Genomic DNA, 55,880 nt, shown 5'->3' on the forward strand with positions numbered 1-55,880 from the left:
CCGGGTGCTGCGCTTCGGCGGGCGCTTTTTCTGCCTCGAGTTCAGCACCACCACCTGGCCGGGCTTCGGAGAGGTGTATGACCTGTATTCGGAGAAGCTGGTGCCGCGGATCGGCGAGTTCGTGGCGAAAGACGGGGCTTCGTACAAATATCTGATCGAATCGATCCGACGCTTCCCGCCGATGCCGGAGTTTGCGCGCATGATCGAGGCGGCCGGCTTTGCGCGGGTGAAGTACCGGCCGATCCTCGGCGGGGCAGTGGCGATCCACAGCGGCTGGAAGATCTGACTGCAGCCATGATGGCAATCATTCACCTCTGGCGGATGCTGGTCTGGGGCCGGCGTCTCGCTCGCCACGGCGCGCTGCGGCCGTTCGAAGGCCCGCGCATGCCGATGGCGGTGCGGATCATCGCCTGGGTGGCGCGCTTCGGCGCCGGGGCGCCGCAGAAACCCGATTTCGCCGCCGGGCTGGCAGCGGTGGGCCCCGCGGCGATCAAGCTCGGCCAGGCGCTCGCCACCCGGCCCGACCTCATCGGCTCGGAAGCCGCGACCGACCTGATGCGGCTGCAGGATCAGGTGCCGCCGCTGCCCTTCGCGGCGGTGGAAGCCAGCCTCAACGATGCGCTGGGGATGCCGTGGCAAGCGAAATTCCAGTCGATCGACCCGGTGGCGGTGGGCGCTGCCTCGATGGCGCAGGTACACCGCGGCGTGACGGCCGAGGGGCGGCAGGTGGCCATCAAGATCCTGCGGCCGGGGATCGAGGCCGATCTGGCGCGCGCCATCGCCACCTATGAATGGAGTGCGGGGCATATCGAGCGGCTGGGCGGCGAGTTTGCGCGGCTGCGGCCGCGCGCCGTCATCGCCACCTTCAAGGGCTGGACCGAGACCGAGCTCGACCTGCGCCGCGAGGCGGCGAGTGCGTCGGAGCTGGCCGAGACACTGCTGGGCACGCCCGACTTCATCGTGCCAGGGATCGACTGGACGCTTTCGAGCCGGCGGGTGCTGGTGATCGACTGGATCGACGGGATCAAGCTTTCCGACACCGCGAGGCTGGCGACGCTCGATTTCGACCGGCGGCGGCTGGCGTCGGTGCTGGTCGAGGGGTTCCTGTCGCAGTCGATCGGCCAGGGCTTCTTCCATGCCGATCTCCACCAGGGCAATCTGTTCGTGCTTCCACCCGAGGGTGCACAGGGCGCACGGCTGGCGGTGATCGATTTCGGCATCATGGGCCGGATGAACCGCCGGGCGCGGATGTATCTGGCAGAGATCCTGTTCGGCCTCATCACCGGCAATTATGCGCGGGTGGCGGAGATCCATTTCGAAGCCGGCTATGTGCCGGCGCATCACAATGTGGGTGCCTTTGCCACAGCTCTCCGCTCGGTCGGCGAGCCGATTCGCGGGCGGCGTGCGAGCGAAATCGCCATCACCGACCTGCTCGAAGGGCTGTTCGCGATCACCCGCAGCTTCGACATGCCGGTGCAGCCGCACCTGCTGCTGCTGCAGAAGACGATGGTGATGGTCGAGGGCGTGGCGCTGACGATCGACCCTTCGGTCAACATGTGGGAGATGGCCGAGCCCTATGTGCGGCGCTGGGTGCGCGACGAGCTGGGCCCCGAGGCGATCCTTGCCGACCGGCTTGCCGAGACGGTGCATGCGCTGGGGCAGCTGCCGCGCATCTTCCGGCAATGGGTGGCCGAGCACCCGGTGCCGGGGGCAGCCCCGCCGACCCAGGCCCTGCCGCCGCTGCGCACCGGCGGCGCAAGCGGCTGGCGCTGGCCATGGCTGATCCTTGCAGCCGGATCAGGGCTTGCTGCAGGCCATTGGTGGCTCTGACCCATACAAAAGACATTTATTTAGAATTGGTGAATTTGAAGCTATCGACAGTGGTTGGTGGCGGCCTTATCGATCCATTATGAATGTTCGTTTACTTTCTGGTGGGAGCGATGCTTACCTGCTTCCATCGCTTGCCGACCTGTTGATGAACGCTGTTGAGGACGGTGCATCGATCAGCTTCATGGCAGGCCTTTCCCGTGAGGAGGCACTTGCCTTCTGGACATCGGAGCTGGCGGCGGCCGAGGCCGGGGCGCATCTGGTGATTGCGGCAGTCCAGGGCCAGAGCGTGGTCGGCGTTGTGGTGCTCGATATCGACATGCCGCCCAACCAGCCGCACCGGGCGGATGTTCGCAAGCTGATCGTGGCGGAAGACCAGCAGCGTGCCGGACTGGGCACCGCGCTTCTGGCGCGAGCCGAGGCCGAGGCGCGGTCACGCGAGCGCTGGCTGCTGGTGCTCGACACCATCTCGGGTGGTGGAGCGGCGCGGCTGTATGCGCGGTCCGGCTGGCAGAAGGTGGGGGACATTCCCGCTTATGCGATGCTGCCGCACGGCGGCTATGCGCCGACGACCATCTACTTCAAGCGCCTCTAGAGCTTGGCCGCATGTGCCGCTAAGGGTGGCGTGTGAACGGTCGCACCATCCTGCTCATCGTCGGCGGCGGCATTGCGGCCTACAAGACGCTCGACCTGCTGCGCGAGCTGCGCCGCGCCGGTGCGCGGGTGCTGCCGGTGCTGACCGAAGGCGGGGCGCGCTTCGTGACGCCGCTCAGCCTGTCTGCGCTTGCCGAGGAACGCGTGCGCACCTCGCTGTGGGACCTCGAGGACGAGGCCACGATGGGGCATATCGCACTCAGCCGAGCGGCCAACCTGATCCTCGTCTGCCCTGCCACCGCCGATCTGATGGCGCGGGCCGCTGCAGGCATGGCGGATGATCTTGCCACCACGCTGCTGCTCGCCACCGACACGCCGGTGATGATGGCGCCTGCGATGAACGTCCGGATGTGGCAGCACGCCGCCACATCCGCCAATGTGGCGACGTTGCGCGCGCGCGGGATGCATGTGATCGAGCCCGCGACCGGTGCCATGGCGTGCGGCGAGACCGGGCCGGGCCGGCTGCCGGACGTGCCCGACCTGATGCGCGCCGTGGCCGCGCATTTCGCGCATGGTCCGCTCGCCGGCAGGCATGTGCTGGTGACGGCCGGGCCGACGCATGAACCGATCGACCCGGTGCGCTTCATTGCCAACCGCTCCTCGGGCAAGCAGGGCTTTGCCATTGCCGCCGCCCTGGCTGCTGCCGGGGCAAGGGTGAGCCTGGTGGCGGGGCCGGTGGCGCTGCCCACGCCGCGCGGCGTGGACCGGATCGATGTGGAAACGGCGGCCGAGATGGCGGCGGCGGTGGCGCGCACCCTGCCCGCCGACGCCGCGGTGATGGTCGCGGCGGTGGCTGATTGGCGGGTCGATGCCGCGACGGCGAAGATCAAGAAGGGCGCTGCCCCCCCTGCCCTGTCGCTGGTCGAGAACGCCGATATCCTGGCCGGGCTTGCGGTACATCCGCAGCGACCGCAGCTGCTGATCGGCTTTGCCGCCGAAACCGGAGACCTTCTGGAGAAGGCCAAGGCCAAGCGCGCACGCAAGGGCGTCGACTGGCTGGTGGCGAACGACGTGGCGCAAGGGGTGTTCGGCACCGAGTCCAACCATGTGCATCTGCTCACCGCTGCTGGGACCGAGGATTGGGGGCCGGCGAGCAAGGCGGCGATCGCCGATCGGCTGGTGGCGCGAATCGTGGAGACGCTTGCCGAATGATCATCGACATCGCCATCACCGTGCTTCCGCATGGCGAGGGGCTGCCCTTGCCCGCCTATGCCACCGAGGGGGCGGCCGGCATGGATGTGGTGGCCGCGCTTGATGCCCCGCTCGAGCTGGCGCCTGGCGCGAGGGCTGCGGTGCCGACCGGGCTGACCATGGCGATTCCGCCGGGCTTCGAGGTGCAGGTGCGGCCACGCTCGGGGTTGGCGCACAAGCATGGCCTGACCGTTGCCAACGCGCCGGGGACGATCGACAGCGACTATCGCGGCGAAGTGAAGGTGCTGCTCGTCAACCTCGGCGCCGATCCGATCAGCATCGAGCGCGGCATGCGCATTGCCCAGCTGGTGCCGGCCCCGGTCACCCGCGCCGCGCTGCGGGTGGTGGCGGCGCTCGACGATACCGCACGCGGGTCCGGCGGGTTCGGCTCGACGGGTGCCTGATACCGGTGGCTGACCTCTCCGACGCCGAGCTCGACCGCTATGCCCGCCAGCTGATCCTGAAGGAGCTCGGCGGTGCGGGCCAGCAGCGGCTGAAGGCGGCGCGGGTGGCGCTGGTGGGCATGGGTGGGCTTGGGTGCCCGGCAGCCCTTTATCTGGCCGCCGCCGGCGTGGGCGCGCTGACGCTGATCGACGATGATGTGGTGAGCCTCGACAATCTGCAGCGGCAGATCCTCTACACGGTGGACGACATCGGCCGACCGAAGGTGGAAGCCGCGGCTGCGCGGCTGGCGGCGCTCAATCCGCATGTGGCGCTGCACCCGGTGGCGGCACGGCTCGATACCGACAATGCGCCTTCGCTGCTGGAGGGGCATGACTTGATCCTCGATGGATCGGACAGTTTCGCGACGCGCCTGCGAGTCAATGCGGCGGCGGTGGCGCTGGGCATCCCGCTGGTATCGGGGGCCATCGGGGCGTTCGACGGGCAGGTGGCGGTGTTTGCGGGGCATCTGCCGCAAGCCCCCTGCTACCAGTGCTTCACCGGTCCCGCCATCGACCGGCCTGGGGTGAGCTGTGCCGACCAGGGGGTGCTGGGGCCGACCGCCGGCATCATCGGCGCCTTCATGGCGCAGGAGGCCCTGCGTGCGCTCACCGGCTTTGGCGCCGGACAAACGGGCCAGTTGATGATTCATGACGGGCTATCCGGTCGCATGCGGCGGGCGGCTTGCCCCAAGGACCCCGGATGTTCAGTGTGCGGGGCCGCATGCGGACTTTCGGGCGCCGCAATTTCCCGCTAGGGGGCCCACGTGTCGCGTCCCCCTTCCCGCCGGTCCCCCGCTCCGCAGCGCAGCTTTCCGGCGCGGCTGTTGACGGGCGTTTTGCAAGCCGGGCTGGTGGTCGGGCTGATGGGGCTGATCGCGCTCGTGATCGGCGTGGCCATCAGCTATGCGGGGCTGCCCGATTACGACACGCTCCAGCGCTCGCCCAATGGCCAGTCGATCGAGGTGCGCGCCGCCGACAATTCGGTGCTGGTGAGCCTGGGACCGAGCTATGGCGAGTGGATGCCGCATGAGGCGATTCCGGATTCGATGAAGAATGCGATCGTGGCGATCGAGGACAAGCGCTTTCGCATGCACCCCGGCGTCGATCCGATCGGCATGTCGCGGTCGTTCGTTGCCAACATGCAATCGGGACGCAAGGGCCAGGGCGGCTCGACGATCACCCAGCAGCTGGCGCGCAACCTGTTCCTCACATCGACCAAGACCTTTGCGCGCAAGGGCCGCGAGATCATCCTCGCGCTGGCGCTCGAACGGAAGTTCTCGAAGGACGCGATTCTCGAGCTTTATCTCAATCGCGCCTATTTCGGCGGCGGCGCCTATGGAATCGATGCGGCCAGCCGGAAATTCTTCGGGCATCCGGCCACGCGCCTTTCCACCGCCGAAGCGGCGATCATCGCCGGGCTGGTGCAGGCGCCGTCACGCTATGCGCCCTCCGCCAACGCCGATGCCGCGCGCCGGCGGGCGCGCACGGTGCTGGCGGTGATGGTGAACACCGGTGCGCTGAGTGCTGCCGAGGCCGAAGCCGCCGATCCGCTGTCGGTGCCGTTTGTGGGGCAATCGCGCCAGGCCGGCGCGCGCTGGTTCACCGACTGGGTGATCGGCCAGCTCGACGAATTGATCGACGAGCCATTTGCGCCCTTGCAGGTGCGCACCACGCTCGATCCGCGGCTCCAGGCGGCCGCCGAAGCGGCGATCGCGGCCGAAGCACCCAAGGGCTCGGAAGGCGCGCTGCTGGCGGTAGCGCGCGACGGATCGGTGAAGGCGATGGTGGGCGGGCGCGATTATGTGCGCTCAAACTACAACCGCGCCGTGACCGCACGGCGGCAACCGGGATCGGCGTTCAAGCTGTTCGTCTATGCCGCCGCCTTCGAGGCCGGGCTGACGCCCGAGGATGTGGTGGAGGACAAGCCGATCACCATCGGCACCTGGAGCCCGCGCAACTTCAACCGCCGCTTCCTGGGGCCGCTGACGCTGCGCCAGGCGTTTGCGCAATCCACCAACACCGTTGCGGTGGCGCTGGCGGCACAGGTCGGATTCGACGCGGTGGCGGACATGGCGCGCCGTTTCGGCATCACCACGCCGATCGACCGTCGGCCGGCGATGGCGCTGGGGGCCTCCGACGTGACGCTGATGGAGCTCACACAGAGCTATGCGACGGTCGCCAACAACGGCACCGAGGCACGGCCGTTCGGCATTACCCGGGTGAGCACCGGCGATGGGGCCATCCTGTATGAGCGCGACAACGAGAGCGGTCGGGTGGTGGTGGCGCCGGTGATCGCCGCGCGGCTGACGCAGGTGATGCAGGCGGCCGTGGAGAGCGGCACCGGGCGCGCCGCCCAGATCGGCCGGCCGCTGGCGGGCAAGACCGGCACCACATCATCGAGCAAGGACGGCTGGTTTCTGGGTTTCACCACATCGCTCACCACCGGCGTGTGGATGGGGCGCGACGATGCGCGCGCCGTGCCGGGGCTGGGCGGCGGGCTGGCACCGGCGCGCGCCTTTGCGCAGTTCATGGCGCGCGCGGTGGGCGGCACCCCGCCCGAGGCGCTCAACACCGAGATCATCGGCTCGGATGACCCCTATCTGATCGAGCCCGATGCCGAGGTCTATGGTCTGAGCCCCGAGGACGCGCCCTATCAGACCGAGCCCTATGAAGTGGCGCCCGATCCGGCGCTCGACAACCCGCGGCTCGATTCGGAATGGCTGGAGCGCGCGGTCAACCAGTGAGCATCAACCAACAAGCTGTGCCAAGCCCCAGGCCGCGGCTTCGGCAACGACGGGATCTTCATCGGCGAGCAGCGCTGCCAGTGATGGACGCAGCGCTGCATCGCCGGAATTGCCGGCGGCGATGGCGGCGTTGCGGACCATCCGGCCACGACCGATGCGCTTGATGGGCGAGCCGGCGAAGACGGCGCGGAAACCGGCATCGTCGAGCGCCAGCAGATCGGCGAGTGCGGGGGCGAGCAGCTCGGCGCGGGGCTGGAACGGTGCGTCCACCCCTTTGAAATCATTGGCGGCCTGCGCGAAGCGGTTCCAGGGGCAGACGCTCAGGCAATCGTCGCAGCCATAGATGCGGTTGCCGATGGCTTCGCGGAATTCGAACGGGATCGGGCCCTTGTGCTCGATGGTGAGGTAGGAGATGCATCGCCGCGCATCGAGCTGATAGGGAGCCGGGAAGGCATTTGTCGGGCAGGCTGCCATGCAGCGCGCGCAACTGCCGCAGCGGCCGGCATGGCCCGGATCGGCGTGCAGATCGAGCGTGGTGTAGAGCGCACCGAGGAACAGCCAGCTGCCATGGCTGCGGCTGACGAGGTTGGTGTGCTTGCCCTGCCAGCCGAGGCCGGCGGCTTCGGCGAGCGGCTTTTCCATCACCGGGGCGGTGTCGACGAAGACCTTGAGGTCGGTGTCGGGATTCGCTGCGACGAGCCAGCGTGCCAGCGCCTTGAGCCGCCGCTTGATGACATCATGATAATCCGACCCCAGCGCATAGACCGACACGACGCCAGTATCACCGTGTGCTGCGTGGCGCAGCGGATCGACGCTGGGCGCATAGCTGGTGCCGAGCATCACCACCGAGCGCACTTCGGGCCACAGGCCTTTGGGCGAGGCGCGGCGATCGGCGGTCTCGGCCATCCACGGCATGTCGCCATGGCGACCCTCGGCGAGCCAGGCGCGCAGTCGTTCGCCGGCCTTGGGGGCGGCATCGGCGGCCGCCACCCCGAAAGCGATGAAACCCAGCTCGGCTGCTTCGGCAGCGAGCCTTGTCCGCAGGTCTTCGTTCAAGTCTGCCGCGCCAGCCATTCGCCGATCAGCGTCTTCGTCCGGCTGTGCGGCTCGCCCCAGAACAGCCAGTGACCGGTGCCGGGAAGCTCGTGATAATCGACCGGGCCGCCGAGCTTGCGCGCGACCGCGCGGGATACCGACGCAAGCGTGATCCGGTCATCGGTGCCGACGATGACGAGCGCGGGCGCCTTGAGCCTGGCGAGATCGACGGTGTTGGCGCGGGTTTTCGACAGCGACGGCAGCATGATCTCGGCGAGCACGCGCCCCGAATCCCAGACCAGCGCCTTGATCTCGGCGGCGGCGACATCATCGGGCACGCCGTTGTAGATGCCCCACATCGCCGGCTCGGGGCTGATGCGCGTGGCATCCTCCCACCAGCCCCAGCGGGTGATGACCCCGCCCATGGTGCGCAGCGGCGCCACCGCCACCCCCGGGGTGGCGGCCGTGCCGGCAGTGGCGAGAAGGATCATCCCGGCGATCTCGACGCGGGCCGCCACGCACTGCACCAGCATCCCGCCCATCGAATGGCCGATGAGCACCGGCGGCCGGTCGAGCCGACGGATGATGTCGACCATGAATGCCACATAATCCTCGATGCCCAGCCGCCCCAGCCCATCGGGCGGTGGCAGCGACGGGTCCCGATCGTGGAACGGCAAGGCGGGGGCGAGCGTCTCCCAGCCATCCGCCTCCAGATAGGCACGGATGCCGGCGAACACCGCCGGCGTGGACCACATGCCGTGAATGAAGAGCAGTGGTGGCCTGAGGGAGGGTGGCCTCACCGGCAGCGCCTCACTTTACCACACCGGTCGACGCGAGGACTGCCATGGTCACCAGATCCCCGGCACTTGCCGTCATCGGGGCGATCTGCACCGGGCTCGCCATGTTGACGAGGAAGGGGCCGAGCACCCGGGCGCCCGCCAGCTCCTTCAACAGCTTGGCCGAGATGTTGGCGGCATGCAGGCCGGGCATGATGAGGACATTGGCGGGGCCCGACAGGCGGCTGAACGGATAGAGCGCCTTCAGCGCCGGGTTGAGCGCCACATCGGCGGACACCTCGCCCTCATATTCGAACGCCGCGCCGCGCTCGTCGAGCAGCGCCACCGCCTCGCGGATGTTGCCGACGATCTCGCCCGGCGGGTTGCCGAAGTTGGAATAGCTGAGGAAGGCCACGCGCGGCTCCTGCCCCAGCCGGCGCACCACGGCCGCCGTCTCCTCGGCGATGGTGGCGAGCTGGCCGGCATCGGGGCGCTCGGTGACGACGGTATCGGCGATGAAGATCGTCTCCGACTTGCCGATGACCATGTGCACGCCGAACGGCCGCCGCCCGGAAAGCGGATCGAGCACATGGCGCACCTGGCGATAGGTGGTGGCGAAATTGCGGGTGACGCCGGTGATCATCACATCGCCGACGCCCATCTCCATGAGCAGGCTGCCGAAGACGTTGCGCTCATGGTTGACCATGCGCTGGACGTCGCGGCGGAGGTATCCGCGCCGTTGCAACCGGGCATAAAGCCGCTCGACCATTTCGGGCACAAGCGGGCTGACGCTCGAATTGTGAATTTCATAGGCGCTGACATCGGTGACGGCGAGCCGCGCCAGGCCTTCGAGGATCGGCGCCTCGCGGCCGACCAGCACCGGGGTGCCATAGCCCGAAGTCTGCCAGCTGACCGCGGCACGCAGCACCACCTCCTGCTCGCCCTCGGCAAAGATCACGCGGCGCGGGTGCGATTGCGCGGCCTCCACAGCGCCGGCCAGCACCGATTGGGTGGGGTTGAGGCGCATCCTGAGTTCGCGGCGATAGGCGGCTTCGTCGGTGAAGGGCTTGCGCGCCACTCCCGAGGCGATCGCCGCCTTGGCGACGGCCACCGGCACCTGCTCGATGAGGCGCGGATCGAAGGGGGTGGGGATGATGTAATCGCGGCCGAAGGTGCGTGCCTTGCCGCCATAGGCTGCAGCGACTTCGTCGGGCACCTGCTGGCGGGCCAGATCGGCGAGGGCGTTGGCGGCTGCCAGCTTCATGTCCTCGTTGATCGAGGTGGCGCGGACATCGAGCGCGCCCCTGAACAGGTAAGGGAAGCACAGAACGTTGTTGACCTGGTTGGGATAATCCGACCGGCCGGTGGCGACGATGGCATCCGAACGCACCCGTGCCACTTCCTCGGGCGTGATCTCGGGATCGGGGTTGGCCATGGCGAAGATGATCGGCTGCGGCGCCATGCTCGCCACCATCTCGGCGGTGACCGCACCTTTCTGCGACAGGCCGAGGAAAATATCCGCGCCGCGCATCGCCTCTTCGAGGGTGCGATCGTCGGTGATCGCAGCATGCGCCGATTTCCACTGGTTCATGCCCTTGGTGCGGCCCTGGTAGATGACACCGTTGGTGTCGCACATCAGCACGGTCTTGACGCCATAGGCCTTGATCAGCTCGGTGCAGGCGATGGCGGCGGCGCCTGCCCCATTGACCACCAGCTTCGCATCCTCGGGACGGCGCCCGGTCAGATGCAGCGCGTTGATGACGCCGGCGGCGGCGACGATGGCGGTGCCATGCTGGTCATCGTGGAAGACCGGGATGTTCATCCGCTCCTTGAGCGTGGTCTCGATGATGAAGCACTCGGGCGCCTTGATATCCTCGAGGTTGATGCCGCCGAAGCTCGGCTCCATGATCTCGACGGCGGCGATGAACTTGTCGACATCCTCGGTCGCGAGCTCCAGATCGATCGAATCGACATCGGCGAAGCGCTTGAAAAGCACCGCCTTGCCCTCCATCACCGGCTTCGACGCCAATGCGCCGAGGTTGCCGAGGCCGAGGATTGCGGTGCCGTTGGAGATGACCGCGACGAGGTTGCCCTTGATCGTGTAATCATAGGCGGCATCAGGATCGGCAGCGATGGCGCGCACCGGGGCGGCGACGCCGGGGGAATAGGCCAGGCTCAGATCGCGCTGGGTGGCCATCGGCTTGGAGGCGATGATCTCGATCTTGCCGGGCCGGCCGCGGATATGGAAGTTGAGCGCCTCGCGATCGCCGAAATCGTTGCTCTCGCTGCCGCCGCGTTCTTCCATTGCCATGTGATCGTGCTCCCGGGGAATTCGTTTACGATACGAGCCTGACTCGGCATCGCCAAGGAGAGATGCAGCCTCTCCACAGCCCCCCACTTGCCTGCTACCCAAGGCCCGTGTCCACCGCTTCCCCGATGATCGCCCAATATCTGGCGCTGAAAGCGCAAAGTGAGGGCTGCCTGCTGTTCTTCCGCATGGGAGACTTCTACGAGCTGTTCTTCGAGGATGCACAAGCCGCGGCGCGCACGCTCGACATCACGCTGACCTCGCGCGGCGAGCATGCCGGAGCACCCATCCCGATGTGCGGGGTGCCGATCCATGCCGCCGATGGCTATCTGGCGCGGCTTATCAAGGGCGGCCACCGGGTGGCGATCGCCGAGCAGATCGAGAGCCCGGCGGAGGCGAGGAAGCGACCGGGCAAGAGCCTGGTGGCGCGCGCCATCACCCGGATCGTCACCCCGGGGACGTTGACCGAGGATGTGCTGCTGGAGGCGCGCCGCGCCAACTGGCTGGCGGCAGTGACCGACGGGGCCATCGCCTGGCTCGATCTTTCGACGGGCAGTTTTCACACGCGCGCCGATACGCCGGCCGCACTCGCTGCCGAGCTCGCACGGCTGGCGGCGGCCGAGACGCTGCATGCCGAGGGCAGTCCGGCGCCGGCGGCGGGTGCCACGGCGCGGCCGGCGAGCGACTTCGGCGCAGCGCGCGGCGAGGCGGCGTTGAAGGGGCATTTCGGGGTGACGACGCTCGATGGCTTCGGCGCGTTCACGCCGCCCGAGCTGGCGGCGGCGGGCGCGCTGCTCGCTTATGTGAAGGCGACGGCGCTTGCAGCAGTGCCGCTGCTCTGCCCGCCGCGCCGCGAACTGCCGGGGAGCACGATGGCGATCGACGCGGCGACGCGCGCCAGCCTCGAACTGGCGCGTTCAAGCCGGGGCAGCCGCAGCGGCAGCCTCGAGGCGGTGGTGGATGCGACGGTGACGGCGGCCGGTGCGCGGGCGCTGGGCGAGGATCTGGCAGCCCCGCTCACCGACCCGGCGGCGATCAATGCACGGCTCGATCTGGTGGAGTGGTTCGCCAGCCACCCGACCGCGCGGCCGCGCACGAGGCAACGGCTGGCGGCTGCGCCCGATATCGCGCGGGCACTCGGACGGCTGGCGATCGGCCGCTGGACGCCGCGTGATCTCGCCGCCGTGCGCGACGGGGTTTCCGCAGCACTTGCGCTGAAGGCGCAGCTCGCTGCCGAGCCACTGGCGCCGGCGCTGCTGGGCGAGGTGCTGGCGGCAATCGGCGCGCATGGGGCGCTGCTGGCCGAACTTTCAGCGGCACTTGTGCCGCAGCCGCCGGTGGAGGCTGCGGGGAGCATTGCTTCGGGCTTCGACGCAGCGCTCGATGCTCTGAAGGCCAGCGCGCGCGATGGCCGGTCGGCGGTGGCGGCGCTCGAAAGCCGGCTGCGCGCCGAGACGGGCGTCGCGAGCCTGAAAGTGCGTCACAACGGCGTCCTCGGCTACCATATCGAAGTGCCGGCGCGCGCCGCCGACCCGCTGATGGTGCCGACCTCGGGGTTCATCCATCGCCAGACGCTGGCGGGGCAGGTGCGTTTCGGCAGCGTCGAGCTTGCCGGGCTCGCCGCCAGCATTGCCAGCGCCGCCGACCATGCCGCGGCGGCCGAGGCGGCGCATCTGGAGGCGCTGCGTGAGGCGGTTCTGGCGGAGAGTGCCGGCCTTGGCGGCACGGCGCAGGCGCTGGCGCGGCTCGATGTGGCGAGTGCGCTGGCGGAGCGGGCGGCGGCTGAAGGCTGGGTGCGGCCGCTGGTCGATGGGAGCACCGCTTTTGCCGTGCGCGGCGGGCGGCACCCGGTGGTGGAGGCGGCGGTGCAGGCGGCACGGGGTCGGTTCGTGGCCAATGACTGCGATCTTTCTGCCGATGCGCGGCTCTGGCTCGTCACCGGTCCCAATATGGCGGGAAAATCGACCTTTTTGCGGCAGAATGCGCTGATCGCGGTGATGGCGCAGGCGGGGAGCTTCGTGCCTGCGGCGGCAGCGCATATCGGCATTGTCGACCGGCTGTTCAGCCGGGTGGGGGCTTCGGACGATCTCGCGCAGGGGCGCTCGACCTTCATGGTCGAGATGGTCGAGACCGCCGCCATCCTGTCGGGAGCGACGGCGCGGAGCCTGGTGATCCTCGACGAGGTGGGGCGCGGCACCAGCACCTATGACGGCCTTGCCATCGCCTGGGCGGTGCTGGAGGCGGTGCACGACGACCTGCAGGCGCGATGCCTGTTCGCCACGCATTATCGTGAGCTTACGGCCCTTGCAGCGCGGCTGAAGTGCCTGGCCTGCGTGCATGTGCGGGCGCGTGAGTGGAAGGGCGAGCTGGTATTTCTGCATGAGGTGGTGCCGGGGGCGGCGGACCGCAGCTATGGGCTGGCGGTGGCGCGGTTGGCCGGGGTCCCTGCCCCGGTGCTGGCGCGGGCGCGGAGCGTGCTGGCACGGCTGGAGGCCAACCGTGACAAGACCGGCGGACTGGCGGCGGGACTGGCGGAGCTGCCGCTTTTTGCTGCTGCAGCGCCGGTGGCCGGTGATGCGCTGCGCGAGCGGCTGGCGGGACTCGACGTCGACGAGATTTCGCCGCGCGAAGCCCTTGATCTGCTTGCCGAATTGAAGGCGATGGGGTGAGCGGCTGGCACTTCTGGATTGATCGCGGCGGCACCTTCACCGACATCGTGGCGCGCTCCCCGGCGGGGCGGTTGGCGACGGCGAAGTTGCTCAGCCATGCGCCCGAGCTTTATGCCGATGCAGCGCTCGAAGGCATTGCCCGGCTGCGCGCCACCGAGGCAGGGCCGATTGCCGATGTGCGGATGGGCACGACCGTGGCGACCAATGCGCTGCTCGAAGGCAAGGGGGCACCGACCTTGCTGGCGATCACACGGGGCCATGGTGATGCGCTGACGATCGGCCATCAGGCGCGGCCGGCGATCTTTGCCCTTGATATTGTTCGGCCTTTGCCGCTGCAGGCGATGACGGTGGAGATCGACGAGCGTCTCGCGGCGGATGGGGCGGTGGTGGTGCCGCTCGATGCGGCGGCAGCGCGGGCGGCGTTGCAGCGGGGCTTCGATGCGGGGCTGCGCAGCGTCGCGATCGTGCTGATGCATGCATGGGTGAACCCGGCGCACGAGCTGCAACTGGCGGACATTGCGCGGGAAATCGGCTTCAGCTATGTGACGGCCAGCCATCAGGTCGGGCGGCTGATCAAGCTGGTGCCGCGCGGGCAATCGGCGGTGGTCGATGCCTATCTCTCGCCACCGCTTGGCGCCCATGTGGGGGTGGTGGCGGATGCGCTGTCGGGGGTGCCGCTCGGCTTCATGCAATCGAGCGGCGGATTGGCTGCACCAGGCCATTTTCATGGGCGAAACGCGGTGCTTTCGGGGCCGGCGGGGGGCATTGTGGGTATGTCCGCGGTATGTCGAGGGGCAGAGAAGGCGCTGCTCGGGTTCGACATGGGCGGCACCAGCACCGATGTTTCGATGTTTGCCGGCCGTTTCGACCGCGCCGAGGAGACGGTGGTGGCGGGCTACCGGATCGCGAGCCCGAGTCTCAGGATCGACACGGTGGCGGCCGGCGGCGGCAGCATCGTGCGCGCCGAGGGCAGCCGGCTGCGGGTGGGCCCGGCATCGGCGGGGGCGCGGCCGGGGCCGGCGAGCTATGGGCATGGCGGACCGCTGACGATCACCGACTGCAATGTGGCGCTGGGGCGGTTGCAGCCCGAGCATTTTCCGGCGCTGTTCGGGCCGGAGGGGGATGCGGCGCTGGATGGCGGGGCGGTGGCGGATCGGCTGGCGGGGCTGGCGGCAGAGCTGGACGCTGATCCGCTCGATCTGGCGGAGGGCGCCATCGCGATTGCGGTCGAGACGATGGCGGCGGCGATTCGGGCGATCAGCACGCTGCGGGGGCATGATCCAGCGGCGGCGACTTTGGTGGGCTTTGGCGGGGCGGCGGGGCAGCATGTGTGTGCGGTGGCCGATGCGCTGGGGATGGACCGTATCTTGCTGCATCCGCTGGCCGGGGTTTTCTCGGCCTGGGGGATCGGCATGGCGGATGTGCGGACGCTGGCGCAGGCGACACTGGCGCTGCCGCTCTCGACGGCGGATGCGGCGATTGCGGACGCGGCGGGGCGATTGGCGGCCGAGGCCGAGGCGGCACTGGCGGCGCAGGGGCATGGGTGCACGCGCACGCTGCTGACGGCGCGGATCCGCCACAAGGGGTCGGACACAACCACCGAGTTTCCTCTCGCATCTGCTGCGGCGTTGGCGGCGGCGTTCCTGGCCGACCAGGCGGCGCGGTTCGGCTTTGCGCATGATGGGGCAGACCTGATTGTGGAAAGCATCGCAGCCGAAGCGGTGAGCGAAACCGACAAGGCTGATGCGGTGCCGCAGGCGGGGGCTGCGGGGCCGACGACGGTTCACCCGGTGCGGTTTGGCGGGGAATGGCATGACACGCCATTTCGCAGCCGTGACGGGCTGGCGCCCGGCACCATGGTTGCCGGGCCGGCAGTGCTTCTCGATGCCAGCAGCACGACGCTCGTTGCACCCGGCTGGCAGGGGGTGATCGATGCGGCGCACAATCTGGTACTGACGCAAACGGCAGCAGTGGCGCGGCCACGGCCGGGCACGGACCGTGATCCGGTGTGGCTCGAGCTGTTTGCCAACCGCTTCATGGCGATTGCCGAGGCGATGGGGGCGGCACTTCAGGCGACCGCATGGTCGGTCAACATCAAGGAGCGGCTCGATTTTTCCTGCGCGGTGTTCGACGGTGAGGGCGTGTTGATTGCCAATGCGCCGCACATGCCGGTGCATCTGGGCTCGATGGGGGTTTCGGTGCGCGCGATCATTGGTGCGCGTGCCGGCCAGGTGCGGCCGGGTGATGCCTATATGCTCAATGACCCCTGGGCGGGGGGCACGCATCTGCCCGATGTGACCGTGGTGATGCCGGTGTTTCTGGCCGAAAGCGATGCCCCGGCCTTCTGGGTTGCGGCGCGGGGGCACCAGGCCGATATCGGTGGCACCTCGCCGGGATCGATGCCTGCCGACAGCCGGACGATTGCCGATGAGGGCGTGCTCATCACCAACTGGCTGCTGGTCGAGGCCGGGCGGCTGCGCGAGGCGGAGACGCTGGCATTGCTCGCACCGGCGCGGGACCCGGCGCGGTGCATGGGCGATTTGCAGGCGCAGCTGGCAGCGTGCGCGCGGGGTGCGGATGACCTGAAGGCGCTGGTGAGCGAGATGGGGGCGGACACGGTGCGCGCCTATATGGGGCATGTGCAGGACGATGCCGAAGCGGCGGTGCGGCGTGCGATCGCCGGGCTGCATGATGGCGAGTTTTCGTGCCTGATGGACAATGGCGCGGCGATCCGGCTGGCGGTGCGGATCGACCAAGCGACCAACAGCGCCACGCTCGATTTCAGCGGCACCAGCGCGCAGACGGGGGACAATTTCAACGCGCCCGAGGCGGTGACGCGCGCCGCCGCCCTTTATGCGTTTCGTGTGCTGGCAGGCGGCGACCTGCCGATGAACGATGGCGTGCTGCGGCCGCTGACGCTCATCATTCCAGAAGGTTCGATCCTGAGCCCTGCCCCCGGTGCGGCGGTGGTGGCGGGGAATGTCGAGACGAGCCAGATCCTGACCGACACGATCTTCGGGGCGCTGGGCCGGCTGGCGGCGAGCCAGGGCACGATGAACAACCTGACCTTCGGCAATGCTGCCCACCAATATTACGAGACTATCGCCGGGGGAGCCGGGGCAAGTGCGGGTGCGGCCGGGGCGAGTGCGGTGCAGACGCACATGACCAACAGCCGGCTGACCGACCCCGAGGTGCTCGAATTGCGCTACCCGGTGCGGGTGGAGCGCTTCGCGGTGCGAAGCGGATCGGGCGGGGCGGGGGCGCGGCGCGGCGGCGACGGGGTGGAGCGGACGATTCGCTTTCTGGAGCCGATGACGGTTTCGCTGCTCGCCGGGCGGCGCGCGACGGCGCCCTTCGGGCTGGCGGGCGGCGGTGCTGCACAGGCGGGGGCAGGCTTTGTGACGCGCAGCGACGGCAGCGTGGAGACGCTCGGTGCCTGTGCGCGCGCTGAACTCGCGGCCGGCGATGCCATCACGATCCTGACGCCTGGCGGCGGCGGGTTCGGCACGCCATGACGCCGCTTCTCGGCCTGCTCGTGCTGGTGGTGGGGTTCATCCTGCGCATCAACCCGCTGGCGGTGGTGCTGGCGGCGGCGCTCACCGCCGGGCTGGCGGCGGGGCTCGAGCCGGTGGCGGTGCTCGCCGCACTCGGCAAGGCGTTCAACACCAACCGCTATGTGAGCGCGCTTTGGATCATCCTGCCGGTCGTCGGGCTGCTCGAACGCGCCGGGCTGCGCGAGCGAGCGGCGGACCTAATCACCCGCAGTGCGCGGCTGACGAGCGGGCGGCTTTTGGTGCTTTACCTCGCCTTCCGGCAGGTCACCGCCTCGATCGGGCTGATTTCGATCGCCGGCCACGCACAGACGGTGCGGCCGCTGATTGCGCCGATGGCGGAAGCCGCCGCCCTGCGGGCGCGGCCCGACCTCGATGCCGCCGGGCTGGCGCGCATCCGCGCGATGGCGGCGGCGACCGACAATGTGGGGGTGTTCTTCGGCGAGGACATCTTTCTCGCGGTCGCGTCGATCCTGCTCATCAAGGGGGTGCTCGAGACGCAGGGGATCATCGTGCAACCGTTCGAGCTGGCGGTGTGGGCGATCCCGAGTGCGATTGCGGCGTTTCTGCTCCACGGCGGACGGCTGCTGGCGCTCGACCGCTGGATTGCCCGCACATGATCGGCTTGCCTGCACTTTATACGCTTGCCGGGCTGTTGTTTGCGGGCTGGGGGCTGATGGTGGTGTTCGACCGCAGCCACCCCGGGCGCATCGGCTCGACGCTGTTCTGGGGGCTTATCGCTTTGAGCTTCCTCGCCGGCGATCTGCTGGGGGATGTGGCGAATGGCGTGCTGGTGGTGGCGCTGGTGGTGTTGGCGGCGATGGGCTTTCCAAAGCGCGGACTGGCGGGCGAGGTGCCGCTGGCCGAGCGGCGGGCGAGTGCGGCCCGGCTTGGCAACCGGCTGATCGGCGCCGCCCTCATCGTGCCGGCGACGGCGCTGATCGGCACGCTGCTGCTGCCGCAGCTGGCGTTTGTCGACCCCAAGCAGGTGACCCTGCTCAGCCTCGGGCTGGGGGTGGTGATCGCCACTGTGGTGCTGCTGCGCTGGCTGCGGCTGGCGCCGGTGCATGCGCTCGGCGAGGGCAAGCGGCTGGTCGATGGCATCGGCTGGGCGCTGCTGCTGCCGCAGCTGCTGGCAAGCCTGGGGGCGGTGTTCGCGCTGGCGGGGATCGGCGAGATCATCGGCGACGGCGTGGCGGGGGCGATTCCGCAGGGCGCGCGGCTGCCGGCGGTGCTGGCGTTCACGCTCGGGATGGCGGGGTTCACGATCATCATGGGCAATGCCTTTGCCGCCTTTCCGGTGATGATGGCGGCGGTCGGGCTGCCGATCCTGATCCTCGGGCTGGGGGCGAGCCCGGTGGTGGTGGGGGCGGTGGGGATGCTCTCGGGGTTTTGCGGCACGCTGCTTTCGCCGATGGCGGCGAACTTCAACATCGTGCCGGCGGTGCTGCTCGACCTCGACCGCAGTGCCGTCATCCGCGCGCAGATGCTGACGGCGCTGCCGCTGTTCGTGTTCAACACGGCGATCATCTGGGGGTTTGGTTTTCCATGAGACTCGGTCCCGATATTGCGCAGCACATGGCGGAAACAGCGCTGGGACACGTGCAACGCGAATACCCTCATGCTGCGCAGCAAGTGCTTGAATCAGATGAAGACCTGCTGCCGCCGCGCGCGCTGCACCCGATGTTTTTCGGCAGCTTCGACTGGCATAGCTGCGTGCACGGATGGTGGCTGCTTTTGCGGCTGGCGCGGCTCTATCCGGACCTTGCAACATCGGCGGCAACGCGGGAACTGGCGGCTTCGACCTTCAGTGCCGACAAGGTGGCGACCGAAGTGGCGTGGTTCCTGCGGCCTTCGGCGCGGGGGTTCGAGCGGCCCTATGGCTGGGCATGGCTGCTCGCGCTCCACCATGAGGCGCGGCACCATGGGTTCGGCGCGGTGCTGGACCCGCTGGCGGCGATCATCGCGCGGGGCTTCCATGGCTATTTGCCGGCGTTGACCTACCCCATTCGCACCGGGGCGCATGCCAACACCGGCTTTGCGCTGTGCCTGATCGCGCCCTGGGCGCGGGCCAATGATCCGGCGCTGCTGGCGCTGATGGCGGCGCGGGCGGAGGCCTGGTTCGGCGGCGACAAGGACGCGCAGGCGTGGGAGCCCGATGGCGATGCCTTTCTGTCGCCGACCCTGGTCGAGGCGCTGGCGATGGCGCGGCTGCACGGGCAAGGGTTTGCCGACTGGTTTGCAGCCTTCCTTCCCGAGGCGGGCGGGCGCCGCCCGGCGAGCCTGTTCACGCCGGCGGAGGTTTCGGATCGGACCGATGGCAAGATCGCGCATCTCGATGGGTTGAACCTCAGCCGGGCGTGGTGCTGGCGGGGGATTTCGGCGGCGCTGGCTGGCGGCGAAGCGGCGATGGCGGACGTGGCTGAAGCGCATCTTGCGGCGAGCCTGCCGCATATCGCCGGAGATTATGCCGGGGCGCACTGGCTGGCGAGCTTTGCACTGCTGGCATTGGCAGGGGATGACGAAAGCTGAACGGAACGATAAGCTCCGGGGTAATGCGCTCCATTGCCTTTGCCCTGCTTCTGCTTGTCGCTGCGTGCAGCCGCGATTCGGGCAATCCGGCGCCGCCGCGGGTCGACACGCCGCTGCCGATCCCGACGCTCACCAGCACCATCGCCGTGCCTGTGACCGGCAGCCTCGATGACCTGCAGGCGGCGATCAACCGTGACACCCCCGAGACGCTGTGGAGCATCGACGAGCGGGTGGCGAAGTGCATCCCGGGGGCGCGGGTTTCGATCAAGGTGCTGGGCGTCGACAGGGCCAGGGTGACGCCCGACATCCCGTGCCATGTGACCGGCAATGCCGTGCGCGGGCCGGTGACCGTGGGGGGGAGCGGCGATGTGCTCACCCTGTCGATGCCGGTCACCGCCAGCGTGACGGCGCGCGATGCCGGGCAGAAGATCATCAGGAAGACCGCCACCGCCGAGGCGCTGGTGACAGCGAAGGTGCGGCTGGGGCTGACGCCCGACTGGCAGCCCCAGGCCAGGGTCGACCTCGACTATCGCTGGCTGCGCGAGCCGGGTGTCGACCTTCTGGGGCAGCGGCTCAACCTCACCGGCAGGGCCGACCCGAAGCTGCAGAGGGTGATCGCAAAGCTGGAGGCCGATATTCCGCGCCAGCTGGCGCGCGCGCATACCCGCGAGACGCTTGCCGAGAATTGGGCGCAGGCCTTCACCACGATCGAGCTCAACCGCCGCAACCCGGAGGTGTGGCTGCGGGTGGCGCCCGAGGCGGTGCATGTCGACCCGTGGCGGATCGAGGGGCGCGAGGTGGTGCTGCCGCTTTCGGTGCGCGCCACGGCGGAGACGTTCGTGGGGCATCGGCCGGACGATCCGGCGCCGACGCCGCTGCCGGCACCATCGCCGGCGATGGGGGGCGAGGGCGTGCTGCTGCACCTGCCGGTGATTGCCGATTACGATGCGCTCGAGCCGGTGCTGGCGCGGGCGCTGGAAAGGCTTTCGAGGAAGGGCATCAAGGTTGCTGATTATGGGGTCGTGGATGTGAAATTCGGCAAGGTGACGCTCTACCCGACGTCGCGCGGGCGGGTGGCGGTCGGGCTGCAGATCGATGCCAAATCACCGCGGCAGTTGGTCCATGCCAAGGGGACGCTGTGGCTGGCGGGGACGCCCTATAATGCTGCCGGGAGCCAGCGCGTGGCGTTCAAGGACCTGGAGGTGGCGAGCAGCACCGACAGCCCCGGTTTCGACCTGCTGGTGGCGATCACCGAGGAGCCGTTGGTGAAGGCATCGATTGCCGATGCGCTGACGCAGGATTTTTCGAAGGATCTGGCCAAGCTGATGGCGAAGATCGAGCCCAAGCTGGCGGCACTTCCGATCGGCAGGGCGTTCACGCTGCGCGCCACGATCACCGATTTCCGCAATGGCCAGGTGTCGGCGCTGGGCCAGGGGCTGTTCATGCCGGTGGATGCGCAGGCGACGGCGGCGGTCAGCTACCGCCCGCCTGGTTCTGGGCGCGAACGAGGAGCAGATCGAGCGCCTGCAGGAAGCGCGAGCGATCGGCCTTCGAAAAGGCCGGCGGCCCGCCCGTGATGCCGACCATGCCGGCGCGCAGATCGGCCATCAGCGCGCGCTGCGCCACCGCCGAGCCGATCATGGCGCTGGTGAAGATGCGGCCATCATGTGCCACCGCGCTGGCACCGGCCTTGAGGACGCGCTCGGCGAGGAGGATGTCGCCGGTGACGACGACATCGCCGGGGGTGATGGCTTCGGTGATCCAGTCATCGGCGGCATCGAACGCAGGGCCGACCATGTGCTGGCTGACCAGCGGGTGGGCGGGCATGCGGTGGCCCGAGTTGGAGACGACGACCACCGCGATGCCGTGGCGGATGGCGACGCGATAGACCTCGTCCTTGACCGGACAGGCATCGGCATCGACGTAGATTTTCATGGCTGCGGCCTTTCGTGCGGGCGTTGAGGCATCGGACAGAACCGCTATACTGGCTGCGCTGGCTTCGCAGGGGTGAATCCATGGAAAGCGTGGCAACTGAAGACATCGATCGGGATCTGGCCGACCTATTCACGCTGCTGGACGGGCCGCGCCCGCTTGTCGACTGGTTCGAATATCGGGCGTGGCTGGAGTTCACGCGCTTCCTGCGCGCGAATTACGAGCTGGCCGATGAGCTGGAAGCCGCAGAGGAGGGTTGGCCGGAGAGCGAGGCCGATTTTGTGGCACTGCTCGCGCGGTCCCGCGGAGAGCTGGCGGCGATGGGCAGCTACAGGACCGAGACCGAGCGGCTGTTCCTGCTGTTGCGCGACCAGGGATCGCCATTGTTCGAGCGGATCTGCGAGCTTTATTGCCGCTACCGGGCGCAGATCGACTTTGTCAACGAGGCTGCCGCGGCGGTGGCGATTGCCAAGGGGATTGTGCAGGACCTGTGGATGGGCCTGCCGATCACCACCTTCATCGCGCTGCTCATCAAGTCGAGGCTGCTCGACAAGACGTGCGACTGCGGCAATCGCGGTTAGCGCGGCGGGCGCTTGCCGACGGGCCGGACGGTGGCGCCGGGGTGGGGGCGAGGGCCGCCGGGACCACGCGATTCGAGGCGGGGGCGTGACGGGCGGGGTGGCGGCGGACCATCAGCGGGGATGATGCGGATGCCGCCTTCGGGCGAGCGATCGGCGCCCTCGGTGCGGTGGAGCGCATCGAGGAACTTCGACGCGATGGCGCGCGGGATTTCGAAGCGGGTTTCGTGGCTGCCAATCTGGATGGTGCCGACATCGCCCTTCGTCACATGGCCGCGGCGACAGAGCAGCGGCAGGATCCAGCGCGGATCGGCGTTCTGCTGGCGGCCGACGTCCATCTTGAACCAGACGACATCGACGTCGCCGCCGCCCGAGCGGGGGCCTTCGTCGTTGCCGCGCCTTGCGGGACGCTGGGCGGGGCCGCCATCGAGAAGCTCTTCGGCGGCGGGCATTTTCGCGCGGTGGGTGCGCACGAGCATCGCGGCAATGTCTTCAGGGCTGCGCTCGGCGATGAGGCGGGCAGCGAGTGCGCGGTCCTCGTCGTCGAATTCGGCCGGGGTTTCCATCAGCGTGGCGATGAGGCGCTCACGGTCCTGCGCTCGGATTTCCTCAGGACCAGGGACCTTCATCCATTCGGCCTGGATGCGGGCACCGCGGAGCATGCCTTCCACACGGCGGCGGGCGGGATAGGGCACCACGAGGATGGCGGTGCCCTTCTTGCCGGCGCGTCCGGTGCGGCCCGAGCGGTGCTGGAGGGTTTCGGCGTCGCGTGGCAGCTCGACATGGACGACGAGCGAAAGCGTGGGCAGATCGATCCCGCGTGCCGCCACATCGGTGGCGACGCAGACGCGGGCGCGGCGGTCGCGAAGCGCTTGCAGGGCGGAGTTGCGCTCGGCCTGGGTGTGCTCGCCGGACAGGGCGACGGCATCGAAGCCGCGCTCGATGAGGCTGGCGTGGAGGCGGCGCACATTGTCCCGCGTTGCGCAGAACAGCATCGCGGTGGGGGCCTCGTGGAGGCGGAGCAGATTGACGACGGCGTTCTCGATGTCTGCCGGCGCCACGACGACGGCCTGATAGGCGATGTCGCCATGGCCACGGTCCTCGCCGACGGTCGAGATGCGGAAGGCATCCTTCTGGTAGCGCTTGGCGAGCGCCACGATCGGCTTGGGAAGGGTGGCCGAGAACATGAAGGTGCGGCGGTCGGCAGCGGTAGCGTCGAGAATTTCCTCGAGATCCTCGCGGAAGCCCATGTCGAGCATCTCGTCGGCCTCGTCGAGAATCGCGACCTTGAGGCTGCCCAGTTGCAGCGCGCCGCGCTCGAGATGATCGCGGAGCCGGCCAGGCGTGCCGACGACGATATGGGCACCGGCGGCGAGCGAGCGCCGCTCCTTGCTGGCATCCATGCCGCCGACACAGGTGGCGATGCGCGCACCGGTCTTGGCATAAAGCCACGCCAGTTCCTTGCTGACCTGAAGTGCGAGTTCGCGGGTGGGGGCGATGGCCAGTGCGAGCGGCGCGCCGGGGCGGGCGGTGCGGCCATCTTCGCCGAGCATCTGCGGCGCCATGGCGAGGCCGAAGGCGACGGTCTTGCCCGAGCCGGTCTGCGCGGACACGAGCAGATCGCGGCCTTCCGCCTCGGGGGCGACGACCGAAGCCTGCACGGGGGTCAAAGTTTCATAGCCCTTGGCCTTGATGGCCTCGGCCAGCAATGCGGGTAGGTTTTCAATGTTCATCGCGGGCCTATGACGCATCTGCGAACAAAAAGCCACTCACGGCACTGAAAGGGCAGCCATGTCGTGGTCGTGTGGGGCGGCTGGAGGGCTGACCTCCAGCCGCCACACGCTCAATAGACTTCGAAAAGCCCAGCTGCCCCCATGCCGCCACCGACGCACATGGTGACGACGACATATTTGGCACCGCGGCGCTTGCCTTCGATGAGCGCATGGCCGGTGCAGCGCGCCCCGGTCATGCCATAGGGGTGGCCGACCGAGATGGCGCCGCCGTTGACGTTGAGTTTTTCGGGATCGATGCCGAGCACATCGGCGCAGTGGATGACCTGGACGGCAAAGGCTTCGTTCAGCTCCCAAAGGCCGATATCGTCCATCGTCAGGCCATTGGCCTTGAGCAGCTTCGGCACGGCATAGATAGGGCCGATGCCCATTTCATCGGGTTCGAGGCCGGCGACGGCCATGCCGCGATAGGCGCCGAGCGGGGTGAGGCCACGGCGGCTGGCTTCGCCGGCTTCCATCAGCACGCTCGCCGAAGCGCCGTCCGAAAGCTGGCTGGCGTTGCCGGCGGTGATGGTGCCGCCTTCGATGACGGTCTTCAGGCCCTTCAGGCTTTCGAGCGTGGTTTCGGCGCGGTTGCCTTCGTCCTTGGCGAGAGTGACTTCGTGATAGGTGACCTCCTTGGTCTCCTTGTTGACTAGTCCCATGCGGCTGGTCATCGGCACGATCTCGTCATCGAACTTGCCGGCGGCCTGCGCGGCGGCGGTGCGCTGCTGCGACTGGAAGCCATATTCGTCCATCCGGTCGCGGCTGATGTTGTAGCGCTTCGCCACGACTTCGGCGGTCTGCAGCATCGGCATGTAGATGCTGGGGTGCATCTTCACCAGTTCGGGATCGGCGCCGACGCGCATTTCGGCGGTCTGCACCATCGAGATCGAATCGACGCCGGCGCCGATGGTGATCTGCATGCCATCGACGATGATCTGCTTGGCGGCGGTGGCGATCGACATCACCCCCGACGAGCATTGGCGGTCGATCGACTGGCCCGACACCGTGACCGGCAGCCCGGCACGCAGCAATGCGGTGCGGGCGATGTTGCCGCCCTGCACACCCTGCTGAAGGGCGGCACCCATCACCACATCATCGACTTCGGCACCCTCGATGCCGGCGCGCTTGACGGCATGGGCGATGGCATGGCCCGCCAGCGTGGGCGATGGGGTGGCGTTGAAGGCGCCCCGATAGGCCTTGCCGATCGGCGTGCGCGCCGTCGATACAATCACTGCTTCCCGCATGGTCCGTCTCCCGAAGTGCTTGTTTTCAAAGATATTGCAGGCTCACCCATTCGGCGGCGAGTGCAGGCTTGCTCTCGCCCTCGATCTCGACCGAGACGGCGAGGGTCGATTGCCAGGCGCCGTCGGGGCGCTGGGTCACATCGGCGAGGGTGAACTTGCCCCGGATCCGCTTGCCGCTCTTGACCGGCGCCATGAAGCGCAATTTGTTGAGGCCATAGTTGACCCCCATCTTGACGCCCTTGACCGAAGGCAGCGCCTGATAGGCGAAGCTGGAGCAGAGCGAGAGGGTGAGGAAGCCATGCGCGATGGTGGTGCCGAACGGCGTCTGCGCGGCCAGTTCGGGGTTCACATGGATGAACTGGTGATCGCCGGTGACTTCGGCAAACTGGTCGATCCTCACCTGATCGACGAGCACCCAATCGGACATGCCGACCTCGGTGCCGACCATTGCCTGATAGTCCTCAAGGCTCACTGCCGGCCGTGTCATGTCCGTCCCCAATCTTGCTGTTCGTTCGGTCTGTTCGTTTGGCGGACCCTAGGCCCGGCTTCACGCGTGCGTCAACCTGTCGGAGTCATCTGTTCCGAGCCCTCCAAACCGGCTAGGGCGAGCCCATGACATCTCCGACAATGATTGAAGCCCGCGCCCGTATGCGCGCCCTCCACCGTGCGCCCGAGCCCGAGGTGCTGGCCGCCCTGTTGCCCGCCGCATTGCTGGGGGAGGAGCAGCGGCATTCGGTGGTGGCGCGCGCCCGGCCCTTGATCGCCGGGCTGAAGGCGGCGGCGAGCAGCGGCTGGGTCAACCGCTTCCTCCAGCATTACCAGCTTGGCTCCGACGAGGGCACCGCGCTGCTGAGCCTGGCCGAGGCGTTTCTGCGCGTGCCCGACCCGGTGACCGCCGACCTGCTGATCCGTGACAAGCTGGGACAGGCCGACTGGAAGGCGAAGCTGGGAGACAGCGATTCGCTGCTCGTCAATTCCGCCACCTGGGGGCTGGTGATGGGCAAGGCGATGCTCGCCGACCCGCAGGCCGGCGTGCTCAAGCGTCTGCTTTCCCGCACCGGCGAGCCGTTCATTCGCCAGGCGGTGGCGGCCGCAATGCGGCTGATGGGCGAAGTGTTCGTGATGGGGCGCACCATTGACGAGGCGCTGGGCTTTGCCGACCGGCAGAAGGGTTTTACCGCCAGCTTCGACATGCTCGGCGAAGCGGCGCACACGTTTCCCGATGCGATGGGCTATTTCGATGCCTATCTGGGCGCCATCGAGGCGATCGGCCGCAAGCGCGGCGGCCGGCGTGGAGGCGGCGGCGGGAACGACAATATTTCCGGACGGCACTCGATCTCGGTGAAACTTTCCGCGCTGCACCCGCGCTACGAGACGGCGCATGCGAGTGCTGCCGTGCCCACGCTCACCGAACTGGCGATGACGCTGGCGCAGGCGGCGGCCTCGGCGGGAATCGGCCTGACCATCGATGCCGAAGAATCCGAGCGGCTCGACATGAGCCTCGACATCATCGGTGCGGTGGCGGCGCACCCCGGCCTCAAGGGCTGGGACGGGCTGGGCATGGCGGTGCAGGCCTATGGCAAGCGCGCGCCGGCCGTCATCGACTGGGCTGAGGCGCTGGGTGCTGCCACCGGGCGGTGCATTGCGGTGCGGCTGGTGAAGGGCGCCTATTGGGACAGCGAGATCAAGCGCACCCAGGCGCTGGGGCTTGCCGATTATCCGCTGTTCACGCGCAAGCCTGCCACCGATGTGAGCTGGCTGGCGTGCGCGCGGGCGATGCTCGATTCGCCGCATATCTATCCGGCGTTTGCGACGCACAATGCGCTGACGGTGGCGACGGTGCTCGAATGGGCGGGGGAGAGCCGCGACTTCGAGTTCCAGCGGCTGCACGGCATGGGCGAAGGGCTGTACGAGGATCTGGTGCGGAACCAGGGGCATCATTGCCGCATCTATGCGCCGGTGGGTGGCCACCGCGACCTGCTCGCCTATCTGGTGCGACGCCTGCTGGAAAACGGCGCCAACACCAGCTTCGTTCATCAGATAGCCGATGACGACATGCCCGAGGAAGAGCTGCTTGCCGACCCGGCGGCGCGGGTGGCGCGCTCGGGCGGGCTGCCGCACCCCGCCATCCCCAAGCCCTCGGCGATGTATGCGCATGAGGCGGCGACCGGTGGCCGGCCGAACAGCCCGGGCATCGACCTGGCCGATGCGCCGACGCTGGACGCGCTGGCTGCCGCGGCGGCGACGCTGGTGCTGCCGGCAGCGCCGGCGGCGGTCGATGTTGCCGCCGCCGTGGCGCGCGCCGAAGCGGCGGCACCCGGCTGGGCGGCGACGCCGGTGGAGGACCGTGCGGCGCGGGTCGAGGCGCTCGGCGATGCGCTTGAGGCCGACACCCCTGCCCTCATCGGGCTGCTGGTGCAGGAGGCGCGCAAGACGCTGCCGGATGCGGTGGCGGAAGTGCGCGAGGCGATCGACTTCTGTCGTTATTATGCAGCGCAGGCGCGGCACCTGATGCAGCCGATGCCGCTGCCGGGGCCGACGGGCGAGAGCAACTGCCTTATGCTGGCGCCGCGCGGGCCGTTCGCGACGATCGCGCCGTGGAATTTTCCGCTGGCGATCTTCCTTGGCCAATGCGCGGCAGCCCTGGTGACGGGCAATCCGGTGCTCGCCAAGCCGGCACCGCAGACGCCGCGGATTGCGGCGCGCGCGGTGGCGCTGGCGCATGCGGCGGGGATTCCGGCCGATGTGCTGCAGCTGATTCCCGGTGGCGGGGCCGAGGGCGATGCGCTGGTGCGCGACGGACGCGTGCAGGGTGTGGCCTTCACCGGCAGCACCGCCACGGCGCGGGCGATTGCACGGGCGCTGCTCGATGACGATGCGCGGCCGCTGATCCCGTTCATTGCCGAGACCGGCGGCATCAATGCGATGATCGCCGATTCGACGGCGCTGCCCGAGCAGGTGGTGGCCGATGTGATCGCTTCGGCGTTCCAGTCGGCGGGGCAGCGCTGCTCGGCGCTGCGCCTGCTGCTGGTGCAGCGCGAGGTGGCCGATTCGGTGATCACCATGCTGAAGGGGGCGATGGATGCGCTGGTGGTGGGGCCGGCGGGCAACCCGATGACCGATGTGCCCCCGGTGATCGATGCTGCGGCCGCTGCGAAGCTGGAAGCCTATCGGCAATCGGTGAAGGCGCGCTGGCTGCACAGCATCGCGGCACCCGAGGGCGACTATGTGGCGCCGACGCTGATCGCGATCGACCGGGTCGGCGACCTCAAGGAGGAGTGGTTCGGGCCGCTGCTGCATGTGACGACCTGGGAAGCAGGCACGCTCGCCGAGACGGTGCAGGCGGTGAATGCGCTGGGCTATGGGCTGACGATGGGGCTGCATAGCCGCATCGCTGGCGCGTCGGATACGGTGCAGGCGCTGGCGCAGGTGGGCAACCTCTATGTCAACCGCAGCATCATCGGGGCGGTGGTGGGCACCCAGCCGTTCGGCGGCGAGGCGCGGTCGGGGACCGGCTTCAAGGCCGGCGGGCCGCATTACCTGCTGCGCTTCTGCACCGAGCGGACGGTGACGATTGACACGACAAGTGCCGGCGGGAATGCTTCGCTGCTGAGCCTTGAGGAAGATGCGTAATCGCTTGATCGGATGGTGTGGCCCATGATGCGTTTGGTGTTTGTCGGGTTGGCAATTGGCCTTGGCGGCTGTGCGACGGAAGGTGCGAGGATCAACGAAGGTCCGATCACCAGCCTTGAATGCACGCGCACAGCCGGTTGTGCGTCGAGCTTCGTTGGTCGCCCGCGAGGCCCCAATCATGCGCAGGTTATCGATCCCAGTGTGTCGAGCGCCAATTTGCCGCGAAACTGACGCAAACTGAGCGGCACTCTATTTACCGGGATGGGAAATGCGGATAGAAGCTCCGCATGACCGCCCAGACCCCCTTTATTCCGGCTTCGCAGCCGCAAGCGCTGCCGATCCCGAAGCGCGAGTGGGGCACGGCGCTGGCCGCTCTGCGCAAGCTGCTTGCCGACAAGGATGATACCGGCGAGGTCTTCGAGATCATGCGCGCGCTCAACGGGGCGAGCACGCGAGATGGCTATTTGCGGCTGCTCGGCACCGCCGAGGGCGGGCGCATTGCCTATGAGCGTGCCGAGGTGGCGCCGATCCTTTCCGACCGCGCCTGGCTGGCGACGCTGCCCGAGAACAGCCTGGGTGCTGCCTATGCGCGCTTCACTGCGGCCGCGAGCATCACGCCCGAGGGGCTGGTGGAAGTTTCAAGCCGGGTGATGATGGACATGCACCATCCGGTGGCGTGGTTTGGCCGCCGCACGCGCGATGCGCATGACCTTTGGCATGTGCTGACCGGCTATGGCACCGATTCGCTCGGCGAGGCGTGCCTGGTGGCGTTTTCCTATGCGCAGACGCGGTCGCTCGGCTGGGCGTTCATTGCGGTGGGCGCAGCGTTGAAGAGCCGGCAGGCGCCCGAGCGCCATCCCTATGCCCAGGCGATCTGGGAAGGCTTTCGGCGCGGCCGGCAGGCGGCATGGTTTGCCGGGCATGATTACCGGGCGCTGCTGCCGTTGCCGCTCGAGGATGCGCGCGCGCGGCTCGGGCTGACGCCGGCACCGGTCTATGCGAGCATCCCGGCTGCGGCGCGCGGCAATGCGGTGCCCAAGGGCTAATCCTGCCGGTCCATGGCAAGGCGTTCGCGCGGATCGATCATCGTGCCGTCGGGGAGTGCGGTGAAGCTCGTCTGGCTCGGGTAGGCGAATTCGACACCGAGCTCGGCGAACAGGCGAACGAGGCCGACGCCGATGGCGTGGCGGGCGACGAGCATGTCGGTCAGCTCGGGGGTGTCGACATAGAAGACGAGCTCGAAATCGATCGACGAGGCGCCGAAGCTGGTGAAGACGCAGCGGTCGAAGCGGGCGTTGGCGACGGGGTCGATCATCGCCTTCACATGATCGGGAAGCGCCATCAGCATGTCGGGCCTGGTCTGGTAGATGACGCCGAACAGCAGCACGACGCGGCGGATCTCGATGCGCTTGAAATTGCTCACCTGCTGTTCGAGAAGCTGGGTGTTGCCGACCACCATCTGCTCGCCCGAGAGCAGGCGGATGCGCACGGTCTTCATGCCGATCGCCTCGACGGTGCCGATGTTGGGGCCGAACTGGATGGCATCGCCGACGCGGAACGGGCGATCGAGCAGGATGGCGAGCGCGGCGAACAGATCGGAGAAAATGCCCTGGGCGGCGAGCGCGATGGCGATACCACCGACACCGAGTCCGGCGACAAGGGCGGTGACGTTGACGCCCAGATTGTCGAGCACGAGGATGACCGCGAGGATCCAGACGGCGGCGTTGACGAGAATCCGGATGACGCCCATGGCGCTGATGAAATCGGCGGGATCGGCGCTGGCTTCAGCGCGGCGCTCGACCATGGTGAGCACGATCTCGCGCAGCCAGAGGGCACCCTGGATGGCGAAGGCGACGACGAAGAAGAAATCGATCGCGGCGCGCAGCGCGCCCGGCGGTGCCACGATATGGGCGACGATATAGGCGGCGAGCGAGCCCATGAACACCGAATTGGTGCGGCACACGATGCGCGCGGCAAACCCCTTCCAGTTGGTGATGTCGTCACTGCCGCCAAGCAGGCGCGCCGCACCCCAGCGGGCGCCGATGAAGATGAAATAGAGCGCGACGGCGACGCCGGTCATGATGATCGCATCGCGGCTGTCGGTCTGCAGCCAGCGCAGCGTGTCGAAGGTGAGGGCTTCGACCTGCTCGGGGAGCGACTTGATGGCGGTGCCGACGGCCAGCGGCTCTTCGGCGGGCTGCGGGTCTGCCATCAGGCGGCGCCTGCAAAGGCGGGTTGCAGCCAATCGGGGCGCAGCACCGTGACCGGGGTGGGCCCAAGCAGGATGGGGGCATCAACCGCCTCGATGCGCAGATGGGCCAGCGCCAGATTGCCGGCGGCGGTGCCGCGCAGCGAACCGACAACGCGGCCGGCGTCGTCGCGCAGGGTGGTATCGTCCACTGTGCCTGCCAGCTGCACCGGCACGATTCGCCTGCGCACCTTGTCACGGTGGTGCATGCGTGCGGTGTTCTCCTGCCCGACATAGCAGCCCTTGGTGAAGCTGACGCCGTTGAGCAGATCGGCACCGGTCTCCAGCCAGAGCAGTTCGTCGGAGCCCAGCTCGGCGGCTTCGGCGATGCCGAGCTGCAGCCGGTGGCTGTGCCATGCGGCCTGCGAATCGGCAGAATCGGCAGCGGTGTCGATCGTGTCGGTGGCGGCGATCCAGCGGCCGCCGAGTGCTGGGGTACGCGGGTCGGCGGTGTGGCCCGGCACCATGGTGCCGATGGAAGCGAACACCGCCAGCTCGGGTGCGGGAGCGATGTCGACCGCCTTGCGCAGCTTGTACATCGACAGGCGCTTCAGCAGGCCCTCGGCCTCGTCGGCGGCCACGTCGATAAGGACCGCGCCATCATCGCCGGCGAAGAGCAGCACGGCGAACAGCAGCTTGCCCTGGGGCGAAAGCAGCCCGGCATAGAGTGGCGTGCTGGCTGCCAGCAGCGCAACATCGTTGGAAAGCAGGCCCTGCAGAAAGGCCATTGTGTCGGCGCCCTGCATTCTCAGCACGGCGCGATCCTGCAACATCAAAATCGTCATTCGCGGTTCAATAGCCCAGCCTGCCGCCGGTTGCCAAATCATGTGCCAGGGCGGCAGCAGCCTTGACTTTGCGGCGGCACTTGCCCATAGGCCGCGCTTCGCAGCGCCCGGCTTGCCGGGGATGCTCTCACAGTTTTGCCCGGAAGCGTTCTCATGGCCAAGCCGACAACCATCAAGATCAAGCTCGTCTCGACAGCCGAAACCGGCTATTATTATGTGACGAAGAAGAACCCGCGCACGCAGACCGAGAAGCTGCTGTTCCGCAAATATGATCCGGTTGTCCGCAAGCACGTGGACTTCAAGGAAGCCAAGATCAAGTAAGGCGCGCAGCGCTGGAAGATGAAGCGGTCGGTGCAGCCTGCGCCGGCCGTTTTGCCGTGTGTGGTGTCTTGAGGGTTCAGGCGGCGGCGTTGGCGCGGTTGCGGCCCTGGCGCTTGGCTTCGTAGAGCGCCTGATCTGCACGGGCGAGCAGGCTGTCGGCATTGCAGCCGGGCCCGCGCAAGGTCGCCATGCCGACGCTGAGGGTGAGCGGCGCGCGCTCTGCTTCCGGGCCGTAGCAGCCCAGGCCCAGCGATGCCACCACCGCGACCAGCCGGGCGGCGATGGCGGCGGCGACAGCGCGATCGGCATCGGGCATGATCACCGCCATCTCGTCCCCGCCGTAACGGGCCACGGTGTCGGCGGGGCGCAGATTGTCTTCGATTGCTTCGGCGACACGGCGCAGCGCCACATCGCCGGCCAGATGGCCGCGCAGGTCGTTGAACCGCTTCAGCCCGTCGATGTCGGTCATCAGAACCGACAGGATGCGGTTCTCGCGATGGGCGGTATGGATCGCCTGCGGCAGCACCCTTTCCAGATGGTGGCGGTTGAACAGCCCGGTGACGGCATCGCGCGTGGCGACGCGCCAGGCCTTGCGCACCTCGGCCGCACGCGTGAGCGCCACCCGGCGGCGGCGGACGAGGGCGGCGAGCCTTGCGCGCACTTCCATCGGATCGACCGGGAGCCATGCGCAATCGGCGCAATGCATGTCGAAGGCCTGCACCAGCGCCTGTGGATCGGCGCGCGGCACCAGCGCGAACACGGGGAAGGGATTGGCCTCGGCGATCGCCTGCAGCGGCTGCAACCGCTCCGCCATCGACCGCCACGAGGGGCAATCGGGGGCAACGATGAGCAGTTGCAAGGTGCCTGCCGCAGCGCGCGCGGTGGCATCTTCCACCGTCAACATCACCATGGATGTATCGGGCGGCAACAGCGGCAATAAAGCCTCGCCAATATCGGACGCGCCGACAAAACCAATCTGCATGACCATGACCGCGCTTGTCGACCCCTGTCCAGCGACGGCTGCGTGTAGAATTTACACGCCGCATCCATTGTTTTTCCTGACTAACATAAGTTGGTCAGTTGTGACAGCAAAGCATCGCATGAAGATTTAGTAAATAATGAATTATGGTTTACGGCAGAACTGCGGTCTGCGGCGCGAGGTCGCCGCGCTTGGCAAGCCGGGCAGGGGACCCTAGGGTTCGGCGATGCTCAAGATGCCACCCCAGGCCGTGCCACCTGCCGATGTGCTCGGCCTTCAGGCGCTGGCGCATGTGATCGCCGATGCGGACATGGGACCGCGATTCCTGGCATTGACCGGGCTCGACCCGGCCGCGCTGCGCACGCGCGCCGGGGAGCCGGCGCTGCTCGCCGAAGTGATCGGCTTCCTGGCAGCGCGCGAAAGCGACCTTGTTGCTGCCGCCGAGGCGCTCGGCGTGCCGGCCGCGGCACTGGCTGCCGCGGGCGAGCGATTGCAGCGCTGATGCCCCGTCCCCTCATCATCACCGATTGCGACGGCGTGCTGGTCGAGTTTGTCCGACCGTTCACCGATTATCTGCTTGCCGAGCATGATCTGACCCTCTCGCTCGAGACCTTCGCGCTGGCGGGCAACATTCGCGATGCTGCGGGCAACGTGCTGCCGGTGGCGGATTTTCCGCCGCTGCTGCAGGGCTTCTTCACCACGCACATGCCACGGCAGCGCGCGGTGGCGGGTGCCGCCGATTCGCTGGCGCAGCTGGCGGGCTATTGCGATGTGGTGGTGCTGACCAACATCGCCGATATCCATGCCGATACCCGCACCGGCGTGCTGCGGCAGCTCGGGATGCCCTACCGGGTGATCAGCAACCAGGGCGGCAAGGGGCCTGCCATCAGAGCGCTGCTCGACGAATTCCAGCCGAGCGCATCGGTGTTCATCGACGATCTGCCGCCCAACCACAGCTCGGCCGCGAAGCTGGCACCCGATGTGCACCGGCTGCACATGGTGGCCGAGCATGATCTGCGTCATCTCATCCCGGCCGCGCCCGATGCCCATGCCCGGATCGACGACTGGGCCGATGCGCTGCCGCATATCGAAGCACAAATCACTGCCAATGTTGGAGCTGCTGCATGACCGATACTCCCGAATCCCGCCTCCAGGCGCTGGGCTTTACCCTGCCCGCCGCAGCCGCGCCCGCCGCCAATTATGTGCCTTTCGTCATCTCGGGCTGGCAGCTCCATATCGCCGGGCAGATCCCCTATGCCGCCGATGGCAGCCTGTTGAAGGGGCGGCTCGGCGATGATCTCGATGTCGCCGCCGGCGTGGCGGCTGCGGAGCGCTGTGCCATCGGGCTGATGGCGCAGATGAAGGCAGCACTCGGCGATCTCGCCATGGTGCGTCGCATCGTCAAGCTCAACGTGTTCGTGGCCTCGGCTCCCGGCTTCACCGACCAGCCCGAAGTCGCCAATGGCGCCTCCAACCTGATGGTCAAGGTGTTCGGCGATGCCGGCCGCCATGCGCGCTCGGCGGTGGGCGTGGCCGCGCTGCCGCGGGGCGTGGCGGTGGAGATCGACGGCATCGTCGAGATCAGCGCCTGACCGAGCTGGTCGCCCGCATCCTGCAGTCGGCCGCCGAGGTGCCGGCGGCCGAATGGAACGCCTGCGCCGGCACCGGCAACCCGTTCACGCTCCACGCCTTCATGCTGGCGCTGGAGACGTCGCGCTCGGCGACCGCGCGCACCGGCTGGCAGCCGGCGCATATTGCCGTGGAGACGCAGGACGGCGCCTTGCAGGGGCTGATGCCGGCCTATGCCAAGTCGCACAGCCAGGGCGAATATGTGTTCGACCACAATTGGGCCGATGCGCTGGAGCGTGCCGGCGGGCGCTATTATCCCAAGCTGCAATGCGCGGTGCCCTTCACGCCTGCCACCGGGCCGCGGGTGCTGGCGCGCACGCCGGACGCCGCCGAGGCGCTGATTGCAGCGGCCGAAGGGCTGGCGCGCGCCAACGACCTGTCGTCGGTACATGCGACCTTCCTGACGGCGGAGGATCAGGCGCGTTTTGCCGCCGCCGGCTGGCTGATGCGCTCGAGCGAGCAGTTCCACTGGTTCAACGACGATTATCGCGATTTCGAGGATTTCCTCGGCGCCTTGTCGTCGGCCAAGCGCAAGAACATCCGCAAGGAGCGGACGCGTGCGGTGGAGGGGCTGGAGATCGTGCACCTGACCGGCGCCGACATCACCGAAGCGCACTGGGATGCCTTCTGGGTGTTCTACCAGGATACGGGGGCGCGCAAATGGGGCCGGCCTTATCTCACCCGCAGCTTCTTCAGCGAGATCGGCGCGACGATGGGGGACAGGATCCTGCTGATGCTCGCCTGCCGCGCCGGGCGGCCGATTGCCGGCGCGCTCAACTTCATTGGCGATGACTGTCTTTACGGCCGCTATTGGGGATCGACCGAGGAGGTGCCGTGCCTGCACTTCGAGCTCTGCTATTATCAGGCGATCGAATGGGCGATCGCTAATCGGCGGCCACGCGTGGAGGCGGGGGCGCAGGGCGCGCACAAGCTGGCACGCGGCTATCGGCCGGTGGCGACGATCTCGGCGCATTATATCCCCAACCCGGCATTCCGCAGCGCCATCGCCGATTTCGTGGTGCGCGAGGCGGAGATGGTGGCGGCCGACATCGAGGCGCTCGACATGGCGACACCGTTCCGCGAGAGAAAAGCGTGAACCGGTTGATGCGCTCCCTGGCGGAAGGTCTTTCGCGTGACCGCGTGGTCACGCGGCGCCTGCCCAATGACATCAAGCTGCTTGTGTCTCCCGACAGCCAGTTGAAGTATCTGAAACGCAGCTTCGATGTCGACCTGACCGACCTTGCGCGCGATCATGTCGACGCCTCGATGGCTGTGTGGGACATCGGGGCGAATTGCGGCGTATTCGCCTTTTCGGCCGCGCATGCCCGGCAGGTGGTTGCCGTGGAAGCCGATCCCTTCCTGGCAAACCTGCTGCTGCGCTCGGTGGCGCTCAATGGCAGCAAGGTCGAGGTCGTCGCCGCTGCCGTTGCGGAAGGCACGGGCATTGCCTCGCTGGCGATCGCCAGCCGCGGTCGCGCGTCGAACCACCTCGTCGGGCATGGTCATTCGCAGACCGGCGGCAGCCGGGCGCATGTCACTGTGCCGACCATCAGTCTCGACGCGCTGCTCGACGCCTTCGGGCCTCCCGATCTCGTCAAGCTCGATGTCGAGGGGCTGGAGACGGCCGTCTTGCGCGGTGCCAGCCGGCTGCTCGCGACGGCCCGGCCGACATTCTATCTCGAACTCGGCCCGTCGGTGGCTGCGGACTGTACGGCAATTCTCGAAGCGGCCGGCTACAGGCTTTCGCCGGCTGCCGAAATGAACTGGCTGGCGGTGCCGGGGTGATGTTCATTTTCGGGTCAGCTGTGTCGGACCAAGGTGCGTGATGCGTATTTTCCTTCTGCTCGCCCTTCTGGCATCACCGTCCCTGGCGCAGGAGCAGGTGTATCGGCTGAGCGAGGCCGACAAGCGGGCGGCGATCGACGCTGCCGGTCGCCAGCCGGAAAGCAACACGCGGCTGCCGATCGTCGATGGCCGCGCACCTGGCAGCACCGACAAGCGCGTGCGCAGCGAAGTCGGCATGATGGTCGGCACCGGTGGTACCCGCGCGCTCTATGGCAGCACCGCGGTGCCGCTCGGCGAGAATGGCATGGCGCAGTTCAGCTTCAGCACCGGTCGGTTCAACAATTTCGGTGGCGGGTTCGGGTACAACCAATATGCCGACGGCAGCTTTCCGCTCACGCGCGGCGGATCGCCATTTGCATTGGGCCGCAACCCCTATGGGCTTGGTGGATTGGGTTATGGCGCATTCGGGGGCTCGCCGTTCGGGCTCAGCCCCTTCTAGACCCCGACATTGTCGATCAGCCGCGTTGTTCCCACTACGCCCGCGGCCATCAGCCGGGCGCCGGGCGCCACGGTGTTGAGCGTGGCCAGCGTTTCGCCATCGACCAGCTCGAAATAATCGACGCGGGCGAAGCCGGCGGTGGCCAGCGCCAGCGCGCCTTCGGCCAAAACTTCGGCGACGGCGGCTCCTTCGAGCAGGCGCGCCCGGGCGCGGGTGAGGGCGGCGGGGATGGCGAGCGCGCGGGCACGATCTTCGGGGGCGAGGTAGAGGTTGCGCGACGAGAGGGCCAGGCCATCGCCATCGCGGACGATGGGGGCGCCGATGATGACGGTGCCGAGATCGAGATCGGCGGCCATGCGCTTGACGATGGAGAGCTGCTGCCAGTCCTTTTCGCCGAACACCGCATAATCGGCGCGGGCGGCGGCGAGGAGCTTGGTGACAACGGTGGCGACGCCATCGAAATGGCCGGGGCGCACCGCACCGCAGAGCACATCGGGCAGGCCGCCAACGCGGACGAAGCTGGAGAAGCCGGGCGGATACATGGCGCCCACATCGGGTGCATAGAGCATGGCGCAGCCGGCGGCGGCGAGCTTGGCCGAATCGCCGGCTTCGTCGCGCGGATAGCGCGACAGATCCTCGCCGGGGCCGAACTGGCGCGGATTGACGAAGATCGAGGCGATGACGACATCGGCATGCTTGAGGCCTTCGGCGAGCAGCGCCAGGTGGCCGGCGTGGAGCGCACCCATGGTGGGCACGAAGGCCACGCTGCGGCCGGCGCGCCGGAACGCCTCCACCGCAGCTGTCAGTGCAGTCGGCGTGCGCACCACCTGCATGTTTGTTCCCACCAGGCTCATGCTCTTCATGCGACCTCACTTGTTAAGGCAAGCGCCTCTGTGCGAAAGCGCGAGACCACGCAACCCTTCAGGAATATTGATGCCGCTCCACATCATCGCACTGGGCAACGAAAAGGGCGGCACCGGCAAGTCGACGACGGCGGTGCATATCGGCGTCGCGCTGACGCTGGCGGGGTTTCGCACGGCGATGCTCGACCTCGATTCCCGGCAGCGGACGACGGCGCGCTACCTCGAGAATCGCGTCGCCTTTGCCGCCAGGCGCGGGCTGGCGCTGGCGACGCCCGATCACATCACCATCGCCGATGGCGAAGGCGCGGAGGCGGAGCTGGCGCTGCGGCTGGAGCAGGCGGCGGCGATCGACTTCCTGATCATCGACACGCCGGGGCGCGATTCGGCGCTGGCGCGCGCGGCACTTGCGCGGGCGGACACGATCATCACGCCGATCAACGACAGCTTCATCGACTTCGACCTGATCGGCGAGGTCGACCCCGAGACCTTTGCGGTAAAGAAGCCGGGCTTTTATGCCGCCCTGGTGTTCGAGCAGCGGCAGGCGCGGGCGCGGCACGATGGCGGCAGCATCGACTGGGTGGTGCTGCGCAACCGCCTGTCGACGCTGGAGGCGCGCAATCGCAAGCGCATGGGGGCCGCACTCGACCAGCTTTCGAAGCGGATCGGCTTTCGCCAGCTGCCGGGGCTTTCCGAGAGGGTGATCTACCGCGAGTTCTTTCCGCGCGGGCTGACGCTGCTCGACCGGGGGGCGCTCGAGGATTTCAGCATCAGCCATGTCGGCGCGCGCGCCGAGCTGCGGGCGCTGCTCGCGGCGCTGAACCTGCCGGGCTGGGACCCGGCGCGGCTTCCCGAATGATGGCCGGCTGATGGCGCTGCTGTCTCTGCTCGGCGCGTTTGCGCTGTGGTGGCTGTGGCCGCGCAAGGCGAAGCGGGGCACCGGCGCCCGGGCCGAAGCGCGGCGACTGCTGGGGGTGAGCGAAAACGCGGACCGCGCCGCCATCGAGACGGCATTTCGGATGCAGCTGCAGGCGGCGCATCCGGACCATGGCGGAACGTCGCTGGAAACCCGCCGCCTGACCGCTGCGCGTGATCTGCTGCTTGCCAGCAAACCTCAGGCAGGCCAGTAGAAACCACGCTATTTTTCGCAGGTGCACCATGAGCCATCAGTTCCACCCGACCGCCCTTCGCGAATATGATATCCGCGGGATCATCGGATCGACATTGGGGCCGGACGACGCCCGCGCCATCGGCCGCGGCTTCGGCACGCTCATCGCGCGCTCGGGCGGATCGCGCGTGGCGGTGGGCCGCGATGGCCGGACGACCTCGCCGATGCTCGAAGCCGCTCTTGTCGAGGGGCTGAACGCCGCCGGCATCGAGGCGATTCGCGTCGGCATGGGGCCGACGCCGATGCTGTATTTCAGCGTTTACGACCTCAATTGCGATGGCGGCATCATGGTGACGGGCAGCCATAACCCGCCCGACTGGAACGGCTTCAAGATGATGCTTTCCAGCCGGCCGTTCTTTGGCGCCGACATTCGCGAGCTGGGCACGATGGCGGCGGCGGGCGATTGGGTCGATGGCGATGGGAGCGCGCGCGACGAGCCGATGATGGATCGCTATGTCGACCGGCTGCTCGAGGAATTCGAGGCGCCGAATGCGCCGCTGCCGCCGTTCACCATTGCCTGGGATTGCGGCAACGGCGTTGCCGGGCCGGTGGTGGAGGCGCTCGTCAAGCGGCTGCCCGGCACGCACCATGTGCTGTTTGCGGACGTGGACGGCAGCTTCCCCAACCATCACCCCGATCCGACCGAGGAAAAGAACCTCGCCGATCTGAAGCGGGTGGTGGCGGAAAAGGGCTGCGACTTCGGGCTGGCGTTCGATGGCGATGCCGATCGGCTCGGTGCCATCGACAGCGCCGGCCGGGTGGTGTGGGGCGACCAGCTGCTCGCCATCCTGGCCGAGCCGGTGCTGGCGGCGCTGCCAGGGAGCACGATCATTGCCGATGTGAAGGCGAGCCAGGCGCTGTTCGACCGAATTGCCGAGCTGGGCGGCGAGCCGCTGATGTGGAAGACCGGCCATAGCCTCATCAAGGCGAAGATGAAGGAAGTCGGCAGCCCGCTGGCGGGCGAGATGAGCGGGCACATCTTCTTCGGCCACAAATGGTATGGCTTCGACGACGGGATCTATGCGGCACTTCGGTTGATCGGGGCGGTGGCCGAGCTCGGCGGCTCGCTGACCAATCTGAAATCGGCGATGCCGGTGATGGTCAACACGCCCGAGCTGCGCTTCCAGGCGTCCGAGGAGCGCAAGTTCGCGGTGGTGGAGGAAGTGCTCGAGCGGCTGCGGGCCGAGGGTGCGACCGTGGTGGAGACCGATGGCGCGCGGGTGATCCGCGCCGATGGCTGGTGGTTGCTGCGCGCCTCGAACACCCAGGATGCGCTGGTGGCGCGGGTGGAAGCGCGCGACCAGCCGTCGCTTGACCGGCTGCGTGGCGAGCTCGAATCGGCGCTGACCGAATCGGGCATTGCCACGGTCGTGACGGGGCACTGAAGCGGCGCTCAAGCATCTGAAATTGCTGCACCTGTTCGGTCATGTTGCAGTGCACCATAAATCTGCTTGAAAATGTTTTCGGCTTTGGCTATGTTGCATCGCACAACGAGCCAGATGGGATGTCATACGTGAGCGCCAGGACGACCAAGCCCGCCAGCCCCCGCCGCAAGTCCGCGTCGAGCGAGCGGTCTGCTGTCGTCAAGGCGAACACGAGACCCACCGGTGTTGAAACCCAGGCGACCGATGTGGTGGTTGCCGAAGCTGCGGTTGCCGCGACGCCTGTCGCCAAGGCCGCAACCTCCGAGCGCGTTGCAAAGGCAGTGCCGGCCAAGCCGATCGCCCCCGCAGCCAAGCCCGAGCCCGTGCAGCCGGCATCCCCCCGCCCGCAGCTGCACCTCGTCCCCACCCCCCTGAAGGAATTGACCATGGCCACCGCTTTTGAAACCACCCAGGATACCGTCAAGTCGACCGTCGCGCAGATGAACACCAGCGCCGAAGCCGCTCTCGAGAGCAGCAAGGCCGCGATGGAACAGATGACCGCAAAGTCCAAGGAAGCCATCGAGACCAGCATGAAGACGATGGACGAAATGGCCGACCTCGCCCGCGGCAATGTCGAAGCCGTTATCGCCTCGGCGCGTGCGGCGACCACCGGCCTCGAGCAGGTTGCAGCGCATGTCACCGAATCGTCGCGCAAGAGCTTCGAGGAAATGACTGCAGCCGCCAAGCTGATGGCTTCGGCGAAGACCCCGAACGAGCTGATGCAGCTGCAGACGGAATTCGCCAAGAGCCAGTTCGATGGCGTCGTTGCCGAGTTCTCCAAGATGACCGAGATGATGATGAAGATCTCGGGCGACATCTTCGAGCCGGTGCAGAACCGCATGGCGATCAGCACCGACAAGATGAAGAGCGCGCTCACCACCAAGTAAGCTGGCGAGCATGGATGGGAGGGGTGGTCGCAGCCATGCGGCCACCCCTTTTCGTTGTGCGTGCGACGCCGTATATAGGGCGGATGGGCCAGCCCCCGGCCGAAGCCGCGATCAGGACTGATGATGAGTGAGTTTGGAACCGCGCCTGTTGCAGGCAGCGACGACGGCAACGACGATCGTACCGGAGATGATGGTGCAGGACGCGGCACCGGTGTCGGTGTCGCCACCCGCACCAAGCCGAAGACGCAGAAGCCCAGCCTCTACAAGGTGCTGATGCTCAACGACGATTACACGCCGATGGAATTCGTCGTGCATTGCCTGCAGCGCTTCTTCCGCATGAGCGTGGAGGATGCGACACGGGTGATGTTGCATGTCCACCAACGCGGCGTCGGGGTGTGCGGGGTCTTCACCTATGAAGTCGCCGAAACCAAGGTGAACCAGGTCATCGATTTTGCCCGCGAGCACCAGCACCCGCTTCAGTGCACGATGGAAAAGGATTGAGAGGAGGACTGACGCCGCGCCAAAGCGCCGTCTCGTGCCTGTCGCCGCATCGCCTATAAGGCTGCGATGCTCAGCAGCTTTCCCAATCCCGTCCATGCCGTCATCATCGGTGCCGGCGGCGGCATCGGTGCAGCGCTTGCGGCACGGCTCGAAGCCGATCCGGCCGTTGCGCTCGTCACGCGCTTCACCCGCGAGGCGCTCGACCTGACCGATCCGGCGAGCATTGCCGCGGCTACCGCCGGACTTGCGAGCCCGCCCGATCTCGTCATCTGCGCCACCGGGCTGTTGCAGGGCCAGGGCATTTCGCCCGAGCGGGCGCTGAAGGACCTTGACGCCAAGGCCCTTGTCCACAGCTTCGCCGTCAACGCCATCGGCCCGGCGCTTGTCGCACAGGCGTTTCTGCCGATGATGCCGCGCACCGGAAAGACCGTGTTCGCGGCCCTCAGCGCGCGTGTCGGCTCGATCTCGGACAATCGGCTCGGCGGCTGGCACAGCTACCGTGCCGCCAAGGCCGCACTCAACCAGCTCATCCGAACCATCGCCATCGAGCACGCGCGGCGCTGGCCCGAGGCCGTGGTGTGCGCGCTGCATCCCGGCACGGTGGACACCGGGCTTTCGAAGCCCTTTCAGCGCAGTGCCACGATGCTGATCACGCCGGACGAATCGGCGGCGCACCTGCTGGGCGTGATCGATGGGCTGGCGCCGCCGCAAAGCGGTCGGCTGTTCGACTGGCAGGGGAAGGAAGTGGCGCCCTAGCGGGCCGCAGCATAGGCTTCGAGCGCCCGTGCCCGCGCGGCCTCATGCCTTATGATCGGCGGTGGATAGCCTTTCACCCCGCCGCTCTCCCAGGGCGCGTGGATGCGGCTCTCGGAGACATGGCGAAGCTCGGGCACCCATTCCCGGATATAGGCTGCCGCGTCGAACTTGGCGCTCTGCCCCACCGGCGCGAAGACGCGGTTGAAGGGGGATGAGTCGACGCCCGAGCCCATCACCCATTGCCAGCCGAGCGAATTGGAGGCGAGATCGGCATCGACGAGGCAATCCCAGAACCAGCGTTCGCCGTGGCGCCAGTCGATGAGCAGGTGCTTGCAGAGGAACGACGCCGTGATCATCCGCACGCGGTTGTGCATCCAGCCGATCGCCCAGAGCTGGCGCATGCCGGCATCGACGATGGGGTAGCCGGTGCGGCCCTGTTGCCAGGCGCGCAGGCCCTCGGGATCATCGAGGAATGCCAGTTTGGAGAAGACCTCGCGGCCGGGTACTTCGCCATGGTCGGGGAAGAGATCGAGGATGTTGGCGGCGAAATCGCGCCAGCCGAGCTCGCGCAGATAGGGTTCGGCGGACACGGGCACGGCATCGGCGATGGCGTGCCAGATGGTTGCCACCGAGATGTCGCCCATCGCCAGATGCGGCGAAAGGCGCGATGTGCCTTCGACCGAGGGCATGTTGCGCGCTTCGTCATAGGCGGCGGCGCGGCCGGCGAAATCTTCGAGCCGTGCGGCGGCGCCTGCTTCGCCGGGCTGCCAGACCGTGAAGCCGCCCGACCAATCGGGGTTGGTGGGGAGCAGCTTCAGATCTTCCAGCCGGTCAGAGGTCACATCGGCGACAAAGTCCATTTTTGCGGGCGCCGGCGCGGGGCGGGCGGGGGGCATCTGCTCGCGCATCCGCCGCCACCAGGGGGTGAAGATGCGGTAGCGGCCGCCGGTGCCGGTGCGCACGCTCTCGGGGCGCACCAGCAGCACGCCTTCATGGATTTCGAGCTTCACCCTGGCGGCGACGGCCTCCTCATCGTCGCGCGCCCAGGGCTCGATATGGCCGAGGCAGTGCACCGCCTCCGCGCCGACGTCTGCGGCGATGGCCGGCACGATCTCGGTGCTGCGCCCGCGCCGCAGCACGAGGCGGCCGCCGCGCTTGCGCAGGTCGGCATCGAGGCTGGCGAGGGCATGGTGGAGCCACCAGCGCTGTGCCGCTCCCATCGCCCAGCCCTGCCGCCAGGGCTCGGGCGCACTCGCCACTGCCGGGCGATGATCGTCGAGCACGAACAGCGCCACCACCGGTCCGGCGGCGGCGGCGGCGCGCACGGCGGCCTGATCGGCGAGGCGCAAGTCGTTGCGGAACCAAATAATCCGGGGTGCTGGCATCCCTGCTGACTAGCCGCTACACGCGGCCGAGTCTGCCCCCCAGGAAGAGCGTCCCGATGCCGCAACTCGCCTATGTCGATGGCCAGTATCTGCCGATGGCCGAGGCCATGGTGCCGGTGGAGGACCGGGGGCTGCAGTTTGCCGATTCGATTTATGAAGTGGCTGCCATCTTCGATGGCCGGCTGCTCGACTGGCCCGAGCATCTGGTGCGGATGCGGCGCAATTGTGCGGCACTTTTCATTTCGCTGCCGCAGTCCGACGCGGTGCTGTCGCACATCGCCCGCCGGTTGATCGCGATGGCGCGGGTGCGCGATGCGATCATCTACATCCAGGTGACCCGCGGGACCGCGCGGCGCGACCATGTGTTCGCGCCCGGCCTGCGCCCGCGGCTGATCATGACGGTGCGGCGCTTCGACTTTCGGCAGCGCATTCCGCAGCAGGCGAAGGGGGTGGGGGTGACGACGGTTCCCGACCAGCGCTGGGGGCGGGTCGATATCAAGAGCACCGGGCTGCTCGCCAATGTGCTCGCCAAGCAGGATGCGCGCGCCGCCGGCAGCTTCGAGGCCTGGTTCACCGGGCCCGATGGCACGGTGCGCGAGGGAGGCAGCACCAACGCCTATATCGTGCGCGGCGGGACGCTGATCACGCATCCGCTGTCGGCGCATATCCTGCCGGGGATCGCGCGGCAGTCGCTGCTCTCCCTCGCACGCGGCGCGCAGATTCCGGTGGAGGAGCGGGCGTTTCATCTGGACGAGGCGCTTGGGGCCGACGAGGCGCTTCTCACCAGCACCACGGCACCCATTTTGCCGGTGGTGCGGATCGACGGGTTGGCGGTGGGCAGTGGCAGGCCGGGGCCGATCACGGCGCGGCTTGTCGAGCTGGTGCATGCCGAAATCGCCCGCCAGACGGGCTGGCGGGCGTAGGTTCGGATCAGTTCTGCTGCGGCGGCGCCATGCGGTTGCCGCGGCGCTCGGCCCGATTGCCCCAGCGCTCGCGCATCTTGTCCATGCGCGAGGCCATGCGCTCGCGGCTGGCGCGGGCGCCGGCGACAAAAGCCTTGCGGTCTTCGGTCGAGAGCTTGGTGAGGCCGGCGAGCATTGCGGCCTGGCGGCGATCATGGCTGGCCATGGCGATGTTGCGCTCATCGTCCATCGCGCGCTTGAGCGCGGCGGTATCAAGGCGATCGGCCTCTACGACGGCCATCATCCGGTCACGCGCTGCCTTGACGGCCTCGCGGTTGGCGCGGCGATCCTCGGCGTTGGCGCGCATGGCTTCGCGCATGACGGTGCGGCCGGCTTCGCTCATGCCGGCATAGGGCCCATTGCCGCCGCGACCCATCATCGGGGCTTCGGGGGGCGCTGGGGGGGCGGGCTGGGCCAGCACCGGACTGGCGAGCAGCAGCAGGCCCAGGCCCGCGGCGCGGAACATGGAAACACTCATATCAATTCTTCCTCATCAGCGGTCGGGGTGAAAATCAGCGCAAAGCCGTCGAGCGGCTCGGTGCTGTCGCTGGCCGACCCCAGCGGTAATTCGGGTGAAACATTCGTCGCCGTGCGGGGCTGCGGTTCGGGCGGCATGCCGGGGACGCCGAGCACAAGCACGGTCGCGAAGGCCGCGGCGACCGCACCACCCCCGGCCCAGCGCAGGAACGGCCGGCGGGAGGCAGCGACAGGGACCGTGCGGGCCGGCAGCAGGGCTTGCGCCTCGAACTGCCGCAGCGGCACATCGCCCGCCCAATCGCCGAGCATCGCATCGAGCTCGCGGGCCTCGGCCATCGCAGTGGCGACATCGGCATCCTGTGCGGCAAGAGCCAGCAGCGCTGTCCGCTCGGCAGCGGGCCAGCGCGCGGGATCGGCGCCATAGGCTCCGACGATCTCGAGGGCGCGCTCGCGTGTCACTGTGTTTCTTCCTCCTGCGCCATGATCAGCGCCTTGATTTCCATACGGGCGCGGCCGAGCAATCCCTCGATTGCCTTGGGCGTCGCCTCGAGTGCCGCTGCAATTTCGGCCACGCTCAGGCCTTCGCCGTGGAACATGGCGAGGGCTGCGCGCTGGCGGGGTGCCAGCTGCGCCATGGCGGCCATCAGCCGGCGCTTCTGGTCGTTGTCGATCGCCTCGGCCTCGGGGCTGGCGGCCTGGCTCGGCAGCTCGGTGGCTTCCTCGATCGCCACCATCGGCCGGCGCGCGCGGTGGCGATCGAGACAGAGGTTGACGATCATCCGCCGATACCAGCTCGACACCGAGCCGCGGCCGGCATCGAAGCGATCGGCCATCGTCCAGAGCCGCGACAAGGCTGTCTGCACCACATCCTCGGCGGCGGCACGATCGTGCAGGGTGCGGTCGGCGAGGCGCAGCCCGGGGCCTTCGAGCGCGCGGACGAGCATGGTGAACGCCGCCTGATCACCGCCCTGCACGCGCAGCATCAGCGCCGAAAGCGTATCGGGCACGGCTGGGGGAGGCACAGGCTGCACGGTCATCACCATGACTTTACGCGCCCGGGGTGACTATCCCCCGCTGGCGGCGCCGTTCCAGGCGGCCCAGCCGGCGCGCAGGGCCAGCGCATGGCGCGCGGCGATGGCCTCTATATCGGCGCCATAGCCGCCACCCAGCGTGACGGCCATCGGCACGCCGGCGGCGCGGGCGCGCCCGGCCACCAGCGCATCGCGCGCCGCGAGGCCGGCGTCGGTGAGCGACAGCCGGCCCAGCCGGTCCTCGGTATGGACGTCCACTCCGGCCTGGTAGAGGATGATGTCGGGCCGGTGTGCTTCGAGCAATGCATCGAGTTCGGGGCCAAGAACCGCCAGATAGGCCTCGTCGCCGGTGCCATCGGGGAGCGGCACATCGCGGTGCGAGCGGGCCTTGCGCACCGGGAAGTTGCGGTCCGCGTGCATCGAGAAGGTCATGACATCCGCCCGCCCCGCGAAGATCACCGCAGTGCCATCGCCCTGGTGAACATCGAGATCGACGATCAGAACGCGCCTGACCCGCCCCTCGTCCAGCAGCGCCTGGGTAGCGATGGCGAGATCGTTGGTGACGCAATAGCCCGCCCCCGTATCGGGGAGTGCATGATGGCTTCCGCCTGCACCATTGGCGCACCAGCCGTGCTCCAGGGCATGAAGTGCTGCGGCATGGGTGCCGCCCGCCACCAGCTGCGTTCGCATCGCGACGGCCGGGGTGACGGGGAAGCCGATGCGCCGCTCGATCGGCGGCGGCACCCTCGCCTCCAGCACGGCAGCGACATAATCGGGGCAGTGCACCGCTTCCAGCCATTTGCGCGGTGCCGGCTCGGGGGCAAGCAGCCGCGCGTCGGTGCCGAGCCGGCGCGGCAGGGCGGTGTACTTGTCCATGGGGAAGCCATGGCCGTCGGGCAGCCGCACGGCATAGCCGGGCGCGTGGAAGAGCGGCAATGGGGGCAGCGCGGGCGTCACGCCAGTGCGCGCGACGCCATTTCCAGCACATCCTTGCTCACCCCGGCGGTGCCGACGATGCGCTCGAGCTCGGCGCGCATCAGCGCCTGGCGTGCGGGATCGAAGCGCTTCCAGCGGCCGAGCGGCACGGCAAGGCGGGCGGCGGACTGCGGGTTGATCTTGTCGACCGCCAGCAACTGCCCGGCGAGCAGGCGGTAGCCGGCGCCCGATGCGGCGTGGAAGTGCCGCTGGTTGGCCGCAAACGCGCCGACAAGGGCGCGCAGCCGGTTGGGGTTGGCGGGGTTGAAGTCCGGATGGCCGAGCAGTGCTTCCACCCGGTCGAGCGTGTCGCTGCGGCTGGCGAGCGCCTGGGCGGTGAACCACTTGTCGATCACGTCATTGTTGCCGGCGAAGCGCGCATGGAAATCGGCGAGGGCCGTATCGCGCTCGGGGGTGCTGGTGTTGATGAGCGCCGTCAGCGCGCCCAATCGGTCGGTCATGGTGACGGCATCGGCATATTGCGTGGCGGCGGCGGCCACCGCGTCCGCCGAGCCTGCGGTGACGAGATACGCGAGTGCCACATTGGCCAGCCGCCGGGCGCCCTTCGCCTCGGGGGTGAGCGCGGTGCCGCTCCCCGAATGGCGCCGGTAGGCGGCCCACCACCGGTCTTCGAACACGGTGGCGATAGCGGTGCGCGCCGCTTCCCGGCGGCGGTGGATGGCCTCGACATCGACCATCTTCGCCTGGTCGCCGATGAACGCCTCGGTCGGCAGCAGCACGGCCTCGGCGACGAACGCCGCATCGAGCGACCCCGCCTCGCCTGCGGCGAGCGTGGCGCCGACGGCGGCGACCAGCTCGGCCGGATCATCGTCGGTGGCGAGCACATCGAGGGCGAGGCGCTGCATCGCCTCCCAGCGCGCGAAGGGATCGTCATCGGCGGCGGCGAGGAACGCCAGATCGGCGCGACTGGCCTGGGCGTCCACCACAACGGGGGCGGAAAAGCCACGGTTGAGCGACAGCAGCACCGGCTCGTCGAGGCCTTCGAAGGTGATGCGCGTCTCCGGGCCGGTCAGCTCGACAAGCCGCTCGGCGCCGATGCGCTTGCCGCTGGTGCGGCCGATGACGGCGAGGCGAAAGGGAATGTGCATCAGCGGCTTGACCGACTGGCCGGGCGTGGCCGCCAGCCGCTGGCTCAGCGCCACGGTGAGGATGCGGCCGGCGCGTGCGGCATGCACTTCGATGCGCGGCGTGCCGGCCTGCTCGTACCAGCGGCGGAACTGGCCGAGATCGCGCTTGCTCGCGGATTCCATCGCTGCGAGCCAATCCTCGCAGGTGACGGCCTGGCCATCATGGCGGTCGAAATAAAGGTCCGCACCGCGCCGGTAGCCATCGGCCCCGAGCAGCGTGTGGAGCATGCGGATGACCTCGGCGCCTTTGTTGTAGATGGTCGCGGTGTAGAAATTGGCGATCTCGGCATAGTGATCGGGGCGGATCGGGTGCGCAAGCGGCCCGGCATCCTCCGGAAACTGCACGGCGCGCAGCCCGCGCACATCGTCGATGCGGCGCACTGCCGCCGAGCCCTGGTCGGCGGAGAACTGCTGGTCCCGAAACACCGTCAGCCCCTCCTTGAGGCTGAGCTGGAACCAGTCCCGGCAGGTGACGCGGTTGCCGGTCCAGTTGTGGAAATACTCGTGCGCCACCACCGCCGCCACGGCGTCGAAATCGGCGTCGGTCGCGGTCTCGGCATCGGCGAGCACATATTTGGAGTTGAAGATGTTGAGGCCCTTGTTCTCCATGGCGCCGGCGTTGAAATCCGCGACGGCGACGATGTTGAACTCGCCCAGATCATATTCGCGGCCATAGGCCTGCTCGTCCCACGCCATGCTTGCCTTCAGCGCTGCCATGGCATGGGCGGAGCGCGGCAGATCGGCCTCGGCTGTCCAGATCGCCAGCCTGACCTTGCGGCCCGACATGGTGGTGAAACTGTCCTCCCGCGCCACAAGATCGCCGGCGACCAGCGCGAACAGATAGCAGGGCTTGGGCCATGGGTCGGTCCAGGTGATGGCGTGGCGGCCGTCGCCCAGATCTTCGAGCACGCCGGGATCGCCGTTGGAGAGCAGCACCGGGTAACGCGCCTTGTCCGCCGCCAGCCGCACGGTATAGCTTGAGAGCACATCGGGGCGATCGGGAAACCAGGTGATGGCACGGAAGCCCTCGGCTTCGCATTGGGTGACGAGCCGGCCTTCGCTGGCATAAAGGCCCATCAGCCGGGAGTTGGCTGCCGGCTGGATGCGCACCTCGCTCGTCACGGTGGCGCGGTCCCCGGCGATGGCAAGGGTGAGCGTGTCCCCCTGCGGGGTTGCATTGACGCGCGCGCCATCGATCTCGACCCAGCTCGTCTCGAGACGGCTGCCGTCGAGCACCAGGGGGCGATCGTGAAGACCATTGCGGACCACGGAAAGGGTCGCGCGAACGACGGTGACCGGGCCATCGAGGTCGAAGTCGAGCGCCACGTTCGGCACCAGCCAATCGGGCGGCCGATAATCCTTCAGTCTCACGATATCGAGGGGCGTCGCTGCCCGCGCATCAAGCATTTGCATGCCGGCCATATTGCCGTGCCCCGGCGCCGATGTCCCGCGCAAAAAGACCGCAGCGATATGAAGTCGGGCTGTAACGAAGTCCGGCGACAGCCCGGGGGGGAGGGCTGTCGCCGGTGTCGTCGCCGCCGACGGGAGGGGGAGTGCCATCGGCTCTGGTGGTATTACGGCCATCTCCCCGAAAAGTTTCGGGGTGGAGATCGTCAAACAATGAAAAAGGGGCACGGCAAGCCGCACCCCTTCTCATTCCGTGCCGGCGATCGCCAGCCGGAGATAAAACTACTTGGTTTCTTCGATCGCGTCGGCCTGGATCTCGCCCTTTTCTTCGACAAGATCAGCCTCGGCGCGCATCGTGTCGGCGGCTGCCTCGTTCTGCGCTTCACCAACGGCGGTGCCAGTTGCCTGGTTGTCCATCGCATCGGCCTGCGCTTCCATCGAATCGGCCTGCATTTCGGCATTGTCGCGCACGGCGTCTGCCTGTGCATCTTCGGCCTTCTTCTCGCAGGCTGTGAGGCCGAGCGCCAGAACGCCGGCAGTCAGGATCATAGAAATTCGCATGTCAAACTCTCCACCCACCTTATAGCCACCCAGGTGGATCCGACCGCGCGGGGGCGGCACGGCCGGATCCTGGAAGGCGCCTCTCGAGGTCGAGTGGCGTCCAGCCCGATCAACCGGCCATGTCTCGATGAGTTCCCATCGGTTCTGAAAATAATTCGTCAGACACGATCGATTTTGCGCGTCCGGGAACCAATTGCCCGCCCATGTGTAGGCTTTGCACAGACAAAACAGAGATATGGGAGACTTTCATGACCAGTCACAATCCGCTTATCGCGTCCGATCGCGTCGAGGGTACGAAGGTCATCAATGCGGAACAGGCCGAGATCGGGAACATCCATTCGCTGATGATCGACAAGCAGAGCGGCCGTGTTGCCTTTGCGATCATGTCGTTCGGCGGAATTCTCGGCATCGGGCAAAAATACTATCCGATTCCCTGGGAGTTGCTCGATTATGAGCCATCGATGGGCGGTTATCGGGTCGACATCGACGAAGCTACGCTCGAGGCAGCGCCCGCCTACTCCCCGGAAGATGTCGAAGCGCTGGCCATGACCGAAGGCACCGCCTCGATCGACCAGCATTACGCCGCTTCGATCGAAAAGCGCACGCTTGCCGATTATCGCGGTCCGAAGATCGAGGGTGACCCTTCATCGGTCGGAATTTCGACGCGGCCGGCGCAGACGGGACTCAAGTCCCCCGAAACGACGCGTGCCGAGATGCAGATCGATCAGAGCCGCGGCGTGGGCGTGGGCGAGACGCCCCTCGATATCGATCCCATCGAGCGGGACCGGGCGCGTTGATGATTGGCGCGCCCGAGGACAACCCCGGGTCCGGCCCCAACGCCGGGCCGGGGCCTGACGCAGACAGGACGGCTCCGCCCGTGAAGCGGCAACGGCCGGATGATGCGGCGGAAGCGCAGCCGCACAATGCCGATGTTGTCGAGCGGTCGCGGAAAACCGAGCCACCGGCGCCGATCGAGATTGCCGAAGAGACGAAGGACCGAATTCTTCCCTGATCGGCTCGCCAAGCGATTGCATGGTGCCTATGCTGGGGATCATGCGATTGCTTGTCTTCGGCCCCGGCTACACCGCCGCCCGCTTCTTGGCGGGCCTGCCTGGTTCCGCTGGTGTCGAGGTGACGCTGGTCCGCTCGCGTGCCGTGGAGGGCGCGCTGACGCTGGACAGCGCTGAACTGCCGGCGGCAATTGCTGGCGCTACGCACATCCTGAGCTCGGTGCCGCCGGCCAGCGAGGACGGTGCCGATCCGGTGCTGGCCGCGCATGGCGCCGCCCTTGCCGCAGCACCCGCAGGCTGGATCGGCTATCTCAGCAGCACCGGTGTCTATGGCGATGCCGATGGCGCCTGGGTCGATGAGACGGCGCCGGTGAACGGTCGCCGCGCCGGGCGGCTGGCGGCTGACCAGGCCTGGGCGGCGTTGCACCCGGCAGCACGCGTGTTCCGGCTTCCCGGCATTTATGGGCCCGGCCGGTCGGCGCTCGATCGGCTTCGGCAGGGTTCGGTGGCGCGGATCGACAAGCCCGGCCATGTGTTCAGCCGCATCCATGTCGATGATATCGTGGCGGCAATGGTGGCCAGCCTGACGCGCGGGGCGCCCGGGATCTACAATGTTTCCGATGATTTGCCCGCCCCGGGCGAGGTGGTGACGGCGCATGCGGCACGGCTGCTCGGGCTGCCGGTGCCGCCGCTGCAGAGCCTTGAAAGCGCCAGCATGAGCCCGATGGGGCGCGCCTTTTATGCGGAATGTCGCAGGGTCGCGAATGGCAAGATGACGCGCGAACTGGGGCTCGAATTGCGCTATCCAACCTATGTCGAAGGCCTTGCGGCCTGTCTGTCGGAGATGCAGCCATGAAGTTCGGAGCCGGCCAGTCGGTCAAGCGGGTCGAAGATGCGCGTCTGCTCAAGGGGGAGGGCCGCTACACCGATGATATCCAGCGGCCCGGCCAACTCTATGGCATCACGCTGCGATCGCCCTATGGCCATGCCGAGATCAGGGGCATCGACACCGCGGCAGCGCTGGCGGTGCCGGGCGTTGTGGCGGTCTATACGCATGACGATATTGCCGCTTATGGGCCGATCCCGTGCCTGGTGCCGCTTTCCGGCCCCAAGGTGACGCCGCGCACGCTGCTGGTGAAGGACCGGGTGCGCTTCGTGGGCGATTCGGTGGCATTCGTGGTCGCGGAAAGCCGTGAGGCCGCGCGCGCCGGCACCGAGGCGATCGAGGTCGATTATGCCGATCTGCCCGTGGCGGCCTCGATCGAGGCGGCGCTGGCGCCCGACGCGCCGCTGGTCTGGCCCGAGTGCGGCAGCAACACCTTGTTCGACTGGCAGGCCGGCGATGCCGGGGCCGCGAAGGCGGCGCTGGAGGGATCGGCGCATGTGACGCGGCTGCGGATCATCCAGAACCGGGTGGCCCCGACTTCGATGGAAAATCGCGCAGCGCTGGGCGAATTCGATGCCGAGACCGGCGCGCTGACGCTGACGACGGGCAGCCAGGGCGTGGTGATGATGCGCGGGATCATCGCCACCATTCTCGGGATCGACGCCGGGGGGCTGCGGATCATGACGCATGATGTGGGCGGTGGCTTCGGGATGAAGTCCTTCGTCTATAACGAATATCCGCTGGTGCTGCACGCGGCGCGGGCGCTGGGCCGCCCGGTGAAGTGGACCGGCGAGCGCGGCGATGCCTTTCAGACCGACACCCATGGCCGCGCCATGGCGAGCGAGGCGGCGCTCGGCTTCGACGCCGAGGGGCGGATCACGGCGCTGGCGGTGGAAACCTGGTCCGACCTCGGCGCCTATCAGGCGCAATATGGCCCGGCGATCCAGACGATGGCCGGCGGCACGATCATGGGCGGGGTGTATCGCATCCCGGCCATCCACAACCTTGTGCATGGCGTGGTGACCAACACCGCCCCCGTCGATGCCTATCGTGGGGCGGGGCGGCCCGAGAGTGCCTATGTGATGGAGCGGCTGGTCGAGGCGGCGGCGCGCGAGCTGGGGCTGGGGGTCGATGAGATTCGCCGCCGCAACCTGCTGACGCCGGCCGAGCTGCCGCATGCCAACGGGCTGGGGTTGACGTTCGACATCGGCAATTTCCCGGCAGTGCTGGAAAAGGCCCTCGAGCAGGCCGACTGGACGGGTTTTGCGGCGCGCAAGGCCGAAGCCGCGGCGCGCGGGCAGCGCTATGGCCGTGGCATGGCCTATTATGTCGAGATCGCCGGCGGTGGCGGGTCGGACGAATTTGCCGATGTGCGGGTGGGCGCCAATGGCATGGTCGAGGTGGCGGTGGGCACGCAATCGAACGGCCAGGGGCATGAGACCGCCTATGCGCAGGTGACCGCCGAGCGGCTGGGCATCCCGATGGAGCAGATCCGCATCGTGCAGGGCGATACCGTGAGGCTCGACCAGGGCAATGGCACCGGCGGCTCGCGCTCGATGGCACTCGGCGGTGGCGCCTGCCTGCTGGCGGCCGATGCGCTGGTGGCGCGCGGGATCGAGCTGGCAAAGGCCGATCTGGGCGCGGATGACGTGAGCTATGCCGATGGCGTGTTCAAGGCCGGGGGAAGCAACCTCAGCCTCAGCCTCACCGAGCTGGCGGCGCGGCATCCCGGCGGGCTCGACGGCCGGTCGAAATACACCACCGGCAAGCCTGCCCCGACCTTTCCCAATGGCTGCCATATCGCCGAGATCGAGCTCGATCCCGAGACCGGGCGAGTAAAGGTGGCGCGCTACAGCCTTGTCGATGATTTCGGCAACCTCGTGAACCCGATGCTCGTGCAGGGGCAGATCCATGGCGGGGTGGCGCAGGGCCTCGGCCAGGTGCTGCTCGAGGATGTCGTCTATTCCGATGACGGCCAGCTGATTACCGGCAGCTTCATGGATTATGGCGTGCCGCGTGCCGACGACATGCCGGCGGCGATCGTGTTCGATACCCTCGGCACCCCCAGCCCGACCAATCCGCTCGGGGTGAAGGGTTGCGGCGAGGCCGGCACCATCGGCGCCATGCCGTCGATCATGAACGCGATCGTCAATGCGCTCGATGGCACCCAGATCGAGATGCCCGCCACGCCCGAAAAGCTGTGGCGGGCTGCACGCGCGCTGCAGCTTGCGGTAGCGGCCGAATAGTTCGGGGTCGGCGTCTCCCGTCCCCGGAGAGGTCGGGATACGGGAGACGCCGCCAATCCGGATCAGATGATGGCGAGCACGAACACCGCCCAGGCGAGCATCAGCACCGGCACAGTGAGGATCTGCGCCAGTGCTGCATGGCTGGTGAGGTAGCCGCTCGCCGTGTCCATGCCCCAGGCGCCCTTGCGCTCGAAGGCATCGGCGCCGAGCCCGCCGCTCACCCGCGCCATCACCCATGGCAGGCCGTAAAAGCCCGCGAGCACGATGCCGAACACCGCGAACACCAGCGCCAGCCCCTGCGCATCACCGACAAATGCCAGCCCCATCACCGCGAGATAGCCGGCCGAAAGTGCCACGAGCGTGGTGAGCACGCGCGTCGGCATGTCGAAGCGCAGCGGCGGCGGGGACTGGCTTTGCACCACTGGCGCTTCCACGCGCGGAATGACGGCGCCGTGTTCCTGAAAATCGAGCCGCATCTGCTCTCTCCCCTGTTTCGTCCTTCAACCGGGGAGAAGAATATGAAGACCGCGATGCCGCCGCTTTGATCGGCGTCAAATCCTGCGCAAAAAATTTCAGTCGGGTTGCGCGGCGTCGGGCGGGCGCAGCATCGACCAGAAGTGCGGGCCACCGCCGGGCACGTCCCATTCTGCCACGGTCCGGAACCCGAGGTTCTGGTAAAGGCCGACATTGGCGGGCGTGGCGGTTTCCAGAAACGCCGGCAGCGGCCGGGCCTGCGCGATGCCGTGGCGGATGGCGCGGCCGCCCCAACCACGGCCCTGCTCGGCGGGTGCCACGCCAGCATAATGGAGATAGGCGAAGCGAAGGTTCCTGGGGTGGTGCGCTTCGATGGCCTGGCTCACCTTGAGGCCGCGCAGGATATGGGGACCAAGCGCGCGCACGAAGCCGGGGAGGTTCTGCAGTGTTTCTCCGATCGTGGCGGCCGCGTGCCCCGCGTGGCGCCAGAGCGTCACGACTTCATGCTCCGGACTGCAAAGTGCGCTGCCCTTGCGCAGATCGGCAGCGACGATGGCGGTGAAGAGCAAGGGCAGGCGGGCCCG

General features: G+C 68.0%; 54 protein-coding genes (2 of these 54 running past the window's edge). 34 read left to right on the forward strand and 20 right to left on the reverse strand.

Annotated elements, in window-relative coordinates; translation table 11 throughout:
• From FHS79_RS03300 to FHS79_RS03330, 7 genes are all read left to right on the forward strand, one after another.
• Positions 1 to 286, forward strand: the final stretch of a protein-coding gene (locus tag FHS79_RS03300) for a class I SAM-dependent methyltransferase (protein ID WP_243453390.1). It extends 449 nt beyond the left edge of the window; the window shows 286 of its 735 coding nt (coding positions 450-735); its start codon lies beyond the left edge, outside the window; it ends in the stop codon at positions 284 to 286.
• An 8-nt stretch (positions 287 to 294) separates the two neighbouring features.
• Complete coding sequence (locus FHS79_RS03305) at positions 295 to 1,830, forward strand: AarF/UbiB family protein (RefSeq protein ID WP_184195355.1); 1,536 nt, start codon at positions 295 to 297, stop codon at positions 1,828 to 1,830.
• A gap of 145 nt (positions 1,831 to 1,975) precedes the next feature.
• Entirely contained in the window at positions 1,976 to 2,422 is a 447-nt protein-coding gene (locus FHS79_RS03310) for a GNAT family N-acetyltransferase (RefSeq protein WP_184195359.1), read from the forward strand.
• Positions 2,423 to 2,454: 32 nt separating this feature from the next.
• Positions 2,455 to 3,633, forward strand: coding sequence for a bifunctional phosphopantothenoylcysteine decarboxylase/phosphopantothenate--cysteine ligase CoaBC (gene coaBC / locus FHS79_RS03315; RefSeq protein WP_184195362.1), 1,179 nt, complete (start codon positions 2,455 to 2,457; stop codon positions 3,631 to 3,633).
• Complete coding sequence (dut, locus tag FHS79_RS03320) at positions 3,630 to 4,076, forward strand: dUTP diphosphatase (RefSeq protein ID WP_184195365.1); 447 nt, start codon at positions 3,630 to 3,632, stop codon at positions 4,074 to 4,076. The genes coaBC and dut overlap by 4 nt, the downstream gene beginning before the upstream one ends.
• A gap of 5 nt (positions 4,077 to 4,081) precedes the next feature.
• Entirely contained in the window at positions 4,082 to 4,870 is a 789-nt protein-coding gene (locus tag FHS79_RS03325) for a HesA/MoeB/ThiF family protein (protein ID WP_184195368.1), read from the forward strand.
• A 9-nt stretch (positions 4,871 to 4,879) separates the two neighbouring features.
• A complete protein-coding gene (locus FHS79_RS03330) occupies positions 4,880 to 6,859 on the forward strand; it encodes a transglycosylase domain-containing protein (RefSeq protein WP_341534408.1) in 1,980 nt (659 codons plus the stop codon).
• Positions 6,860 to 6,862: 3 nt separating this feature from the next.
• Here FHS79_RS03330 and queG read toward each other — a convergent pair whose 3' ends face one another.
• From queG to FHS79_RS03345, 3 genes are read right to left on the reverse strand one after another with little or no spacing between them, the layout of a single operon-like run.
• Positions 6,863 to 7,933: a tRNA epoxyqueuosine(34) reductase QueG gene (gene queG, locus FHS79_RS03335; protein ID WP_184195371.1), complete on the reverse strand. Its 1,071-nt coding sequence runs from the start codon at positions 7,931 to 7,933 to the stop codon at positions 6,863 to 6,865.
• The gene (locus FHS79_RS03340; RefSeq protein WP_184195374.1) at positions 7,912 to 8,694 is read right to left on the reverse strand and encodes an alpha/beta fold hydrolase; all 783 of its coding nucleotides are present in this window, start codon (positions 8,692 to 8,694) and stop codon (positions 7,912 to 7,914) included. Before FHS79_RS03340 ends, queG begins: the two co-directional genes overlap by 22 nt.
• 10 nt (positions 8,695 to 8,704) lie before the next feature.
• Positions 8,705 to 10,981, reverse strand: coding sequence for an NADP-dependent malic enzyme (locus FHS79_RS03345; RefSeq protein ID WP_243452620.1), 2,277 nt, complete (start codon positions 10,979 to 10,981; stop codon positions 8,705 to 8,707).
• 125 nt (positions 10,982 to 11,106) lie between these two features.
• Here FHS79_RS03345 and mutS point away from each other — a divergent pair, with 125 nt between their 5' ends.
• The 6 genes from mutS to FHS79_RS03375 are packed head-to-tail and all read left to right on the forward strand — an operon-like array spanning position 11,107 to position 21,307.
• The gene (gene mutS / locus FHS79_RS03350; protein WP_184195377.1) at positions 11,107 to 13,647 is read left to right on the forward strand and encodes a DNA mismatch repair protein MutS; all 2,541 of its coding nucleotides are present in this window, start codon (positions 11,107 to 11,109) and stop codon (positions 13,645 to 13,647) included.
• Positions 13,644 to 17,162 carry a hydantoinase B/oxoprolinase family protein gene (locus FHS79_RS19100; RefSeq protein WP_184195380.1) on the forward strand — a complete coding sequence of 1,173 codons (3,519 nt, stop codon included), beginning with the start codon at positions 13,644 to 13,646 and terminating at the stop codon, positions 17,160 to 17,162. The genes mutS and FHS79_RS19100 overlap by 4 nt, the downstream gene beginning before the upstream one ends.
• A complete protein-coding gene (locus tag FHS79_RS03360) occupies positions 17,159 to 17,818 on the forward strand; it encodes a DUF969 domain-containing protein (protein WP_184195383.1) in 660 nt (219 codons plus the stop codon). The genes FHS79_RS19100 and FHS79_RS03360 overlap by 4 nt, the downstream gene beginning before the upstream one ends.
• On the forward strand, positions 17,815 to 18,750 hold the full coding sequence (locus tag FHS79_RS03365) for a 5-oxoproline transporter, DUF979 family subunit (RefSeq protein WP_184195386.1): 936 nt from the start codon (positions 17,815 to 17,817) through the stop codon (positions 18,748 to 18,750). The genes FHS79_RS03360 and FHS79_RS03365 overlap by 4 nt, the downstream gene beginning before the upstream one ends.
• Positions 18,747 to 19,730, forward strand: coding sequence for a DUF2891 domain-containing protein (locus FHS79_RS03370; protein ID WP_184195389.1), 984 nt, complete (start codon positions 18,747 to 18,749; stop codon positions 19,728 to 19,730). Before FHS79_RS03365 ends, FHS79_RS03370 begins: the two co-directional genes overlap by 4 nt.
• A gap of 23 nt (positions 19,731 to 19,753) precedes the next feature.
• The gene (locus FHS79_RS03375) at positions 19,754 to 21,307 is read left to right on the forward strand and encodes a DUF4403 family protein (RefSeq protein WP_184195392.1); all 1,554 of its coding nucleotides are present in this window, start codon (positions 19,754 to 19,756) and stop codon (positions 21,305 to 21,307) included.
• On the opposite strand, the gene FHS79_RS03380 is transcribed toward FHS79_RS03375, so the two are convergent.
• Positions 21,204 to 21,665 carry a YaiI/YqxD family protein gene (locus tag FHS79_RS03380; RefSeq protein WP_184195395.1) on the reverse strand — a complete coding sequence of 154 codons (462 nt, stop codon included), beginning with the start codon at positions 21,663 to 21,665 and terminating at the stop codon, positions 21,204 to 21,206. The genes FHS79_RS03375 and FHS79_RS03380 overlap by 104 nt on opposite strands.
• A gap of 80 nt (positions 21,666 to 21,745) precedes the next feature.
• Between FHS79_RS03380 and FHS79_RS03385 the strand changes: the two genes are divergently transcribed.
• Complete coding sequence (locus FHS79_RS03385) at positions 21,746 to 22,243, forward strand: hypothetical protein (protein ID WP_184195398.1); 498 nt, start codon at positions 21,746 to 21,748, stop codon at positions 22,241 to 22,243.
• Here FHS79_RS03385 and FHS79_RS03390 read toward each other — a convergent pair.
• The 3 genes from FHS79_RS03390 to FHS79_RS03400 form a co-directional block, all read right to left on the reverse strand.
• A complete protein-coding gene (locus FHS79_RS03390) occupies positions 22,240 to 23,973 on the reverse strand; it encodes a DEAD/DEAH box helicase (RefSeq protein ID WP_184195401.1) in 1,734 nt (577 codons plus the stop codon). The two genes, FHS79_RS03385 and FHS79_RS03390, sit on opposite strands and share 4 nt — an antisense overlap.
• A 110-nt stretch (positions 23,974 to 24,083) precedes the next feature.
• Positions 24,084 to 25,259 carry an acetyl-CoA C-acyltransferase gene (locus FHS79_RS03395; protein ID WP_184195403.1) on the reverse strand — a complete coding sequence of 392 codons (1,176 nt, stop codon included), beginning with the start codon at positions 25,257 to 25,259 and terminating at the stop codon, positions 24,084 to 24,086.
• A 25-nt stretch (positions 25,260 to 25,284) separates the two neighbouring features.
• Entirely contained in the window at positions 25,285 to 25,746 is a 462-nt protein-coding gene (locus FHS79_RS03400; RefSeq protein WP_184195407.1) for a MaoC family dehydratase, read from the reverse strand.
• A gap of 140 nt (positions 25,747 to 25,886) precedes the next feature.
• On the opposite strand from FHS79_RS03400, the gene FHS79_RS03405 reads away from it, so the two are divergent.
• Positions 25,887 to 28,892: an L-glutamate gamma-semialdehyde dehydrogenase gene (locus FHS79_RS03405; RefSeq protein ID WP_243452621.1), complete on the forward strand. Its 3,006-nt coding sequence runs from the start codon at positions 25,887 to 25,889 to the stop codon at positions 28,890 to 28,892.
• A gap of 287 nt (positions 28,893 to 29,179) precedes the next feature.
• On the forward strand, positions 29,180 to 29,938 hold the full coding sequence (locus tag FHS79_RS03410) for a Coq4 family protein (protein WP_184195410.1): 759 nt from the start codon (positions 29,180 to 29,182) through the stop codon (positions 29,936 to 29,938).
• Here the strand turns inward: FHS79_RS03410 and FHS79_RS03415 are convergent.
• Both FHS79_RS03415 and ygfZ read right to left on the reverse strand, forming a co-directional pair.
• Entirely contained in the window at positions 29,935 to 31,104 is a 1,170-nt protein-coding gene (locus FHS79_RS03415) for a mechanosensitive ion channel family protein (protein ID WP_243452622.1), read from the reverse strand. The two genes, FHS79_RS03410 and FHS79_RS03415, sit on opposite strands and share 4 nt — an antisense overlap.
• Positions 31,104 to 31,925 (reverse strand): CAF17-like 4Fe-4S cluster assembly/insertion protein YgfZ, encoded by an 822-nt coding sequence (gene ygfZ / locus FHS79_RS03420; RefSeq protein WP_184195413.1) that lies wholly within the window; start codon positions 31,923 to 31,925, stop codon positions 31,104 to 31,106. Before ygfZ ends, FHS79_RS03415 begins: the two co-directional genes overlap by 1 nt.
• 153 nt (positions 31,926 to 32,078) lie before the next feature.
• Here ygfZ and rpmG point away from each other — a divergent pair, with 153 nt between their 5' ends.
• Positions 32,079 to 32,246: a 50S ribosomal protein L33 gene (gene rpmG / locus FHS79_RS03425; protein WP_184195416.1), complete on the forward strand. Its 168-nt coding sequence runs from the start codon at positions 32,079 to 32,081 to the stop codon at positions 32,244 to 32,246.
• Positions 32,247 to 32,322: 76 nt separating this feature from the next.
• Here rpmG and FHS79_RS03430 read toward each other — a convergent pair whose 3' ends face one another.
• The gene (locus FHS79_RS03430) at positions 32,323 to 33,228 is read right to left on the reverse strand and encodes a GGDEF domain-containing protein (RefSeq protein ID WP_184195419.1); all 906 of its coding nucleotides are present in this window, start codon (positions 33,226 to 33,228) and stop codon (positions 32,323 to 32,325) included.
• A 223-nt stretch (positions 33,229 to 33,451) separates the two neighbouring features.
• Here FHS79_RS03430 and FHS79_RS03435 point away from each other — a divergent pair, with 223 nt between their 5' ends.
• From FHS79_RS03435 to FHS79_RS03460, 6 genes are read left to right on the forward strand one after another with little or no spacing between them, the layout of a single operon-like run.
• The gene (locus FHS79_RS03435) at positions 33,452 to 33,727 is read left to right on the forward strand and encodes a DUF3572 family protein (RefSeq protein ID WP_243452623.1); all 276 of its coding nucleotides are present in this window, start codon (positions 33,452 to 33,454) and stop codon (positions 33,725 to 33,727) included.
• The gene (locus tag FHS79_RS03440) at positions 33,727 to 34,353 is read left to right on the forward strand and encodes an HAD family hydrolase (RefSeq protein WP_184195422.1); all 627 of its coding nucleotides are present in this window, start codon (positions 33,727 to 33,729) and stop codon (positions 34,351 to 34,353) included. The genes FHS79_RS03435 and FHS79_RS03440 overlap by 1 nt, the downstream gene beginning before the upstream one ends.
• Positions 34,350 to 34,817, forward strand: a complete 468-nt coding sequence (locus FHS79_RS03445) for a RidA family protein (RefSeq protein ID WP_184195425.1) — start codon at positions 34,350 to 34,352, stop codon at positions 34,815 to 34,817. The genes FHS79_RS03440 and FHS79_RS03445 overlap by 4 nt, the downstream gene beginning before the upstream one ends.
• 38 nt (positions 34,818 to 34,855) lie before the next feature.
• The gene (locus FHS79_RS03450; protein WP_243453545.1) at positions 34,856 to 35,950 is read left to right on the forward strand and encodes a GNAT family N-acetyltransferase; all 1,095 of its coding nucleotides are present in this window, start codon (positions 34,856 to 34,858) and stop codon (positions 35,948 to 35,950) included.
• 8 nt (positions 35,951 to 35,958) lie between these two features.
• The gene (locus FHS79_RS03455) at positions 35,959 to 36,639 is read left to right on the forward strand and encodes an FkbM family methyltransferase (protein WP_184195428.1); all 681 of its coding nucleotides are present in this window, start codon (positions 35,959 to 35,961) and stop codon (positions 36,637 to 36,639) included.
• Between the two features lie 40 nt (positions 36,640 to 36,679).
• Positions 36,680 to 37,138, forward strand: a complete 459-nt coding sequence (locus FHS79_RS03460) for a hypothetical protein (RefSeq protein ID WP_184195431.1) — start codon at positions 36,680 to 36,682, stop codon at positions 37,136 to 37,138.
• On the opposite strand, the gene panC is transcribed toward FHS79_RS03460, so the two are convergent.
• Entirely contained in the window at positions 37,135 to 38,001 is an 867-nt protein-coding gene (gene panC, locus FHS79_RS03465; protein ID WP_243452624.1) for a pantoate--beta-alanine ligase, read from the reverse strand. The genes FHS79_RS03460 and panC overlap by 4 nt on opposite strands.
• A 70-nt stretch (positions 38,002 to 38,071) precedes the next feature.
• On the opposite strand from panC, the gene FHS79_RS03470 reads away from it, so the two are divergent.
• From FHS79_RS03470 to FHS79_RS03495, 6 genes are all read left to right on the forward strand, one after another.
• Entirely contained in the window at positions 38,072 to 38,857 is a 786-nt protein-coding gene (locus tag FHS79_RS03470) for a division plane positioning ATPase MipZ (protein WP_184195434.1), read from the forward strand.
• Between the two features lie 10 nt (positions 38,858 to 38,867).
• Positions 38,868 to 39,128: a J domain-containing protein gene (locus tag FHS79_RS03475; RefSeq protein WP_184195437.1), complete on the forward strand. Its 261-nt coding sequence runs from the start codon at positions 38,868 to 38,870 to the stop codon at positions 39,126 to 39,128.
• A 28-nt stretch (positions 39,129 to 39,156) separates the two neighbouring features.
• Complete coding sequence (gene pgmG / locus FHS79_RS03480) at positions 39,157 to 40,551, forward strand: phosphoglucomutase/phosphomannomutase PgmG (RefSeq protein ID WP_184195440.1); 1,395 nt, start codon at positions 39,157 to 39,159, stop codon at positions 40,549 to 40,551.
• 128 nt (positions 40,552 to 40,679) lie between these two features.
• Positions 40,680 to 41,477 carry a TIGR01841 family phasin gene (locus FHS79_RS19280; RefSeq protein ID WP_184195443.1) on the forward strand — a complete coding sequence of 266 codons (798 nt, stop codon included), beginning with the start codon at positions 40,680 to 40,682 and terminating at the stop codon, positions 41,475 to 41,477.
• A gap of 123 nt (positions 41,478 to 41,600) precedes the next feature.
• Entirely contained in the window at positions 41,601 to 41,978 is a 378-nt protein-coding gene (gene clpS / locus FHS79_RS03490) for an ATP-dependent Clp protease adapter ClpS (RefSeq protein ID WP_243452625.1), read from the forward strand.
• A gap of 66 nt (positions 41,979 to 42,044) precedes the next feature.
• Positions 42,045 to 42,734: an SDR family NAD(P)-dependent oxidoreductase gene (locus FHS79_RS03495; protein WP_184195449.1), complete on the forward strand. Its 690-nt coding sequence runs from the start codon at positions 42,045 to 42,047 to the stop codon at positions 42,732 to 42,734.
• Here the strand turns inward: FHS79_RS03495 and FHS79_RS03500 are convergent.
• The gene (locus FHS79_RS03500; RefSeq protein WP_184195452.1) at positions 42,731 to 44,119 is read right to left on the reverse strand and encodes a cryptochrome/photolyase family protein; all 1,389 of its coding nucleotides are present in this window, start codon (positions 44,117 to 44,119) and stop codon (positions 42,731 to 42,733) included. The two genes, FHS79_RS03495 and FHS79_RS03500, sit on opposite strands and share 4 nt — an antisense overlap.
• Positions 44,120 to 44,175: 56 nt before the next feature.
• Between FHS79_RS03500 and FHS79_RS03505 the strand changes: the two genes are divergently transcribed.
• The gene (locus FHS79_RS03505; protein ID WP_184195455.1) at positions 44,176 to 45,042 is read left to right on the forward strand and encodes a D-amino-acid transaminase; all 867 of its coding nucleotides are present in this window, start codon (positions 44,176 to 44,178) and stop codon (positions 45,040 to 45,042) included.
• Between the two features lie 7 nt (positions 45,043 to 45,049).
• On the opposite strand, the gene FHS79_RS03510 is transcribed toward FHS79_RS03505, so the two are convergent.
• From FHS79_RS03510 to FHS79_RS03535, 6 genes are all read right to left on the reverse strand, one after another.
• Complete coding sequence (locus tag FHS79_RS03510) at positions 45,050 to 45,559, reverse strand: periplasmic heavy metal sensor (RefSeq protein ID WP_184195458.1); 510 nt, start codon at positions 45,557 to 45,559, stop codon at positions 45,050 to 45,052.
• A complete protein-coding gene (locus tag FHS79_RS03515) occupies positions 45,556 to 46,017 on the reverse strand; it encodes a hypothetical protein (RefSeq protein ID WP_184195460.1) in 462 nt (153 codons plus the stop codon). The genes FHS79_RS03510 and FHS79_RS03515 overlap by 4 nt, the downstream gene beginning before the upstream one ends.
• Entirely contained in the window at positions 46,014 to 46,565 is a 552-nt protein-coding gene (locus FHS79_RS03520; protein WP_184195463.1) for a sigma-70 family RNA polymerase sigma factor, read from the reverse strand. The genes FHS79_RS03515 and FHS79_RS03520 overlap by 4 nt, the downstream gene beginning before the upstream one ends.
• Before the next feature lie 57 nt (positions 46,566 to 46,622).
• Positions 46,623 to 47,546 (reverse strand): histone deacetylase family protein, encoded by a 924-nt coding sequence (locus FHS79_RS03525; RefSeq protein ID WP_424022257.1) that lies wholly within the window; start codon positions 47,544 to 47,546, stop codon positions 46,623 to 46,625.
• Complete coding sequence (gene pepN, locus FHS79_RS03530) at positions 47,543 to 50,119, reverse strand: aminopeptidase N (RefSeq protein ID WP_184195631.1); 2,577 nt, start codon at positions 50,117 to 50,119, stop codon at positions 47,543 to 47,545. The genes FHS79_RS03525 and pepN overlap by 4 nt, the downstream gene beginning before the upstream one ends.
• Before the next feature lie 282 nt (positions 50,120 to 50,401).
• Positions 50,402 to 50,680 (reverse strand): hypothetical protein, encoded by a 279-nt coding sequence (locus tag FHS79_RS03535; RefSeq protein WP_207792203.1) that lies wholly within the window; start codon positions 50,678 to 50,680, stop codon positions 50,402 to 50,404.
• Between the two features lie 248 nt (positions 50,681 to 50,928).
• Here FHS79_RS03535 and FHS79_RS03540 point away from each other — a divergent pair, with 248 nt between their 5' ends.
• The 4 genes from FHS79_RS03540 (at position 50,929) to FHS79_RS03550 (ending at position 54,822) form a co-directional block, all read left to right on the forward strand.
• Positions 50,929 to 51,477, forward strand: a complete 549-nt coding sequence (locus FHS79_RS03540) for a PRC-barrel domain-containing protein (protein ID WP_184195466.1) — start codon at positions 50,929 to 50,931, stop codon at positions 51,475 to 51,477.
• An 80-nt stretch (positions 51,478 to 51,557) separates the two neighbouring features.
• Positions 51,558 to 51,692, forward strand: coding sequence for a hypothetical protein (locus tag FHS79_RS19105; RefSeq protein WP_274603679.1), 135 nt, complete (start codon positions 51,558 to 51,560; stop codon positions 51,690 to 51,692).
• A gap of 38 nt (positions 51,693 to 51,730) precedes the next feature.
• On the forward strand, positions 51,731 to 52,546 hold the full coding sequence (locus tag FHS79_RS03545) for a Rossmann-fold NAD(P)-binding domain-containing protein (protein ID WP_184195637.1): 816 nt from the start codon (positions 51,731 to 51,733) through the stop codon (positions 52,544 to 52,546).
• On the forward strand, positions 52,543 to 54,822 hold the full coding sequence (locus FHS79_RS03550) for a xanthine dehydrogenase family protein molybdopterin-binding subunit (RefSeq protein ID WP_184195469.1): 2,280 nt from the start codon (positions 52,543 to 52,545) through the stop codon (positions 54,820 to 54,822). The genes FHS79_RS03545 and FHS79_RS03550 overlap by 4 nt, the downstream gene beginning before the upstream one ends.
• 62 nt (positions 54,823 to 54,884) lie before the next feature.
• Here the strand turns inward: FHS79_RS03550 and FHS79_RS03555 are convergent, their stop codons facing one another.
• Together FHS79_RS03555 and FHS79_RS03560 are read right to left on the reverse strand one after the other, a co-directional pair.
• Complete coding sequence (locus FHS79_RS03555; protein ID WP_184195472.1) at positions 54,885 to 55,298, reverse strand: hypothetical protein; 414 nt, start codon at positions 55,296 to 55,298, stop codon at positions 54,885 to 54,887.
• Positions 55,299 to 55,394: 96 nt separating this feature from the next.
• Positions 55,395 to 55,880, reverse strand: the 3' portion of a protein-coding gene (locus tag FHS79_RS03560; RefSeq protein WP_184195475.1) for a GNAT family N-acetyltransferase. It continues 108 nt past the right edge of the window; 486 of the gene's 594 nt are visible here — the last part of the coding sequence; its start codon lies beyond the right edge, outside the window; its stop codon occupies positions 55,395 to 55,397.

It is taken from the genome of Polymorphobacter multimanifer (assembly GCF_014205635.1).
Classification (GTDB): Bacteria; Pseudomonadota; Alphaproteobacteria; order Sphingomonadales; family Sphingomonadaceae; genus Sandarakinorhabdus; species Sandarakinorhabdus multimanifer.

Bases quoted from the DNA above. Each gene is read 5' to 3' on its own strand.
- FHS79_RS03305 (WP_184195355.1), top strand. From the start codon at position 295: ATGATGGCAATCATTCACCTCTGGCGGATGCTGGTCTGGGGCCGGCGT.
- FHS79_RS03310 (WP_184195359.1), top strand. From the start codon at position 1,976: ATGAACGCTGTTGAGGACGGTGCATCGATCAGCTTCATGGCAGGCCTT.
- dut (WP_184195365.1), top strand. From the start codon at position 3,630: ATGATCATCGACATCGCCATCACCGTGCTTCCGCATGGCGAGGGGCTG.
- queG (WP_184195371.1), bottom strand. From the start codon at position 7,933: ATGGCTGGCGCGGCAGACTTGAACGAAGACCTGCGGACAAGGCTCGCT.
- FHS79_RS03345 (WP_243452620.1), bottom strand. From the start codon at position 10,981: ATGGCAATGGAAGAACGCGGCGGCAGCGAGAGCAACGATTTCGGCGAT.
- mutS (WP_184195377.1), top strand. From the start codon at position 11,107: ATGATCGCCCAATATCTGGCGCTGAAAGCGCAAAGTGAGGGCTGCCTG.
- FHS79_RS03360 (WP_184195383.1), top strand. From the start codon at position 17,159: ATGACGCCGCTTCTCGGCCTGCTCGTGCTGGTGGTGGGGTTCATCCTG.
- FHS79_RS03365 (WP_184195386.1), top strand. From the start codon at position 17,815: ATGATCGGCTTGCCTGCACTTTATACGCTTGCCGGGCTGTTGTTTGCG.
- FHS79_RS03370 (WP_184195389.1), top strand. From the start codon at position 18,747: ATGAGACTCGGTCCCGATATTGCGCAGCACATGGCGGAAACAGCGCTG.
- FHS79_RS03375 (WP_184195392.1), top strand. From the start codon at position 19,754: ATGCGCTCCATTGCCTTTGCCCTGCTTCTGCTTGTCGCTGCGTGCAGC.
- FHS79_RS03380 (WP_184195395.1), bottom strand. From the start codon at position 21,665: ATGAAAATCTACGTCGATGCCGATGCCTGTCCGGTCAAGGACGAGGTC.
- FHS79_RS03385 (WP_184195398.1), top strand. From the start codon at position 21,746: ATGGAAAGCGTGGCAACTGAAGACATCGATCGGGATCTGGCCGACCTA.
- FHS79_RS03390 (WP_184195401.1), bottom strand. From the start codon at position 23,973: ATGAACATTGAAAACCTACCCGCATTGCTGGCCGAGGCCATCAAGGCC.
- FHS79_RS03395 (WP_184195403.1), bottom strand. From the start codon at position 25,259: ATGCGGGAAGCAGTGATTGTATCGACGGCGCGCACGCCGATCGGCAAG.
- FHS79_RS03400 (WP_184195407.1), bottom strand. From the start codon at position 25,746: ATGACACGGCCGGCAGTGAGCCTTGAGGACTATCAGGCAATGGTCGGC.
- FHS79_RS03405 (WP_243452621.1), top strand. From the start codon at position 25,887: ATGATTGAAGCCCGCGCCCGTATGCGCGCCCTCCACCGTGCGCCCGAG.
- FHS79_RS03410 (WP_184195410.1), top strand. From the start codon at position 29,180: ATGACCGCCCAGACCCCCTTTATTCCGGCTTCGCAGCCGCAAGCGCTG.
- FHS79_RS03415 (WP_243452622.1), bottom strand. From the start codon at position 31,104: ATGGCAGACCCGCAGCCCGCCGAAGAGCCGCTGGCCGTCGGCACCGCC.
- ygfZ (WP_184195413.1), bottom strand. From the start codon at position 31,925: ATGACGATTTTGATGTTGCAGGATCGCGCCGTGCTGAGAATGCAGGGC.
- rpmG (WP_184195416.1), top strand. From the start codon at position 32,079: ATGGCCAAGCCGACAACCATCAAGATCAAGCTCGTCTCGACAGCCGAA.
- FHS79_RS03430 (WP_184195419.1), bottom strand. From the start codon at position 33,228: ATGCAGATTGGTTTTGTCGGCGCGTCCGATATTGGCGAGGCTTTATTG.
- FHS79_RS03435 (WP_243452623.1), top strand. From the start codon at position 33,452: ATGCTCAAGATGCCACCCCAGGCCGTGCCACCTGCCGATGTGCTCGGC.
- FHS79_RS03440 (WP_184195422.1), top strand. From the start codon at position 33,727: ATGCCCCGTCCCCTCATCATCACCGATTGCGACGGCGTGCTGGTCGAG.
- FHS79_RS03445 (WP_184195425.1), top strand. From the start codon at position 34,350: ATGACCGATACTCCCGAATCCCGCCTCCAGGCGCTGGGCTTTACCCTG.
- FHS79_RS03455 (WP_184195428.1), top strand. From the start codon at position 35,959: ATGCGCTCCCTGGCGGAAGGTCTTTCGCGTGACCGCGTGGTCACGCGG.
- FHS79_RS03460 (WP_184195431.1), top strand. From the start codon at position 36,680: ATGCGTATTTTCCTTCTGCTCGCCCTTCTGGCATCACCGTCCCTGGCG.
- panC (WP_243452624.1), bottom strand. From the start codon at position 38,001: ATGAAGAGCATGAGCCTGGTGGGAACAAACATGCAGGTGGTGCGCACG.
- FHS79_RS03470 (WP_184195434.1), top strand. From the start codon at position 38,072: ATGCCGCTCCACATCATCGCACTGGGCAACGAAAAGGGCGGCACCGGC.
- FHS79_RS03475 (WP_184195437.1), top strand. From the start codon at position 38,868: ATGGCGCTGCTGTCTCTGCTCGGCGCGTTTGCGCTGTGGTGGCTGTGG.
- pgmG (WP_184195440.1), top strand. From the start codon at position 39,157: ATGAGCCATCAGTTCCACCCGACCGCCCTTCGCGAATATGATATCCGC.
- clpS (WP_243452625.1), top strand. From the start codon at position 41,601: ATGAGTGAGTTTGGAACCGCGCCTGTTGCAGGCAGCGACGACGGCAAC.
- FHS79_RS03495 (WP_184195449.1), top strand. From the start codon at position 42,045: ATGCTCAGCAGCTTTCCCAATCCCGTCCATGCCGTCATCATCGGTGCC.
- FHS79_RS03500 (WP_184195452.1), bottom strand. From the start codon at position 44,119: ATGCCAGCACCCCGGATTATTTGGTTCCGCAACGACTTGCGCCTCGCC.
- FHS79_RS03505 (WP_184195455.1), top strand. From the start codon at position 44,176: ATGCCGCAACTCGCCTATGTCGATGGCCAGTATCTGCCGATGGCCGAG.
- FHS79_RS03510 (WP_184195458.1), bottom strand. From the start codon at position 45,559: ATGAGTGTTTCCATGTTCCGCGCCGCGGGCCTGGGCCTGCTGCTGCTC.
- pepN (WP_184195631.1), bottom strand. From the start codon at position 50,119: ATGCTTGATGCGCGGGCAGCGACGCCCCTCGATATCGTGAGACTGAAG.
- FHS79_RS03535 (WP_207792203.1), bottom strand. From the start codon at position 50,680: ATGCGAATTTCTATGATCCTGACTGCCGGCGTTCTGGCGCTCGGCCTC.
- FHS79_RS03540 (WP_184195466.1), top strand. From the start codon at position 50,929: ATGACCAGTCACAATCCGCTTATCGCGTCCGATCGCGTCGAGGGTACG.
- FHS79_RS03550 (WP_184195469.1), top strand. From the start codon at position 52,543: ATGAAGTTCGGAGCCGGCCAGTCGGTCAAGCGGGTCGAAGATGCGCGT.
- FHS79_RS03555 (WP_184195472.1), bottom strand. From the start codon at position 55,298: ATGCGGCTCGATTTTCAGGAACACGGCGCCGTCATTCCGCGCGTGGAA.